The organism is Streptomyces odontomachi (genome assembly GCF_024435355.1).
GTDB classification, from domain to species: Bacteria; Actinomycetota; Actinomycetes; order Streptomycetales; family Streptomycetaceae; genus Streptomyces; species Streptomyces odontomachi.
Genome location: NZ_JAMJWG010000024.1, coordinates 113,714 through 161,148, shown reverse-complemented (window position 1 = coordinate 161,148; position 47,435 = coordinate 113,714). Strand labels below are relative to the sequence as shown.

Here is a 47,435-nt window from a genome sequence, read left to right as displayed (position 1 = left end):
CCCCCCCCCCCCCCCCCCCACGACACAAGCCAGTTCACAGGGCACCAGCCGTCACGTCGTCACCAGCTCCGGCCTCCCCCCGCCGCCACCCCCCACCGTGCGGGCCGCTCTCCCACCGTGCGGTCCGCATGCCTTGGGCAGCCGGGGGAGGCCGGCTCCACGTCCGGCCGACACACGGAACCTAGCCGTGCAGCGCGAGATCGATCCGCAGCGCCCGGTGGTCGGTGTGCGCGAGGGTGAGGAAACGGGCGTCGTGGGCCGAGAAGCCCGGGCTCACCAGCACGTGGTCGATCTGCGCGCCGAGCGTCGGCGTGGTGCGCGACGGCCAACTGGGCGCGCGGGCGGCACCGGCAAGGCGTGCGCCGTCCCGCAGGCCGGTGTCCAGGATCCGCCGGAACGCGGCGTGGTCCTGCGAGGCGTTGAAGTCGCCCGCGAGGATGGTCGGGTCGTCGCCGCCGGTCCGGGCGGCGAAGTCCCGCAGCGCCCCCAGCTCGGACCGCCAGGCGTCGAGCCCGCCGGGCAGCGGAGGCATCGGGTGCGCGAGTTGCAGCCGTACCGGGCGCCCCTGCACCGTGGCGACGGCACCGGGCATGCCCATGGTGCCGCGGACGGCGGCGGCGGGCCGGAGCGGGTAGCGGCTGAGGATCACCGAGCCGTGCGAACCGGGCGCCCGGACGGCCTGCCGGTAGGGGTAGCCGCCCCGGGGCGCCGGTTCCTTGCCGGCCGTCGTCCGGGCCGGGCCGAAGGCGTCGTCGAGCAGGTCGAAGCAGCGGGCGTCGCACTCCTCGACGAACACGAGGTCGGGACGCTCGCGGCGCACTGCGGTGATCAGGGACCCGGTGGCCCGGCCGACCTCCACGTTCGAGGTCAGTACGCGCAGCTCGGCGACCGGGGCGCCGTGCGGTTCCGTCACCTTGCCGTACGGCTCCATGAACCAGGCGATGGTGCCGAGCAGCAGCAGACCCCAGAGCAGGCCGGTGCGGGACCGGGCGAGCGCAGCGAGCAGCAGCGCGAGAAGGGTGGGGGCGAGCAGCCAGGGCCAGAAGGCGAGCAGCTGCGGCACGGGCGTGACCGCGTCCGTGTCGGCGGCCCGGCAGCCGGCGAGCACGCTGACCCCGGCGAGCAGCAGGGCCGCGAGCCAGGCCCGGATGCCGCCGCCCCTGCGCCGGGTCCGCCGGTCACCGCCGGGCGGCGCACCGCCCGGCGCGTCGTCGTCCCCCGCCCAGGCGCCTGCGGCCTCGTCTGCCACGCTCCACCGTCCACACCGCCCACATGCGCGGATCTCTGCCGACCTGCCCCGAGGCCTACCCCGGGGCCTTCCCCGACGAGTATGGCCATCGGGGAACCGCGGCCGTCGGCCGGTGTTCAGGCGGGCGTCCTGCCGAGCAGGGAGCGCACCTCCGCCGCCTCCGGTGTGGACAGCCTGCCGTACGTCTCGTACACCGAGAGGGCCTCGCGCCAGCAGGTTCCCGCGCGCCCGGGCTCGCCGGTCGCCAGCAGGGCCTTGCCGAGGACCGTGAGGAAGGCGCCGCGGCGCCATCTGATGCCCGGCACGTCCAGCGCCAGCGCCTGTTCTGCGTGGGTCACGGCCGAGGCGGGCTGCCCCGTCGCCAGGTGCACCTCGGCGAGCCGGTAGTGGGCCATGCTCTCGTCGCGCAGTTGGCCGCCTTCGCGGAGGATCTCCAGCGCGTCCGTGAAGTGCTTCATCGCCGCCGCGTGCCGCCCCTCCCGGAGCAGCACGAGACCGAGCGCGTACCTGTTGTCGACGAACTGGAGGTCCGGGCCCTGGCCCGAGGAGAGCCGGGCGCCGCGCTGCGCCAGGGCGGACGCGGTCGTCGTGTCGTCGAGCTTCAGGTGCACCAGCGAGAGGTGGGACAGGGCGGTCGCCTCGCCCGGCCGGTTTCCGTCGTCGTGGAACGCGGTGACGGCCTGCTCGAACTGGGTACGCGCGGCGGCGTAGCGGTGTTCGTGCAGGGCGATGGTGCCGCGCTGGCTGGGCACCCAGGACAGCACCAGGCCGTCCGCGGCCGCCGTCGCGGCGTCCAGTGCCCGTAACGCCTCGTCGTCGGCTTCCTGGAGCTGTCCGTTGGCCCTGCTCACGAGGGTCAGGAACAGCCGGGCCCGTCCCTTCGACCGGTGGTCGCCGGCGGCCTGCGCGGCGGCGTCCACCGTGCGGGCCACCTCCTCGTACTGCTGCGTGTGCGCCCCGGACTCGGTCAGGTCGACCGCAGCCATGAGCAGATCGGCGGCCTTGCGCAGGAAGGGTCCGGTGGCGCACTGCCTGACGCAGGCGAGCAGGGGACCCGACTCGGCGAGCAGCCAGTCGAGCCCGGCCCTTCGGTGGGGGAAGGCGAGCCCGGGGTGCTCGGTGGGTTCCAGATGCTCCACCAGCCGGTCGCCGGGGCGTGCGATGCCGTAGACGCCGGCGGCGGTGGCCAGGTAGAAGTCCAGCAACCGGGAGAGCGCCGTGTCCCGCTCCGCGGGCGTCTCGTCGCGTTCGGCGCAGGAGCGGGCGTAGAGGCGTACGAGGTCGTGGAAGCGGTAGCGGCCCGGTGCGGTGGACCCCAGCAGGGACGCGTCGACCAGGGTCTCCAACAGGTCCTCGGTGCGCGCGGCCGGCAGGTCGAGCAGGGCAGCGGCGGCGTCCAGGGAGAAGTCCGGGCCGTCCGGCAGGCCGAGCAGACGCAGGGCACGGGCCTGGGCGGGACCGAGTCGCCCGTAGGCCGGTTCGAGGACGCGCCGGACGGCGAGGTCACCGGCCTGGAGTTCGTCCAGGCGGCGGCTCGGGTCGCCGAGCCGGGCGGCGAGGTGGGCGATGGTCCAGGTGCGGCGGGCGGCCAGCCGGGCGGCGACGATGCGGATCGCCAGCGGCAGGTGACCGCACGCGGCCACCACGTCCACCGCCGCCTCCTGTTCGGCGGCGACCCGCTCCTCGCCCACGACGGCGGTGAGGAGCCTGAGTCCCTCTTCGGGGGACATCACGTCCAGGTCCACCATGTCGGCGCCGACCAGGTCGACCATGCGCACCCGCGAGGTGATCAGGGCGGCACAGCCTTCGGTGCCGGGCAGCAGGGGGCGCACCTGGGCCGCGTCGTGGGCGTCGTCCAGCAGCACCAGGACCCGGCGGTCGGTCAGGATGGAGCGGTACAGCGCGGCGCGTTCCTGGAGGGTGTCGGGGATCGCCGTGTCGGCGGTGCCCAGGGCGCGCAGGAAGGCACCGAGCACCGACGCGGGCTCGGCCGGGCGGCCGTTCGGCGCCTGGAGGTGCACATACAGCTGGCCGTCCGGGAAGGCGCTGCGCACCGCGTGCGCGACATGCACGGCGAGCGTCGTCTTCCCCGCGCCGGGGAAGCCCACGACCGCCTCGATCACCATCGACGGTGCGGAGGTCTCGGTGAGCCGCCCCACCAGGTGCTCCACCACCTCCGTGCGCCCCGTGAAGTCGGGGACGGTGGCGGGCAGCTGGGTCGGCCGCACCTGCCCGGCGGAGGACGGCGCCGTCTCGCCCGCCGGCTCCACCCCGGTCCGGGTCAGGCTCGGGTCGGCGGCCAGGATGCGCTCTTGCAGGAACGCCATGTGGGGACCCGGATCGACGCCCAACTCCTCGGCGAGCAGCCGGCGCAGGTCCGCGTAGACGGCCAGCGCCTCGCCCTGCCGGCCGCTGCGGTACAGCGCCAGCATCAGCAGCTCCCGCAGCCGCTCGCGCATCGGGTACGCGGCCGCCAGCTCGGTCAGCTCCGAGACCACCTCGCCGTGCCGGCCCAGCTCCAGGTCGATGTCGAGCCGGGCCTCCAGCAGTTGCAGCCGCCACTCCTTGAGGCGGGCGCGCTGGGTGTCGGCGAAGGGACCGGGCATGCCGGCCAGCGGCTCGCCGTCCCACAGCGTGAGCCCCGCGTGCAGCTGCTGGCGGGCCTTGGGCAGGTCACCCGCGGAACGCGCCACCTGGGCGGCGTCCCAGCGGTGTTGGGCGTCCAGCAGGTCGAGCGACTCGGCGGTCACCGGGATCGCGTACCCGCCCGACTCGCTGACCAGGACGCCGTGGCCGAGGCTCCGGCGCAGCCGGGACGCGTAGGTGCGCACGGCGGCCAGTGCCTGCGGGGGCGCGACATCGCCCCACAGGGCGTCGATCAGCTCCGCCGCGGTGACCGTGCGGCCGTCCCTCAGCAGCAGGGCGGCCAGCATGGCGCGTGACTGCGGGCTGCCGATGGACAACTTCTCGTGCCCTCGCCACACTTGCACCGGGCCGAGGACGCGGAAGCGCAGCCGGGGGATCTTCGCCGGGTCCTCGTCGGCCGCCGGCGGGCGACGTTGCTCGGGAAGGCGCGGCTCTGCGCTCATCGTCACCTCCCAGGAGGCCAGGCTAACAGCCGTGTAGCAGCCGTTCACCAGCCGTTTATCGCCCCCTGCGACCCTCTGCGATCGCCTGCGACCCCCTGCGACCCGGTCCGCAGCAGCGCTCGCTGACCTGCCCCGTCCATCCAGCCGAGGTGGCGGGGGCCCCGAGGGGTCAGGTCCGCAGGGGACCCCGAGAAGGCAGGTCCGCACGGGACCCCGAGAAGGCAGGTCCGCACGGGACCCCGAGGAGGCGGGTCCTCACGGCCGCCGCGACGCGGTTTCCGCCGGGGCGCCCTGTGCTTCCCGGCGGGAGCCGGCGGCCGGCACCCGCGCCTGCCGGGCCAGGGGCGTCAGCAGCGCCACCACGGCACCGGTGCCCAGGACCGCCCAGGACGTGATCCGCAGGGTGCGGGTGAGCGCGTCGTAGACGGCGCCCGCGGAGGCGCGCGAGACGTCCGACGGCAGGTCGCCGAGGGCCAGGTCACGACCGATCGCGATCGCCGCCAGCAGCACCCCGGCGCCCAGCGCCAGACCGGCCGCCGTGGCCACGACCGCTCGCCGCCGCCGTAGCGCCAGCAGCAGGCCCAGCACGGCGCAGGCCACCGAAGCGGCGGGCAGCCACACGCCGGTCACCTGAAGCACGTGGAACCCCTTCCGGGACATCGTGTGGTCGTGGGCCGGCAGCACGGTCACGTCCGTGTGCTCGACCGGGATGCGCTTGGCGAACGGCACCGAGTCCGCCATGAGCTGCGCCTTGACGTGCGCGCTGATCGGCGCGATGTCGAAGCCGACCTTGCCGTCGTCTCCGGTGCGCAGGGCGCGGAGCACCGCCTGGTGCGTGGCGCGGTTGGCGGCGTTCCAGGCGGTCCGGAAGGTCCGGGTGCCGGTGAAGGACCGTACGGCGTCGTGCACGAAGGCCTCGACGCTGTGCCGGGGCGGGCCCGGGCCGCCGGTGTCACCGGCCGAGCGCTCCTCCTGCTGGTCCACCCGGGTCATGATCGCTTCGGTCACGGCCGTCGCCACGTCGTTCTGCACCGGGTCGTAGGACGCGAGCGGGGCCATGGTGGCCACGTAGGCGTCGGTGTCGCCGATCTCGTACCGCGCCCAGAGGGACAACGAGGCGAGGGGCGCCAGGGCACAGGCGGCGGTGAGCAGCACCGCCGACAGAACGTTCCGCAGCATGGCCCACGGCCGCATCCGGGACATACCCCCCAGCACATCGCCCCCGGTGGGCCGGGGGCGAGCGGGAGGACTGCGGATGGGTGCCGGGGTGACCCGGACGGGGGTACGGGGACCGGCCGACGGGGGGAGCGCCGGGGCGCCGGGACGCCGAGCGGGCACGCGGGATACCGGCTCGGGGTGGCGCACGGCGCGCGGCTCCGTGCATCGCCGTCCCGGAAAGGGGTACCGCGACAGGAACGTCCGTGGCACGGGCACGGCGGTGGCACGGACGCGCGCGACACGGGCCGTGCGCGACGGCGACACCGTCGCGACACGGACGCCCGTGACGAGGACGCGCCACCGAGAGGAGTCCGCCATGGCCCAGTCGGTACCGTCACCCGGAGACCCGGAACTCGTGCCCCGCGGGCTTCCCGCGGGTCGGTCCGGGGCCGGGCCGCCCGGCAGCCGGCGGATCGGCACCGCCGCCTGGGCGCTCCCGCTGCTGCTCGGCATCGCCTACGGCTTCTGGGCGGCCGAGGTGCGCCGCAGCACGCCAGCGCCCGGGCCGATCAGCACCGGAAACGTCGTCTTCGGCGTGGTGAGCGGCATCGTCGTCGCCGCGCTCGCCTTCCTGCTGCACCAGCTGCCGCGCTGGGTGCCGATCGAGCTGCGGGCCGCCGCGTGGGGCGCCTTCGCGGGAGCGGCGTTCGGATACCTGTACTCCCTCAGCGACGCGTCCATGTTCCGCACCGTGGTCATCGCGCTGCTCACGGCCGGCGGGATCGCCCTGATGATGTTCTACCGCTACTACACGACGGCGGTACCGCCGGACACCTATCGGTATTACGCCACGTATCCGCAGCGCGACCAGCGGATCCCGACCTGATGGCCTGACCCTGTCGTGTCCGGACCACCGGCCGGTGGTGGGTTGCTCGCGCAGTTCCCCGCGCCCCTAAGGGGTGGGCGCGTTGCGCCCATTCGTAAAGGCTCCGACGGGTGGGGGCGACCAGCCCCCCTACCCGGGGAAACCGGAAAACTTCCTGGGCCCGCACCAGCGGCTCGCATCGTTCCCGGGACGGTGATCCGGGGTATCTTCCGGCTGTGTCTGCGGACCCGGAAGACTGGCCCGCCGCGTCGTTCGTGGCGGACCTCGACCCTGTGCTGCGCCGCGAGGTCCTCCGGCTCGGAGCCGAACGCCGTTACGCGCGCGGGGACGTTCTGCTGCGCCAAGGCGACTCGGGCCGCTCCGTGATGGTCCTGATCGACGGGCTCACGAAGGTCAGCTCGCTCTCCGCGTCCGGGGACGAGCTGCTGCTCAGCCTGCGCACCCGCGGCGACCTGCTCGGTGAGCTGGGGTTCGTGACCGGCTCACCGCGCAGTGCGCTGGTCGTGGCGGCGACATCCGTGCGGGCCAGGGTGATTCCGGCAGCTGGTTTCGCCGCGTTCCTGCGTCAGCATCCCGAGCAGGCGATGCGGGTTTCCGCGGTCGTGGCACGCAAGCTGCAACGGGCGAACGAACGCAGAGCCGAGTACCAGTCGATGACGGCCAAGAAGCGAGTCGCCGCCGTCCTCGTCGACGTCATCGAAATGATCGGTGACGAGACGGATGCGGGCCCGCGCATCGGCCCCGAGCTGACCCAGGCCGATCTCGCCTCGCTGGCGGTGGTCTCGTTGCGCACCGTCGAGCAACTGCTCCAGGACTTCGAGCAGGAACGGCTCCTGGAGCGCCGCCGTCGATACCTGATCATCACGGGCGCCGCGCGCCTGCGCGAGATCGCCGGGCGCTGAATCCGCACTAGACCGGAACGCTGAGGCCGGTCGCGGAGCATCATGTTCTCGTGGAAGAAGGACAGATCACGCATAAGCTCCGTGCCCTGTGCGTCACGGTCGACGCGAAGGGGTACAGCAAGCGTGCGGCGAAGGGGCAGTACGAACTACAGCACGACCTGCTGGGCATGCTCGACGCCGCCGCTTTCGATGCCGGGCTCGACCGCATGAAATGGGCCTTACAGCCACAGGGCGACGGGGAACTCGCCGTGCTGCCGGGCGATCAGGACGAGCGGCTGGTGGTCGACGCGTTCGTGCGTCACCTGGACGCGCAGCTGACGGCCTTCAACGAGGACCGGTTGCCCGACGCGAGGCTGCGGCTGCGGATCGCGATGCATCACGGCGTGGCGGTCGACGCCCCCAACGGGTATTCCGGGCCGGCGCCGGTGCACGTCTCCCGGCTGCTCGACTCGGCGGCCCTGCGCGAGGCGCTCGAGGAATCGGGCGCGAATCTCGTGTTGGCGCTGTCCGAGAGCTTTTACGAGGAGCTGGTGCTCAGCCGCCTCACCTCGCTGCGGCAGGAGGACTTCCGGCCGCTCGAAATCGACGAGGCGAAGTTCCAGGGCCGGGCATGGGTCCACGTCCCGTCCCGGAGCCTGCCGCCCTGCACCGACGTGCCGCCCTGCGCCGACGATTCGAACCCTGCGGAGGCGGTGCCCGGCAACCCCGTCCGCTCCTCGGCGGCGCCGGTGCGCGCGGAGGCCACGACGACCGCGGACACCGTCGACGGCAGGCTCATCGGAGTCGACGCCGAGCTCTCGGACCACCGCAGCGCTGAGATCCGGAGCGAGATGCGGCTCGGCTCGATCGGGGAGACCGGCAACGTCACCGGAGTGCGGATCGGCAACGGAGCCCGCGATGAACGCGAGTCATGAGCAGCCATTCGGCCAACTCGCCGGCGAGCGCTCCGGTGCGGATCACGTCGCGCGGCTGATCGACGGCGTTCCTCGAAGGAGAGTGTGAGATGGCGGACTCCCTGACCTTGGCGGGCCTCAGCGCGACCGTGCTCACCGAGGGGATCCGATTTCTGTACGGGCAGGCGGGCGAGGTCATCAGGCAGCACCGGGAGGGCAGGGCCGAGCGGCGAGAGCGATCGGTGGTACCCGAAGTCGTCGCGGAGCCGCGTGAACTACCCCCGCCGGACCCGGAGCTCGTCGAGGGCTTTCGCGCAGACCTCGAGTTCTGCCGAACGTACCTGGAACCGTTCGTGACCGGAGAGCGACGTGACGCGCTGCTTCAGGGCGCCGTCGACCCCCAGGTGATCGAGGTCGCGGACGCGTTGCGCCGAGTGCTCGGTGCCGTGCATCAGGTGCCGATCGTCTTCGCCGACGAGCTCAGCGGCGCCGGCACGAAGGTGGTGCGGGGGAGCGTGGAAGCCGACGTGGTCGCCGGCATCCTGATCGGCGTCCGGGCGAAGGTCGTCTCGGCCACCATCGACGCGCACGCGCGCGCGGGCCGGATCGAGGCGGGCGGAGAAGTGATCGCCGCAGACATCGTCGGCGGGGAGTGAGCCGTGGAACGCGCCTTCGAAGAGCTGGTCGCCGAACGTTCCGGCGGAGATTTCGTCGAACGCGACTGGCTCACCGACGAGATCGAAGCCGCGGTCGCCGCGCCGGGCACGAGCCTGGTCCTGATCAGCGGCGAGCCCGGCACCGGGAAGACGAGCCTGATGGCGGGCCTGGCGACCGCGCATCCCAGCTGGCTGCGCTATTTCATCGGCGCCGAGAACGCGGGCGCCCCGGCGGCCGGCGACATCGGCTCCTTCCTGCTGTCCGTCGGCCACCAACTGGCCGCACAGCGCCCGGCGCTGTTCGAGCCCGCCGCGCTGGAGGTGGCGGTCCGGCAACGCATCGGGGACATCGAGACACAGGGCAGCGCGACCGGGATACGCATCGACGACCTCACCGTCTCGCCGTTCTACCGGACCGCGCGGCTGACCGTGGAGCAGCACGTGGGACGCCTCAGCGGGCGGGTCACGGGTGTGGAGATCGGCATGGCGAACGTCGAGCCCCGGCTCCTGGAGCCGGACAACCTCGCGCACCTTGCCCTGCTCGGCCCGGCCGGCGTGCTGGCCGACGACGATCCCGACGGCCCCGACATCGTCATCCTGCTGGACGCGCTCGACGAAGCGGCCCGCGTCGACCGCGACACCGAACTGCTGACCTGGCTCGCGTCCGGGCCGCGCCTGCCGGACAACGTCAAGATCGTGATCACCTCGCGGCCGCAGTCCGCCCTGGGGCTGCTGCGCTCCGCGGCGGACCACAGGCTGGCCGAGATCGCCGTCGAGGGCCACGACAGCCGGGTGGCCGGCGACCTGCTCGCCTACGCAGAGAAGACGCTGGCCACGGCCGAGGTGACCCGAGCGGCCCAGGCCAGGGGACTGTTCCCGGACCAGTTCCTGCGGCAGGCGGCGCGCCGTGCGGAGGGGAACTTCCTCTATCTGGTCAGCTACGTCCGGGCCCTGAAGGACGCGATCGCGTCGGACGACACGGACCTGGCGGACCGCCTGTTCAAGCTGGAGGACGTGCCGCCGACGCTCGCAGGCATCTACGGGCTCTTCGTGGAACTGGCCCGCGTCGAGATCGACCGGCTCGGGCTGCTCGACATCGAGAACCCGCTCAGGCCGGAGGACCGGTACACCCCGTCGTGGGAAGGCGTCGGGCAGCCGATCCTCGGCGTGCTCACCGTCGCGCGCGAGCCGCTGACCGAGGCGCAGCTCATGAGGTTGACCGAGGCGCGCGTCTGGGAGCGTTCCGTTCTCAACGTGCTCGCACGGCTTCGCTGGCTGCTGCGTCGGCACAACGGACGGGTCGCCCTTTTCCACGCTTCCGTGGGGGAGTTCCTGACCGGGCCGATCGCCCGGGAGAAGCACACGGACTGCTGGCTCGACCAGGTCGAGTGGCACGAGCGCATCGCACGGCACTACCAGGGGCCGGCCGTGGCCTGGGCCGATGTCGACTGGTCGAAGGTGGACCGCTACGGACTGAAGTACCTGCCCGACCACGTTCTCGGCGCCAAGCCACGTACGCGCGCACGGGCCGTCGACCTGATCTGCGGCGGCTTCCTCCAGGCCGTGCGGGCGGAGTTCGGGGCCGAGCGGCCCTTCCTCGGCGCGGTCGACCAGATCGCCCGGCACATCGCCCAGACCGGGGACGTCGAGCACGGCCTGAGCCCGATCCTGTACCTGTCCGTGGTCCGCAACCAGGCGGTGCACTGGAACAAGTCCATACCCGCCCGCGCGTTCGGCCTGATGGCCCGGGTCGGTCGGCTCAACGAAGCGCTCGAACGGGCCTCGGAGCTCACCCCGTCGTTCCACCAGTTCGCAGCGCTCGCGGAGATCGCGCGGTACGCCGAGTGCGGGCCGGGCCAGCCCACCCGGCAGGAACTGAACGAGCGCGTCGTCGAGTGCGCCCTGATGATTCCACCGGGCAAGCGGGACGCCGGGTGGCCCGATGCCGAGAAGGCGTTGGGCTACGCGGCACGCCTGCTGGCCCCTTACGACGTCGAACGCGCGCTGCGCCTGTGGGAACGTGCGCAGGAGGAGCAACGGCGGCGCGGCGGGAAGGGGGACGAGCCCCCGGACGACCTCTACCGCAGGGCCGCCGACGCGGAGCGGGACATCGTGCGGGCGCGCACGCTGACCGGCAAGATCCGTGACGATCGATGCGACGCCTACCTGAAACTCACGTCACGTGAGATCGATTCCGCGCAGACCCGCGCGATCCTGGAGGCTGCCGAGAGAAGCCTGGCCGAAGCAGCACCGCTCGCCCGCGTCCGCTCGCTCGCACGGTTGGTGCGGGCCTGGCACGGCCTTGACGACATGGCCGCGGCACGGCTGCTGGCCGAGCTGCGGTCAGAGGTCTTCGAAGCCGGTGGCGTCCAGGACCTGGGGAGCACCCTCGTCGCCGCCGCAATGAGCGTGGCGCCGGTGGACGCGAGCACGGCCAGGATGCTCCTTGCCCGCTTCGACCTCGAGCCGGACGCGACGAAGGACGACCTGGCGAAGGCCGCGCACCTGCGCAGCGGCGCCGGCGCGGAGTCGGACTCGGACGACACGCCGGAGCCGGCCTCGGACGACACGCTGGAGGCGGTGGAGCAGACGCTCGCCACCCTCCAGAACGCGGGCGCCCGGCCCGGCACGGTGGGCGGCCAACTCCGTACCCTCCGCCTGATTCCGGTGGTCACGAGATTCGCGCGACACGACCTGGCGCGTGCGGCCGAGGTCGCGCGCGGGGCGCCGGAGACCGACTGGTACTGGGGCGGATACACACCGCTCCCCTGGCTGTCGGGGAAAGACGACGAGGCCGGCCGAACGCATGAGATCTACGCCAACGACCGGTACTCGATGCTCTCGGGAATCGCGCACCTGCACCTGAACCGTGGCGAACGATCCGAAGCGATCGCGATCCTCGAAGAGACGCTCGCCTTCTACGCTGAGAACTCCAGCCAATTCGGAACCGTCGAGCACGACCGTTCGGAACATCCGCACACACCGGAGGACTCCGCAGGTCAACGGGCAGAGCTACGGGCGGCAGATCAACAGGAAGGGCAGCGCGCGAAAGGCAAGGGCTTCACGCACGACGAACTGGCCGGCATCACAGCGGCCTTCAACGCATCCGAGGAGTGGAGAGCGTTCGTATCACGGCACTTCTTCCGGGGCCCCGCCGACATCGTACGAGTGGCGTCGACGGCCTCCGGTTCGCTGGCGAGAACGCTGCGCGTCGCCGCCGAGCACCTCCGGGCGCGCGACCCGGAGACCTCGACGCACATCGTCCGCGCGCTCGACGACATCGGGGAGCGGGCGATCGGCCTGTCCGTGCTCCATCTGGCCGCGCACGATCCCGGTCACGGGCCCAGGGCCGAGGAACTCTCCCGCGAGCTCGATCGGGCCCTCGCGGTCCTGCCCGCGCCCAGCCGGACGTCGCCCCCATGGGACACCGACAAACGCCGTGTCACCGCTTACGGCCGTCCGGATATCCGGGTGCGCTTCGAAGTGGCACTCAGCGCTCTCGACTGTCGCGAGCGGGACGTGACCGCACTCGAAGAAGTCGAATACCTCTCCTTCGCGCGCAGTCTCCACCTCTATATGTATGTCGTCGATCATTTCATCGCGGGCCTCTTCGAACGTGAGCGATTTCCGCGTGATCTGCGGCGATTCCTGACGCAGGCGCTTGGCCCCGACTGGTTCCAGGGCACGCAGGGGAACGTGCTCATCGACTGCGCCCGCGCCGCCTTGGCGCTCCGCGAGTTCCAGGTCATCCGGGAGCTGCCCGGCTACGCCCCGGTCGAAAACCGCATGCGGATCGAGGACCCGATCTACGCGACCGCCATGGAATGCGTCGCACCGACCGAGGACGGCCTGCCCGGACCGGCGTTCGCCGCCGGAATCCGCCGAGTCCTCGCCGATCGAAACGTGGCGGCTGCCGCCGGCCTGCTCGCGTTCGCCGCCGAGATCCGTCCCGAGCTGCGGGATCTGCTGCTGAACCTCGGCAAGGAGACGATCGCGGCAGCCGACGACCTGGAAGGCGCCGACCGCGTCGACGCGTTGACGTATCTGGCGGCGGCGCCGATTCTCGCCGACCTGGTGGACCCGGTCGCGCTCTTCGAGGAGACGGAGCGGAAGGAGTTCAGCATCTACGGAAAGCAGGCACTGGTCGACGCGGCGGCCGCACGGCTCTATCCGGCGCTGCTGCGGCGCAGTCCGTCCACCGCCTTGCAGGCGCTCTACGATGCGGCCACCGTGCGGTGGAGCCACGCCATGACCCTGCTGGAGAAGGCGATCGACGACTTGCAGGCGACCTTCGGTGCAGAACTGGCCGCACGCCTCGCAACACCGCTCGAACGTGGCCTCGCCTGCGTCGCCGCCGACGGGTCCGCTCCCGAAGCCGCGAACGGTGTGTCTTTCCGCAGGCTCCTGCCCGACGACAGGCGCCTGCCCGACGGTCCGACGGGAGCACGGCATTGAGCACGGCATCCCATGCGCTCATACGCGACGCGCACCAGAACATCCGGCAGCTCTTCAGGGAGCCGCATCGCGACGTGGCAGAAGCCTGCCGGGCCGCGCGTGACGAGTACGCCGCGCTGCCGCGCCTCGATCCGGAGGACCCGGGCCACTGGAAAACGTACCGAATTCTGACTTCCGATCTCCAGACCCTCCTTTCGTATCTGATGGAATCGGGTGTGCCGAGCAGCACGCCTGGAACCTTCCGAACCCTCGTCATGAACGTGCTGTACTACCTGTCCATGGCCAACCGCTCCAAGGCCGGCCTGATCCTTGCGAGGACCGTCTACGGCGAATGGTCGCGGCGGCTCCTCGAATCGCATGTAGACGTCATCTACGTGGCGGAACGCCAGGCGGCGTGCCATCTGGAGTTGGGCGAGGGCGAAGCCGCCGCGGCCGTCATGAAGAAAGTCCTCTCCCAACGCGAAGCCACCCTCGGCAAGGACCATCCCACCACGCTGAACGCGGCGGTCAACCTCGGCACCTGCCTCAACGACCTCGACGACTTCCATGCCGCGCTCAGGCTGAACCAGGAGACGCTGCGACGCTGCCGGGCCCGACTCGACCCCGACGACGACATCACGCTGAACGCGGCCAGCCACCTGGGCGCGAGCCTGTTCGGCCTACAGGAGTACCCGGCGGCGTTGACGATCTTTCGCGACGTCGCGGCCAGACGGGCCGCGGCCAAGGGCCCCACCGCACTCGACGCGCTGCGGGATGCCTCGGACGTGGCCCTCACCCTGGAGAGACTCGACGACCACGAATCGGCGCGGGTGGTGTACGAACGCGTCTACCGCGACTACAAGAACCTCTTCGGCATGAGTCACGAAAGCACCCAACACGCGCAGGCGAGGCTGGTCCGAACCCTTCGCGCGCTGGGCCGCACCGACGAGGCCGACGAGGTACGCGGCGTTCCCTGGGCCCGCCGACGGGACTGGACTCCCTAGGCCCTGTCGGCCTAGGCCGGGATTCCGCGGGGTTCCTCACCGTGCTGCCCGTCCCCGCCCGCCAGGGCGAGCACGGCGCCGGCGAGGAAGCAGGCGGCGCTGATCCACGCGCCGGTGCGCATCCCGGCGGCGAAGTCGGAGCCCTGGGCGACCAGCGCGCCGAGCACCGCGACGCCCATGGCGCTGCCCACCTGCCGGCTCGCGTTGAGCACCCCGGACGCCAGGCCCGCCCGGTCGCCGGGCGCCGACTCCACGACGGCCGCGACCGCCGCGGGCATCGTGAAGGCCGTGCCGAACCCGATCGCCGCCAACGGCAGGACGAGCACCGCGTACGGCGTGGTGCGTCCCGCCACCAGCAGTCCCAGGAAACCCAGCGCACCGGTCACCAGGCCCACCAGCATCGGCGCACGGGGCCCGCTGCGTGCCGTCAGCCGCCCGCCGAGCGCCGAGGAGACGGCGACCATCGCGGTCTGCGGCAGCATCGCCAGGCCGGCGAGGAGCACGCCGTCATGGCGGTACTGCTGGAAGTAGAAGCTGACGACGAACAGCTGCCCGTAGAAACCCACGTTCATGAGGAACCCGATGGCGGTCGCGGACGAGAACGCGGCGTCGCGGAAGAGGTGGAGCGGCAGCATGGCGTCAGTGGCGCGGCTCTCCCGCAGCAGAAAGGCCACGAGGCAGAGCACGGCCGCCGCCAGCGCGCCCAGGACACCGGGGGCCGTCCATCCGGCATGCCCGGCCTCGATGATCCCGTAGGCCAGCCCGCCCAGCGTCCCGACGGCGAGGAACTGGGCCGGCGCGTCGAGCCGGGAGGTGCGGACGGGCCGTGGGGCGACCACATGCCGGGCGGTCATCAGCAGCCCCAGGACGCCGATCGGCAGATTCACGAAGAACACCGCCCGCCACCCGAGTGCGGCCACCAGCAGCCCGCCGAGCACCGGCCCGGACGCCGCGGCAAGACCGCCCATCATGCCCCAGACGCCGATGGCACGGGCACGCGAGACGCGGTCCGGGTAGGAGGCGCGGATCAGGGCCAGCGAGGTCGGCACGACCAGCGCGGCAGCCACGCCCTGGAGCAGCCGCATCGCGATCAGGAAGCCCAGTGACGGGGCGAGCCCGCAGCCCGCCGACGTGACGACGAACAGCGCGAGCCCGACCTGGAAGACCGAACGCCCGCCGAACCGGTCCCCGATGGAGCCCGCCGACAGCAGCAGCGCCGCGAAGATCACCGTATAGCCGTCGGCCACCCACTGGACGCCGGAGAGGTCACCGCCGGCGGTCGGGAACTCCCGCCCGATGGGCGGCAGCGCCACCGTGACGATGGTGGCGTCCAGGATGACCATGATGTAGCCGATGCACAGCGAGATCAACGGCAGCCGGGTCCGGCGCGACGACGGCGCGGACACCGCCCGATCGTTCACCAGCCTGTCGCCCACCAACGCAGACCCTCCCTCCGGGACCGTGGTGCGTCGACGAGGTGCGCCGACCGTCCACGGCGCCTCGTCCTGACACTGGCACGCTAGGGCCGGAAGACTTCGGTGGGCGCCGAAGCATGTAGGCGTGACACTGGACGTGGGTCGGGATCGTGCGGGACTCGGATGGAGGCCCGGGACCGGACCCGTGACGACAGGACCCGGCGAGAGACCGCACCCGGCGAGAGACCGGGCCTGACGAGAGACGGACCCGGCGAAAGGAGGGTTTCCCGTGCGCGACCTGTCCGGAGACGTGAACTTCGTCGACCCGGCCGCCCTCATCGGTGATCGGACGAGAGCGCGCATCCTGCTCGCCCTGCTCGACGGCCGCCTGCTTCCGATGTCCATGCTCGCGTCGGAGGCCGGCGTGGCGATGTCCACGGCGAGCGGTCACCTCACGCAACTCGTCGACGGCGGCCTGCTGCGCGTGCAGACCCAGGGCCGGCGCCGCTACTACGGACTCGCCTCCCCCGACGTGGCCGGCGCCATCGAGGCCCTGGCCCGTCTGGCGGAGCCCTTCCAGCCCCGGTCGTTGCGCGCCGGCACCCGTGCCCGGGCCCTGCGCACCGCCCGTACCTGCTACGACCACATCGCGGGACACCTCGGCGTCGCCGTGCTGGGCGCCCTGATCGACGACGGTGCCGTGGTCGGGGGCGACGGCCGGCACGATCTGGAGCGCGCCGAGCGGGACCGGCTCGCCTCCACCGGACACGACCTCGCCTACGAGATCACTCCGCACGGCTGGCGGCGACTGGCGGAGGCGGGCGTGGCACGCCCCCGGACCCGTCGGCGGATGGTGCGCTACTGCGTCGACTGGACCGAGCAGCGGCACCACCTGTCCGGCGCCGTCGGTGCCGCCGTCCTGGACGCCCTGGTGCAGAGGGGCTGGCTGGGGCGCGCCCCGCACTGCCGGGCCCTGCGGATCCTGCCGGCCGGCGAGACGGGCCTGCGGGAATGGCTCGGCATCGAGACGGCGGCGCTCGGGGACACACGGTCGACCACGAGCACGTGACGACCGCCTGGCGAAGGGCACGCGCCGGGTGCAACGAAACGTTTGTGCACCCGGCGCCCCGCCGACCGGACCGTTACTCCAGTCCCGCCTCCTGGCACGCCAGGGTGTACTTCGACGTGCAGATCTGCCGCACCGTGTAGATCTTGTCCCGGACCACCGTGGCCTTGACCGTGCTCTTGGTCAGCGGCTGGACCTGGACCAGATGGGACGGGATCCGCTTCGTGCTGGAGTTCTGGGACCGGTCCATGGCCAGTGCGTCGTACTCGACCATCCGGTGCTGGGAGATCTTGACGGCCATCTTGGCGGCCGCGGCGGCCTCGTCGCGGTAGGGCTTGTACACGCTCATGTACTGCTCGCCGCTGATCACCCGCTGTACCGCGGTCAGCTCGGCGTCCTGTCCGGTGACCGGCGGCAGCGGGCTGATCCCGGCGGATTTCAGGGCGTCGATGATGCCGCCCGCCATGCCGTCGTTGGCGGAGTAGACCCCGTCGATCTGCTGCCCGCCCAGCTCCTTGATCGCGTCGGCCATGTGGGCGCGCGCGTTCGACGGCTTCCAGTCGGCGGTGTCGTACGACTTGGCGATCGTCACCCGGTTCGACAGCTCGCGCAGGGCGCCCTTCTTGAACAGCGCCGTGTTCGGGTCGTTCGATGCGCCGTTGATCATGACGATCTTGGTCTTCTGGTCGTTCTCGCCGGGCTTGAGGCCGAGCGCCTCGGTGAGCGCCTGGGCCTGCTCCTGGCCGACCAGCTCGCCGTCGAAGGTGACGTAGCCGTCGACCGGGCCCTCGGCGAGCCGGTCGTAAGCGATGACGTTGATGCCGGCGTCCTTGGCCGTGCGGACCTGGGAAGCGATCGTCTTGGCGTCCACCGAGTCGACCACGATGGTGTCCATGTGCTGGTCGATCATGCGGGAGAACTGCTCCTCCTGCGTACTCGCCTTACCGTCCGCATTCGCGTAGGTGACCGAGCCCTTGCTGTTGGTCAGTTGCTGGACCTCCTTTTCGAAGACCGGCCGGTCGAACTTCTCGTACCGCGCCGTCTCCTTCTCGGGCAGCAACAGGCCGATCTTCACATCGTCGCCCTTGTGCTGCGTGGTGTCGTCTTCGCCCAGCACGCTCGAGCACGAGCTGACCGCGAGGGTGAGCGCGCAGACGGCGGCGAGGGTGGCCGCGCCCCGTATCGCGCCCCCCGCCGTGCCACGCGTCCTGCCCCGCCGTGCCCCGTTCCCCCTGCCTCGCGCCTTGCCCGCTGCGGGCCCGCGCGTCACGTTCTCCACGTCTCCGTACCTCCCTGAGCGGCCCGCAGGTGCCGGCCGAGGTCGGCAGAAAGCCAACCTCGTGGACATGTCGGACGTCAAGGAGTCAAGCCACAGTGGGCTGAATTAGTTGACCGTGTTCACATGATGAACAGACCTGACGGCGGAGTGTGCGGGTGCGAGGGGTCTTGAGGGGTGTCCGTGCGATGTACAAGCCATTCATTTCTTGATCAAACTCCCCGCGGGCCATGGGCGTCTGCCGGGAATCGAGCGCGCGGAAGGCGGACGAAAGGCGGACGAAAAGGTGGACGAAAAGGCGAGTGGGAAGGCGAATGGAAGGCGAATGAAGGCGAACGGAAACCGCCCCGGCCCAAAAGGACCGGGGCGGTATGTGTGTCGCGTATACGCCGCCTATGTGCCGCGTATGTACTACATGTACCGTTCAGCGTGATGAGTCGGTCATCGACCTGCCCTGCCCCGCGACACCGTCACGTCGGCCGAATCCACCTGGATGTACCGGTGGTTGAACTGGATCGTGTAGTACGTCCGGGCGCCGTGCACCACGGTCCCGCTGGACGGGAAGAAGTCGTCGCTGGGGACCGCCGCCTGGTTGGCGACATACGCCTGGCCCGCGGGGATCCGGTAGCCGGCGGCGGTCAGCGGGGCCTGCGTCGACGGGGAGAGGCCGGCCGGGTACTCGTCCGCGTTCGGGTAGGCCGTGCCGTACACCGGCGCGGCCTCGCTGCCGGCCGCCGCGGCGATGATCCGCACACCGTGGGCGGGCACGGTGTTCCGGCCACCCGGGTTGTGGATCCAGCCCTTCTGCCCGTCGAACCAGATCGCCGTCCAGTCACCCTGCCGGTCCGCCACCACGAACTGCTGGCCGTCCTGGACCGTGGTGCTCCAGTCGTTGACCCGGTCGGTGCCGGCCGTGGCGTTCGGATGCAGCACCGGGTCGAGCAGCAGCGGCGCGTCCTCACCGGGCGCGCTGTGCACGAACAGGGAGTTCGACGGCGCGGTCAGCGGTGTGCACGCGGTGGTGGCGCCGGTCGGGTCGTCCTCCGGGCAGACCGTGTACGTCTGCCGGTTCGCCGCGAAGCCCGGTGCGATGGTGACCGCGGTCCCCACCGGACCCACGCCGTGCCGGCCCGCGTCGACCGGTGCGCCGACCAGCCGCATGAAGCGTGACCAGTCCCAGGCGTACCCCGGGTCCCAGTGCTGCCCCGCGATCCCCTTGTCCGACGGTGCCGGCACGTTGTCGTGGCCGACGATGTGCTGGCGGTCCAGCGGGATGCCGTACCTGGCGGCCAGGTACCGCACCAGCGTGGCCGTCTGCCGGTACGCCGCGTCCGTGTACCAGTCGGCGCCGCGCGCCGAGTAGCCCTCGTGCTCGATCTGCACGGAGTGCAGGTTGCTCCAGTAGTTGCCGTCCCCGAAGGCGATGTCCTTGTCGGCCACCATCTGCGTGACCGCGCCGTCCGAAGCGCGCATCACATAGTGCGCGGACGCGTTGCCCGGCGTCTGGAAGATGTTGATGGTCTTGTCGTACGTCTCCTCGGTGGTGTGCAGCACGATCTCGGTGATCTTGATGCCGTCCGCCGGACGGTCGGCCACCTGCCCGTTCGACGGGTCGGCCGGGACGAACGCGCAGTTCATCGAGGCCGGGCACTCGGCCTCGGGGGAGGCGGCGTCGGCCAACTTCAGCTTGTCCAGCTGGCCGGTGGCCGGACGGGCGGAGGGGGCGGCGGCCAGGGTGACGGTCTCGGCCGACTTCGTCTCCGTCCGCCCGTCCGCGCCGGTGGCGTCGGCGGCCCTGGCCTCCGCGGCGGCCGCGTTCCCGGTCGGCGGTGCCTGCCGGACCCGCTGACGGGCCCCGGCCCTGATCGTCCGGAACACGTCGTCGACGAACGCGGTGGCGGCCTTCTCGTCCGTCATCCGGCTGTAGCGCGCGATGGCCGCCGTCCAGTCGGCCGGTTGCTCGGACGCCGCGCCGCCCAGGTCCCTCTGGTACGCGGCGAGCAGCGCGGCGCCGCCGCGGATGTTGCTCTCGGCGTCGTGCCGCAGGTCGTCCTCGTCGATGCCGGTCAGCTCGGCCGCCTTCTGGAGGGTGTGCGCCGACGCACGACCCGCCAACGCCTTCGCGTCGGCCCGGCCGGCGGCTCCCGGGGCACCCGTGGCCACCATGTCCGGTGTGACGTCGGTGAGGTTCATCGGCCCCCACCCGCCGTCCGCGCTGTAGCCCCGGTGCACCTGCCACCCGGACTCCTCGTGCGCCACGCCCATCAGCACGGCCAGCGGTACGTCGTACTCGGCGGCGGCGGCCTCGTACGCGCCCTGCACTCCGGGGTGCGTGGCGGCGCTCGTGCCGTCGGCTTCCGCCAGCGCCGGCAGGAGCGCGAACGCGCCGGCGGCCAGGGCTCCGCCCGCGACGGTCGCGGAGATCCAGCGAAGGGTCTTCTTACGCCGGTGCGTTCCAGGTGTTCTGGGCGTGGATCCGGGCGTGTGGTGCGAGGTGTGCAAGGAAGCTCCTCGGTGTGCCCCCCGCTCCTGGGGGTGCCTGCCTGCGCTTGTACACAGTGGTACCAGAGGTCAACGATCAGGTGGGGGAGGTCCCTTGCGGTTTTCGTTGCGATCGCGCATCGCACGCGATACGTGACTCCTGGAACCCCGATCGCGCACCCGGCACCGTGACGGTCCGTTTTCGTCGTGTTGGTCAGGGCTGCTGCAACTGCACCAGGTTGGTCGTCGCCTTCAGCCAGTTGAACCGGTCACCGGCCTGCCCGAGGAGTTCGGCGGCGACGGAGAAGGCCCGAGCCGCGTCGTCGGACCGTCCCAGCGCCCGGAGTTGGTTGCCCAGGTTGTTCTGGGCCATGCCCACGCCGTGGTGATCGCCGAGTGCTTCATAGCGGGCGATGGCGTCGGTCAGGGCCTCGACGGCGGCGTCGTGGCGGCCGAGCACGCCCAGCGCGTTGCCGAGGTTGGTGAGGATGACGGCCTCGCCGCGCCGTTCTCCGAGGGACCGGGCGAGGTCCGCGGCTCGGGTGAGGATGTCCACGGCGTCGGTGGGCCGGCCGGCCGCGAAGAGTGACGTGCCGAGATTGCTGAGCGCCTTGCACTCGCCGTACCGTTCGCCGGTCTCGCGGTGGACGGCGATGGCCGCGGTGAGCGTCTCGACGGCCTCGTCCCACCGGTGCGCCTCCAGGTGCAGCGCGCCGAGGCTGGTCAGGGCCCTGCCCTCACCTTGGCGATCACCCGTCGAGCGTTGCAGGGCGAGGACCGAAGTGAGCGTGTCGGCGGCCTCGTCGAACCGGTGCAGCACCGTCAGCGCGGTCGCGCGACTGTTCAGCGCCCAGCCCTCGCGGTCGCGCCGGCCGATGGCCCGGCAGAGGTCGACCGCGGCGGTGGTGGTGGCGAGCCAGTCGTCGTGGTGGCGGCGCAGCGAGAGGAACGGCTCCAGCACCGAGGCGGTGGTGACCCTCAGGCTGGCATGGGCCGTGCCGGCCGTGGTGACGGCGGCCACCAGGTTGTCGCGTTCCGCGTCCAGCCACGCCAGGGCCGTGCGCAGGTCGGGAAACAGGTCCGCGTTCCCGGCGAGCGACGAGAAGACGTCGGGCATGAGGTGGCAGCAGGCGGCGCGGGCGCCGGTCGTGTAGTGGTCCAGCAGGCGAAGGTACGCGGCGTCCCGCCCGTCCTCGTCGGCCTGCCGCACGCCCTGCTCGTCGGCGTAGAGCCGGATCAGGTCGTGCAGCCGCCAACGCCCCCACACCGGTGCCGGCTCCACGAGGTGGGCCCGGACGAGATCGCCGAGCACCCCCTCGGTGCCGTCCGCGGCGGCTTCCGAGAGGGCTGCCGCGGCGGCCGTCGAGATCTCGGGCCCCGGGTTCAGCGCCAGCAGCCGGAACAGCCGCGCCTGAGCGCCCGGCAGGCCCTGGTACGAGAGGGCGAACGCGGCCCGGACGGCGCGGTCCGCCCGGCTCAGCCGGTCGAGCCGGGTCTGCGCGTCCTCCAGGGCCGCGACCAGCGATGCGACCGGCCGGTTCGGGATGTCGGCGAGCAGCGCCGCCACGATCCGCAGCGCCAGCGGCAGCCCCGCGCACAGCTCGGCCAGCCGCCCCGCCGCGTCCGGCTCGTCGTCGATCCGTCGCCCGCCGTCCGGGCCCCGGGCCTCCCGGAGCGCCTGCCGCAGCAGCTGCACGGACTCGGCACCGTCGAGAACGGGCAGGTCATGGAGGCGGGCGCCGATGTCGAGGGTGTGCCGGGAGGTGACGAGTGCGGCCGTGGTGCCGTCCGTGGGGAGGAGGGGGCGGGCCTGGTCGTCGGCGCCGGCGTTGTCGATGACGACGAGCAGCCGGCGCCCCTGCGCGGCGTGGGCCGCGAGCACGGACCGGTACAGGCGGACGCGGTCCTGCTCGGCGTCGGGGATGTGCTCCGGGGGCACCCCGAGGGCCCGTAGCCAACCGTCGAGCACCTGCTGGGCGGTCAGCCGCCGCTCCGCGTCGTAGCCGTTGAGGTCGGCGAAGAGGACCCCGCCGGGGAACCACCCGTCCCGCGCGAGCGCACGCGTGGCCGTCTGCACGACCAGCTCGGTCTTCCCGGCCCCGGCGAGCCCGGCCACCGCCGCGACCGGCACCGCTTCCTGCGGACGCTCGGGTGCGAGCGCCTCCAGCAGCTCCCGGACGTGCGCGTCCCGTCCGACGAACCCGGACGCCGGTTTCGGTAACCCCGACAGCGCCGGCTCCACCTCGGGCGGCAGCCGCAGGCTGACCTGCCGGCCCTGGACCACCGCACCGAAGTGCACCCCACCGCTCACCGAGTTGTACGTGTCCCCCGGCCGTTGCTCCGCCACGGCCCACCTCCCCCGTCCGTCAGTTCTCACTGTACGGAGCGGGGGGCGGACGCTGCGCTGCCGTTGCGGCCCGTCGGGACGGTCAGCGTCCGCCCCCGCGCTCCGCAAGCGCCAGCTCCCGTACCGCGCCACGGGCCGCGCGGAGCGACTCCGCCGCCATGTCCTGGAAGCGGGCCAGCGCCGGGACCACGTCGGAGATGGTCATCTCGGCCGGGATCAGGTGGATGTCGTCGGGCGCGACGCCGATGCCGGTGAAGTAGGCGCGCAGGTACGGGCCCTGGAAGTCGTGGTCGTGGCGCGGGGTGCCGGGACCGTACGCTCCGCCGCGTGCCAGCACGGCCACGACCCGGGTGCCGCGCAGCAGCGGGTCGCCGGTGTCGGGGTCGGTGAAGGCCGACGGGAAGGTGACCCGGTCGATCCACGCCTTCAGGGTGGCCGGCACGGAGAAGTTGTACATCGGCACGCCGAGCAGCAGCGTGTCCGCGGCGTGCAACTCCTCGATCAGCGGCAGGGTGAGCGCCCACTCGCGCTCCTCGTCCGGTCCCTCGACGAGCGCCGCCACCTTGTGCGGCGGTATGCCGCCGTGCCGCTCGACGCGCCGGCCCAGGGCGGCGTAACCGGGGGTGGCCGGCGGTACGGGGTCGGCGGCGAGGTCGCGGTAACGGTAGCGGGGGGAGGGCACGGGTGGTGCGTCCCGCCGGTCGCTGTCGCGGCGCCAGACGTCCACGAACAGCGAGGTCAGCCGCCTGGTGACGGACTCCTCCGGCGGGCCGGCGCTGGCGTCCAGGTGGAGGAGGGCGGGGTGGCCCGCGGGCTGCGGGACGGTCGTCGTCGGGGGTGTGCCGATCATGGGAGGTCTCCCTCTTGGGCGGGTGTCTTTCCTGGGTGGGTCACTTTTCTTCGGACGGGGGCGTCATGACCGTGACGGGGCGCGTCGAGGAAAGGTGACCGGGATCGATGGGGACGCAGCGACGAGGATCCGGGGCCGGCGGCAGTGATGCGCTGGCCCGCCGTTTCGAGGCGCACCGCGACCACCTGCGTGCCGTCGCGTACCGCATGCTCGGGTCGTCCGCCGAGGCCGACGACGCCGTTCAGGAAGCCTGGCTGCGCTTGAGCCGGGTGGACGCGGACGCCATCGACAACCTGCCGGGCTGGCTGACGACCGTGGTCTCCCGGATCTGCCTGGACATGCTGCGGGCGCGCCGGGCACGGCCCGAGGAGCCGGTCGGTCACCGGCCGCCCGACGGTGGTGTGACCGCGGGCGGTGGCGTGGCCAGCGGCGGCGTTTCCGGCTCCCGCTCCCGCTCCGGCTCCGGCCTTGGCCTCGGCTCCGGTGAGGTGAGCACTCCGGAGGACGAGGCGGTGCTGATCGACTCCGTGGGTCGGGCCCTGCTGGTGGTGCTGGACCGGCTCGGCCCGGCGGAACGGGCGGCGTTCGTGCTGCACGACCTGTTCGCCGTGCCGTTCGAGGAGATCGCCGTGATCCTGGACCGGTCGCGGGCGGCGGCGAAGAAGCTCGCGAGCCGGGCGAGGCAGCGGGTGCGTGGCACCCCCGCGGTGCCGGCGGCCGACCTGGCCCGGCAGCGCGGCGTCGTGGACGCCTTTCTCGCCGCGGCCCGGCACGGCGACATCGAAGCGCTCCTGGCGGTCCTCGCCCCCGATGTCGTCCGGCACGCCGACCCCGCGGCGCTGCCGCCCGGCGCACCGGCCGAGACCCGTGGCGCCGAGGCGGTGGGCCGCGAGACCGTCCAGCTCGCCCGCAACGCGCAGGTCGCGGCGGTCGCCCTGATCGACGGTCGCCCCGGACTCGTCGTCGCGCCGCACGGCCGGCTGCGTCTCGCGCTCACCGTGACCGTCACCGCGACCGTCGAAGGCGACCGGATCGCCGAGTACACCGTCCACGCGGATCCGGAGCGGCTGCGTGCACTGGATGTGGCGGTTCCGGCGGACTGATCCGGCCTTGTGAGAGCGCTCCCCGGTGGGTCAAGATGCGGAGGTGACCCTGTCTCCCGCCGTACGCCGCTACCGGCCCGACGACCGCGCGGCCCTGTACGACATCTGCATCCGCACCGCGCACGAGGGCGGCGACGCCCGGGACGTCTACCCGGACCACGACCTGCTGGCGACCATCTTCGCCGTGCCGTACGCCGTGCTCGAACCCGAGCTGACGTTCGTCCTGGACGACGGGGCGGGGAACGCGGTCGGTTACGTCGTGGGCACCGCGGACACGGCGCGGTTCGTCGAATGGTTCCGCAGCACCTGGCTCCCGCAGATCGGTGAGCGCTACCCGGCGCCGAGCGGGCCGCCGGCCACCCCGACCGAGTCGATGCTCAACCTGCTGCACACGCCCGAGCGGATGATCTGGCCCGAACTGGTCGACCACCCCGCCCATCTGCACATCGACCTGCTGCCCGAGTGGCAGGGCCGGGGCTTCGGGCGCGCCCTGATGCACCGGCTCCTGGACGAGCTGAACGGGCAGGGCGTGCCGGGCGTCCACCTCTGCATGTCCATCGCCAACACCCGCGCCCGCGCCTTCTACGACCGCGTCGGCTTCCGGGAGCTGACGGTGCCGGATCCGGGCCCGGTGTGGTACCTGGGACGGTCCACCGTGGTGGAGTGACCGGGCGGCCAAGGGAGACGGGGACAGAGACGGTGGGCCCGGGGGGTTCCCGGGCGGGCGGTGGCTGGTCAGTAAGGTGCTGGTCACGGCGCTGGTCACGGCGCTGGTACCGCCGGTTCCGGTCTGTGTGACGTGGCTAGTTCCGGTCGACGTGACGTGGCTAGTTCCGGCTCCGGTTCCGGTTCCCGTGCCGGTGTCGATGTCAGATCAGACCTGTAGATCCCTTAACGAGGTGACCGCATGGCCGCCGGGTCGTCCCCACCGCCCGTCACCGTCATAGGCATCGGCGCCGACGGCTGGGCCGGGCTGACGGAGCAGGCGCGCGAGGTGCTCCGTGGTGCCGAGGTGGTGATCGGTGCGGCGCGCCAGCTGGCGCTGCTGCCCGCCGGCTGCACGGCGGAACGCGTGGCATGGCCCGTGCCGCTGCGGCCCGCCGTGCCGCGGCTGCTCGCGGCGCACGCCGGGCGCCGGATCGCCGTCCTGGCCAGCGGGGATCCGCTGTTCCACGGCATCGGGCGGGCGATCGTGGCGGAGGTCGCGGCGCCGGGGGAGCACGCCGGCGGGTGGCGGGTGCTGCCGCACCCGTCGTCCGTCTCGTACGCGTGCGCCCGGCTCGGGTGGCCGGTGGAGGACGTCGACGTGATCACGCTCGTCGGCCGTCCCCTCGGCCGGCTCGCCGCCGCACTGCACCACGGGCGGCGGCTGCTGGTGTTGAGCGCCGGCGCCACGACCCCCGCCGAGGTCGCCGCGCTGCTCCGGGACCGCGGCTTCGGGCCGAGCCGCATGCGGGTACTGGAACAGCTGGGCGGGCCGCTGGAGACGGTGACCGAGGCGTGCGGGGACGGCCTCCCGAGCGCGAGGGACGGTCGCCCGGGTGACGGGAACGGTGGCCCGGGTGCGGGGGACGGCTTCCCGGGCGACGGGAACGGTGGCCAGGACGGCGGCGGTGGCGATGGCGGCGTCGTCACCGCCGACACCTGGGCGCGCCCGCCCGGCGACCCGCTCAACATCGTCGCCGTCGAGTGCCGCCGCGCCCCGGACGCCGTGCGGCTCGGCGCCGTGCCGGGGCTGCCCGACGCGGCCTACGACAGCGACGGGCAGTTGACCAAGCGGCACATCCGCGCCGTCACCCTCGGCGTGCTCGCACCCGAACCCGGGGAACTGCTGTGGGACGTCGGCGGCGGCTCGGGCTCGATCGGCATCGAGTGGATGCGGACGCACCCCGACTGCCGCGCCGTCACCGTCGAACGCGACGCACGACGGGCCGCACGCATCACGCACAACGCCGAGCGGCTCGGCGTGCCGGGGCTGCGGGTGGTGACCGGCACGGCACCGGAAGCGCTCGCCGGACTCCCGGCCCCCGACGCGGTGTTCGTCGGCGGCGGGCTCACCGCGCCCGGGCTGCTCGACGCCTGCTGGGCCGGGCTGCCCGCCGGCGGACGGCTGGTCGCCAACGCGGTGACACTGGAGTCCGAAGCGCTGCTAGCCGACTGGTACCGCCGGCACGGCGGCGAACTGGTACGGCTCGCCGTGGCGCACGCCGCACCGGTCGGCGCCTTCACCGGATGGCGCCAGGCCATGCCGGTGACCCAGTGGGCGGTCACGAAAGCGACATCGCGAGGAGAGCGGGCATGACCGTGTACTTCATCGGCGCCGGGCCCGGCGCCGCCGACCTGATCACGGTGCGCGGCGCACGCCTGCTCGCCACCAGCCCCGTCTGCCTGTACGCGGGCAGCCTCGTGCCGCGCGAGCTGCTGGACGACTGCCCGCCGGACGCACGGCTCGTCGACACCGCGCAGCTGAACCTGGACCAGATCACCGACGAGCTGGTCGCCGCTGACCGCGCCGGCCACGACGTGGCGCGGCTGCACTCCGGCGACCCGTCCGTGTTCAGCGCGGTCGCCGAGCAGATGCGACGGCTCGACGCGGCGGGGGTGCCGTACGAGATGGTGCCGGGGGTCCCCGCGTTCGCGGCGGCCGCGGCCGCGCTGAAGCGGGAGCTGACGGTGCCCACCGTCGGCCAGACCGTCGTCCTCACCCGTGTCGCCCAGCGGGCCACCCCCATGCCGGCCGGCGAGGACCTGGCCACCCTCGGCCGCAGCGGCGCCCTGCTCGTGCTGCACCTGGCGGTGCGGTACGCGGACCGGGTCGTCGCGGAACTCCTGCCGCACTACGGCCCCGACTGTCCCGCCGCCGTCGTCGCCTTCGCCAGCCGCGCCGACGAACTCGTGCTGCGCGGCACCCTCGACGACATCGCCGACCAGGTACGCGCCGCCGGCATCACCCGCACCGCGGTGATCATCGTGGGGCGGTCGCTGGGGGCGGAGCAGTTCCGCGACAGCCATCTGTATTCGAGCGACCGGGAGCGGCACGTGTGCTGAGCGAACCCTGAGGCGGGTCCGGGTCCGGGTCCGGGTCTGGGTCTGGGCCCCCCTCAGGGACCGGACCCGGGGCCAGGACGGGTCGAGCCGGGTCGGGGCGGCTTGAGACGGGTCGGCTCGGCTCGGCTCGGCTCGGAAAACCTGGCGTATCAAAAGAGTGGGCGATACGATCGCACACGATGATGACTCAACCTCATGTCGGATTGGGGGCATCGTTCGCGCAAGGTGAGTGCTGATGGGCACTCAGGCAGCGAACGGGCTTTCCCGACTCTCCCGCTGGCAGCGCGTGCGCGAGTTCGCCGTGCCGCCCTCCATGATCGAGACTGCGACCGCCCGCCGGAGCGCCGGTGACTGGGCCGGAGCGTGTGCCGCCGCAGGCGTCGACGTCGATCTCCATCTGCGCACCCTGGCGCGCACCCATGGCCGGGAACTCGTCACCAGACTCCGTGCCGACCTCCGCCACCTGGCTCCCGACCTGCTCCGCTGGCACATGCCCAGGATCGCTCCCGACGGGCTGCTGCGCCCCGGCCTCACCTTCACCCTGGCGCGGTACGACGCCGCCGGGCCTGACGGCGGGGGTGACGGTGAAAGCCCCGTCCACCTCGTGGTCCGGACTCCGCCGGCGTGGGCGGACGCCGGCCAGCGGATCAGCCTCGCGCTGTGGGACGGGTCCGACAGCGGCGCCGGTGCCCACGGCCCTCGGCTCCAGCATCCCCATCCCCATCCCAACCGGCGGTTCCGGCTGGACCTGCACCGCCATCGGTGGGATGCGCGCAGCGCCGGTGAGCTGCGGATTCGGTCCGGCACCGGGTTCGAGGCCGGGTCCGGGTTCGGGGCCGGTTTCGAGGCCGGGTCCATGGCCGGGGACGGGAACGGGGGCGGTGCCGACGAGGAGTCGCCCCCGGAGCTGCTACGGCTGCTGCCGCCGGGGCACCACTGTGCCGTCGACCGGTGGGCGGCCGAGGCGGCGATCCTGCTCCACGCCGAAGGGCTGCCGCACGCCGGGACCGTGACCGTACGGCTGGCCAGCCGGCACTGGCTGGCCCTGGAGCTGACCGCGGAGCGCGACGGCGCCATCGGGTCACCCGGGTCAGTCGGGTCAGTCGGGTCGGTCGGGTTGTCTGGGTCGATCGGGTCGGCCGGGTCACCCGGGTCACCCGGGTCGGCCGGGTCCGCCGCGCCGCGGATCGCGGCGGTCTCGCTGGCCGACAGGGGCGCCTCGGAACTGCCCGTCCTGCCGGACGCGGCGACCTGGGTGCTCCCCGACCTGGAACTGATCCGTGCCGGTCTCATCGACGTCGATCGGCTGCACCCGCTGGTCGCCGCGGCGCTGGCACCGGCCGGTGCGGCACGGTCGCAGGGCCAGCCGGTACCCGCACCCGCACCCGCGCCGGCCCGTGCGCCCGGGCTCCCGGAGCAGGACGTGGGGCAACCACGCCTGGTGGAGTGCCGGGGAGCCCAGCACCGGATCGGGCTGGTGAACGGCGTGCTGGCGGCGCTGGACCACGACCCGGCCGAGGTCCGGCGGGAGGAGTTGCTCAGCGCGCTGGGCGGCGCTCCGGTGCCCTGCCTCCAGGCCATCGACGAGGCGCACCGCCACCCGGAGTGTCTCGCCGGCGTCCGGGAACGCCTGGACCACGGCGACACCGCCGGTGCGCTGGCCATCGTCGAGGGCCTGCTGGGGCCCGAGGCGACGCTGCGCAGCGGCGCGCTGCGGGACGCACTGGAGACGGCCGCGCAACGCCGGATCACGCACGGGCTGTTCAGGGCGGGCCTGGGCCCGGTCGGGGTCGGGCCCGGCCCCGACCGGGCCGGCGACGGTGCGCGCCGCCGCTCCGGTGACCACCGCTCACACCCGCGCCAAGCGACCGTTCGCTGACCCGGGGCCCTTCGCCCCATTCCCCCATCGCCGGCCCACGACGTTCATCCCATCCCCACCGCCGGCCCACTCGGCCCACTCGGCCCGCTACGAAACCAAAAGGTGATGACAATTGACCATTTGTGCCCCGTTCGCCACCACCGACTCCAACGGCGTCACCGGCTCCGCTGAGTCCACCGGCTCCACGGACGCCACTGAGTCCACCGGCTCCACGGACGCCGCTGACGCCTCCATCGGCGTCCGCCTCGACCTCGACCCGGCACCCGCCACCCAACTCGACGTCGCCGGCGACCTGCTGGCCCTGCTGCGGGACACCGGCACCGAACCGCGCCCCGACATCCAGCTGGAGGCCCTGACGCTGGCCGTGGCAGCGGATCTGCCCGTGCTGCTGTGGGGTGAGCCGGGGATCGGCAAGACCGCGGCGCTGACCCAGCTCGCTGCGGCCCTGGACCTCCCGCTGACCACGGTGATCGCCAGCGTCCACGAGCCGTCCGACTTCTCGGGCCTGCCCGTCATCGGTGGCGACCCCGCACAGGACGGTGTCCCGATGGCGCCGCCGGACTGGGCGGTGCGCCTGGTGCGGGCCGGTCGCGGGCTGCTGTTCCTGGACGAGCTGTCCACCGCACCGCCGGCCGTCCAGGCCGCCCTGCTCCGCCTGGTGTTGGAGCGGCGGATCGGTGCCCTGCGGCTGCCGCCCGGGGTCCGGATCGTGGCCGCCGCCAATCCGCGCTCCTCCGCGGCCGACGGCTGGGAGCTCAGCCCGCCGCTGGCCAACCGGTTCGTCCATCTCCAGTGGACCCATGACCACGAGGTCGTGGTGCGCGGCCTGGGCGGGACGTGGCCGCGCGCGACCCTGCCGCGGCTGAACCCGAGGGGCCTGCCCGATGCGGTGGCCTTCGCCCGCCGCGCGGTGTGCGGGTTGCTGTCCGCCCGTCCCACCCTCGTGCACCGGCTGCCCAAGGACGAAGGCCGCCGGGGCGGCGCCTGGCCGTCGCCCCGGAGCTGGGAGATGACCATGTCCCTGATCGCCTTCGCGACCGCGGCCGGCTCCTCGCGCGACGTGCTCTCCCTGCTGGTCAGGGGCACGGTGGGGGACGGCCCCGGGCTGGAGTTGCTGGCCAGCATGGACCGGATGGACCTGCCGGACCCGGAGGACCTGCTCGCCGATCCGGCCGGCGCCGAGCTGCCCGAGCGCGGGGACCTGCGCCAGGCCGTGCTCGACGGTGTGGTGGCGGCGGTCCGGGGGCGCCCGGAGAAGTCCCGTTGGGATGCGGCGTGGACGCTGCTGGTCAGGGCGGTGGAGACCGGGGCACCGGACCTGGTGGTCGTCCCCGCGACGACGCTCGCCACGCTCCGCCGTGCCGACTGGGACATTCCGGCCTCGATCGAGCGGCTCGCCGGAGCGGTGTCGCTGTCCCGCCGTGCGGACCGGGCGGCGGCGCGGGCCGCGGTCACGGCGAAGGCCGGCCGATGAACGGGGCCCTGACGAACGGGGTCCTGACGCACGAGGCCCCGACGAAGGAGGCCCTGACGGAGAGGGGGCCGATGAACGATCGCGTACGTGCCCCCGGCACCCTGGACCGCGACAAGCTGTTCGCCGCCCGGCTGCATGCCGCCCGTGTCCGGCCCTACCTGGCCACGGCCCTGTTCGCCCTGCACGCCGTGGAGTCGCGGCGGGTGCCGACGATGGCCGTCGACCAGCACTGGCGGTGCTACGTCTCACCGGTGTTCGTGGACCGCACCCCGGTCGAGGAGCTCGCCGGCGTCTGGGTGCACGAGGTGTCGCACCTGCTCCGTGACCACCACGGGCGCAGCGACCGGTACGCGCAGGAGCACGCGCTGACCGGCACCGGGGAGCGGCTGCGGATGAACATCGCGGCGGACTGCGAGATCAACGACGACGTGTACGGCGACGGGTTGGCGCGGCCCGAAGGCGCCGTCACGCCGAAGTCCCTGGGGCTGCCCGTCGAGGAGCTGATGGAGGAGTACCTCGGCAGGTTCCACCTCGGGCCGCACACCCAGGCGCTGGCCTGGCTGGACTGCGGCAGCGGCGCCGACGGTCTGGAACGGGGCTGGGACCTGGGCCCCGACGGCGCGCACGGCCTGAGCGACCAGGAACGGGACGCGGTCAGGTTCCGGGTGGCACAGGGCATCATCGGCCGTCCCGGCAACGCCCCGAAGGGGTGGCGGCGGTGGGCCGAGGAGGCGTTCCATCCGCCGCAGCCGTGGCGGGAGCTGCTGGGCGCCGCGGTCCGCTCGGCGGCGTCCGGACCCGGCGTCGGCGAGGACTACACCTACGGCCGCCCGGCGCGGCGCTCGGCGGCGCTGCCCGGCGTCGTCCTGCCGAGCCTGCGGCGCAGGCCGCCGCGGGTGTCCGTGGTCATCGACACGTCCGGGTCGGTCAGCGACTCCGAGCTGGGCAGCGCCCTGTTGGAGGTCGCCGCGATCGCCCGTGCCGTGGGCGGCCGGCGTGACCTGGTCAGCGTGCTGCCGTGCGATGCGGCGGCGCAGACCGTGCACGCGTTGTGCGGTGCGGAGGGGATCCCGCTGGTGGGCGGCGGGGGTACGGATCTTCGCACGGGATTCGCCGCGGCGCTTCGGGCGCGGCCGCGGCCCGACGTCGTCGTCGTCCTGACCGACGGGCAGACGCCCTGGCCCGATGTCCGGCCGTCGTGCCGGACGGTGGTGGGGCTGTTCTCGCGCCAGCGGGCGGGATCGTCCTGGCGGGAGGACGATCCCGAATACCGGCCGGATGCGCCGCCGGCGTGGGCGCGGGTGGTGACGATCGGTTGATCAGCGGCTCCGCCGCGGGGGCGCCGAAGGCAGCCGGATCAAGGGGCGCGGGGAACTGCGCGACCAGCCCACCACCGGCCGGTGGTCCGGCTGCGACAGAAACAATCCCTTCGGGACGGTGACGACCTGACGGTTTCGTCGTGGCTGGTCGCGCAGTTCCCCGCGCCCCTTTAGCGCGCTGCGCGCTCCCCGCTGCGGCAGGAGCAGCTCCTTCGGGGTTGTGTCGACCTGACGGTTTCGTCGTGGCTGGTCGCGCAGTTCCCCGCGCCCCTTAGAGGCGCTTCGGCGCCCCCGCGGCGGGGCCGCAGATCGACACGGTCCCGCGCCCTTTTAGTGCGCTCCGCGCACCCCGCTGCGGCCGACCACCGCCCCGGCGCGGTCGATGCAGATCACGTCCACCGTCACCGGTGCGCCGCGTAGTACGGACAGGGCCTCGTCGCGGGCTCGCTCGGCCACCAGGTCACCGAGTGGTACGCCTGCGGCCCGGCACAACTGCAACGCGGCGAGGCCGGTGTTGGCGGACTCGATGGCCGCTGAAAGGGCCGCGTCGGCGCCGCCCTGGCGGGCGAGTTCGGCCAGGAAACCCTTGTCCACCTGCGAGCGCGCCGAGTGCAGGTCCAGATGTCCGGCCGCCAGCTTGGAGAGCTTTGCGAAGCCGCCGCAGAGCGTGAGCCGCTCGACCGGGTGGCGGCGTACGTACTTGAGTACCGCGCCCGCGAAGTCCCCCATGTCGAGCAGCGCGTCCTCCGGCAGCCCGTACTCGGCGACGACGGTCCGTTCCGAGGTTGAGCCCGTGCAGCCGGCCACGTGCCGGCGGCCGGCCGCCCGTGCCACGTCGACGCCGCGCCGGATCGAGTCGATCCACGCGGAGCACGAGTACGGCACGACGATGCCGGTGGTGCCCAGGATGGACAGGCCGCCGACGATGCCGAGGCGAGGGTTCCACGTGGAACGGGCGATCTCCTCACCGTGGTCCACGGCGATCGTGATCTCGGCGCCGGGCTCCAGTCCCGGCGACGTTCCGTGGCGGGCGGCGACCTGCGTCAGGTGGTCGCGGATCATCTGGCGCGGTACCGGGTTGATCGCGGGCTCGCCGACGTCGAGCGGCAGGCCGGGGCGTGTGACGGTGCCCACGCCGGGGCCCGCCCGGAACGCGATGCCCGAACCGGGGGGCAGAGCGCGCACGGTCACCCGTACCAGGGCGCCGTGCGTGACGTCCGGGTCGTCGCCGGCATCCTTGACCACGCCCGCCGTGGCCAGGCCGCGGTCCTCGTCCAGCTCCTCGACGGCCAGGGCGAACGCGGGCGTCTGGCCGCCGGGCAGCGTGATCGTCACGGGGTCGGGGAACTCGCCGGTCGCCAGCGCTGTCGCCGCCGCGGTGGCCGCCGCGGTCGCGCAGGCGCCGGTGGTCCAGCCCGGCCGCAGGCCGGTGTGCTTCAGTTGGGCGCGGCGACCGCCGCGCGCCGCGCCGTCCACCGCCTCGGCGGTCTCCGTTGCCTCAGCCGTCTCCGTTGCCTCAGCCGTCTCAGCCACGTCCGCCGTCTCCGCCGCCTCAGTCATGGAGGGAGCTCGCTGTCATGCACGTTCTCGTCCTGGGGGGCACGACGGAGGGCCGGAGGGTGGCGGAGCTGCTGTGCGGGGGTCCGTCGGCGCTGGGCGCCGGGACGGTGGTCGTTCCCGGCCTCCGGGTGACCAGCTCGCTCGCCGGGCGGGTGGCCGCACCCCGCACACCTCCGGGCGATGTGCGCATCGGTGGCTTCGGCGGGACCGACGGCATGGTGCGGTGGCTGTGCACCCACCGGGTCGATGTGCTCATCGACGCCACCCACCCCTTCGCCGGAACGATCAGTTGCCATGCGGCGGAGGCCGCCGCCCGTGCCCATGTTCCCCTGCTGGCGCTGCGCCGTCCCGGGTGGGTCGCCACTTCGGGTGACGACTGGCACCGCACCGCCTCACTCGCCGGGGCCGCAGCGCTGCTGCCCGCGCTCGGCCGGCGGGTCTTCCTCACCACCGGCCGGACGGGGCTCGCCGCCTTCGCCGCGCTCGACGACCTCTGGTTCCTCGTACGCTCCGTCGACCGGCCCGAGCCGCCCTGCCCTCCGCGGATGCAGGTGCTGCTGGACCGCGGCCCGTTCACGCTGGACGGAGAGCGCGAGCTGCTGCGCCGGCACCGTATCGACGTCCTTGTCACCAAGGACAGCGGCGGCGCGGCGACCGCGGCGAAGCTGACGGCGTGCCGTGCGGCGGGGGTCCCGGTCGTCATGGTCGACCGACCCCCGCTTCCGGACGGCGTGCCGGCCGTCGCCACCGCGGAGGAGGCGGTGGAGTGGGTACGGTGCGCCCGCACGGCCATGCCCTAGGCGTCGCGGCGGCGCAGCACCAGGTGGCCGGCGGCGAGGGCGGCGACCGTCCACGTCACCAGGATCGTCAACGCACCCCAGGTGCCGTAGTCGCGGCCGAAGCGCGGGTCGTCCCCGGGCCCGGTGAGATGCATGAGCACCAGGCACGCGTTGCGACGATCGCTGTAATCCGCCCCCCGGGGCGGTAGGGGGCGCTTTCGTCATGCTCAGGCAGCGCTGAGGCCCTGCCTCCGTGTGGCGACAGGGCCTCGCGACGTCCCGCCGGGCTTTCGGCGGAGTACCGTTCGGAGTGTCGAAGTCTGAACGGAAGGCACCAGTATGCCTGATAGCAAGAGCGCTCGCATCGGCCTGCACGTCCGCGAACTCCGGAAGCGCCGAGGTCTTACGCAACGGGAACTGGCCAGCGCATCCGCTGTCTCGCTCGCCACGATCAGGAAGTTGGAGCAGGGGACCGGCGGTGAGCCACGGCTGGAAACACTACGTGCTCTGGCAATCGCGCTCCAGGTGAGCACGTCCACGCTGCTGCGCCGCGATGCCCCCGCTGACGAACCGGCCGGGGACGAGTGGGCTGAGGTGCGCGCCGCGCTGATGACGTCCCCTACGCCCACGTACGCAGGCGAGGGCGCGCCCACTGCCCGTGGGCTACACGCCGCCCTCCAGGCTGCTGGCCCGCTCTTCTCCAGCGACCGATTCGCCGAATTGGCTACCGTTCTCCCGTCGCTCCTCAGAGACGCCGGTGTCCTCGACACCGTCGACCCCTTGGCGCGCGCCTGCCGTGGCCGCCTGCTCCAGTTGACCGGCTGGTTGTTGACGCAGATGCGGCAGTTCGACGCTGCCGAACACGCCCTCACCCGGGCCCTTGCCGTCGCTGTGGATGAGCAGGACGGCGCGGCCACCATCACGACGCAGTGCTGGTTAATGCTGCGCACGGGCCGTCTGGCCGAAGCGCGGCAGCTGGCGGAACGGTGGGCCGATGACGTTGAGCCGCGCTTGTCCCGGGCCACTGCGGATGAGCTGTCGTCGTGGGGTTGGCTGACGCTACGGCTCTCGGCTGCTGCGGTGCGCGATGCACGGCCCGAGGAGGCGGCGGACGCGCTCCGCATGGCCAAGGCCGCGGCTGCGGCTCTGGGCCGGGAGCACACCCCCGGGGGGGACTTCCTGCGGACGTTCGGGCCGACGACCGTGACGTTGAAGCGCACCGAGAACGCCGCGGTGTCCGGGCGGCCGGACGTGGTTCTGCAACTGGCGGAGCAGATCCGGAGTGCTGAGATGCCGCCCACGAGCAACAACTGGAACCGCCACCTTCTGGATGTGGCGGACGCTCACGCTCGGCTACGCCACTACGCGGAGGCGGTCGATGTCCTGGACGGAATCAACGTGGCATCTCCGCAGTGGCTTCCGCAGCAGCGGTACGCGCGGGACATTATGAGCCGGGTGATCAAGAGGCGGCGCACGCTGACGCCGCAGATGAGGACGCTGGCTGACGTTACGGGCGTGCCGGTGTGATTGGTTGACGCAGTAGCACTTCCGAACCCCACCTGGGCAAAGTAGCCATTGAGGCACGCACCGGGGTTCCGTACGTTCCTGGACATGACGCAGGTCACAGACAGCGATCACTTGAGTACAGCGCCGGGAGCTGGCGCCCCTGCGGCCCTGCAACGTGGCCTCCCGGACATCCAGACGATGCGCGCGGCTGCCGCCGCGCTGCTGAAGCCCGATGAGCCGTTGCCGCGCTTTGACGAGCTGGCCGACCGTACCGACGAACTGCGCCGCCACCTCCGGGACCTGATCCCTGCGGTCGGGAGCGCCGCGCGGGCGTTGCCGGTCGGGGACGGGCCGCGGGTGGCCGCGCTGCTTGCGGTGGAGAACGTCCAGGCGCGCCTGAGCGCATCCCCCGGTTCCGGTCTCCAGTCCGCGACCCTCTACACCCGGAGTCTGGCCCGGGAACTGCGCGACCTGTGCGACCACCACGAGACGCTGACCGGTGCCCCGGTACGGGGGCTGGCATGACGGGGTCCGCGTCTGCGGAGTGGATGCTTGGGCCGGAGCGGGACGACGAGGGGCACATGACCGTCCGGTTGCGCGAGGTGCAGTGCCGGGACTGCGGCGAGACCTCAGGGGCGAACCCGGAGCAGGGTGTGACGGACCGGTGGGCGTTGCGTCACACGGTTGACAGAGGTCACCGGTACTACCGGGAGATCATCAGCGCAGACCTCGTCACCCAACCCGCACCGACCAACCCCCTGTACGAGCAGGAGACGGTCCGGTGAGTGCGCACGCCCGACCACGATGCCGATCGCGGACCACCCGGATCCTGCGCGTCGCCGTCCGGCACCCGTACCGCACCTGTCGACGCGCCGATGACGAGCTCACGCAGCGCACCAGTTTCGGTCTCTGGCAGACCGTGGCCCTCTTCGGGTTCGTGCTCACGATCGACGGCTGGGTCGCCGTCCAGATCGCCCACGTCCTGCTCTCCCGCTGACCCATCAGATCAGGAAAGTTCGACATGTACGAAGAGCAGCCTTCCCGGCTCCCGGTTCAGACCTTCACCTGGTGCCAGTGGCACGAGGGTTACACGGCCACCGGCCTCATGGTCGGCGCGATCGAGCAGGGCTCCGGACCTGGCATGAGCGTCTACGCCTGCGCACCCTGCCGTCAGGAGCACGATCTTCGGCCCTGGAGCGAGACGGGCCTCTAGCCCTCGGCCACCCCACCACCACTGTCCACCAGATCCGCGGAAAGCCTGTGATCCTCCTGCACTGCACCGCCTGCGACCAGGCCATACCGCCTGACGAGCCCTACAAGGTTCATGACCTCGACGACGACACCGGCTACACCTACACACACCCCACCTGCCCGCCGCCGTCACCCGCCGTCAGCACCGACAGGCCCCGCACTCCGCCCGCCCCTCACTCGCCCCGGTTGTTGCCCGCCACCGACCGGGCAACCGCCCGCCGCGGACGCGGCCTGCACGGTCACCTTGTCCACCAGCTCGGCCAAATGATCACCTCGGGCCAGCTGGGCGACGGCCCGCTGGTGCCCGACGACGTTTGCCACACCTTCGACGTCTCCCGCACCGTCGTGCGGGAATCGCTCCGCGCGCTGGAAGCAAAAGGCCTGATCAGTGCCCGTCCCAACGTCGGTACCCGGGTACGGCCGGCCAGCGACTGGAACCTCCTCGACGCCGACATCATCACCTGGCGCTCTCTCGGCCCGCAGGCCGACGACCAGCGCCGCGAGCTTCGCGAACTGCGCTGGACCATCGAGACGTGCGCGGCCCGTCTCGCCACCCACCGCGCAAACCAGGAGACTCGCGCGATGCTGAGCGCGAGCGTTCGCCCTATGACCTGGAGCCTGCACGGGGCAGACCCGGTCGCCTTCGCCCGCGCGGACGACCAGTTCCACACGCTTTTGGTCCAGGCCTCCGGCAACCAGATGATGCGGCACCTGCACGCGATCGTCACCAAGACCGTGCCTGAAGCCCCGGCCGACCCGACACCGCACGCCGACTGCCACCTCAGCCCAGCCTCCGTGGCACAACACGACGCCGTCACCACCGCCGTACTCCACCACGACGCCAACAGCGCCGAAGCGGCCATGCGCACCCTGCTGACCGGCCTTCTGGGCACGGATACGGCAGTGCCACCGCGGGACGACCCCCACAGCCGCAACCGCAACCGCGACAGCACCGACGGCGAGGAAGCCCAGCCCCGTCCGGCGCTCCGGACGGCACCCTGACCGCCCGGCCCCGCTCGCCCGAAAGCACGCGTCCCCCGTCGTGTCCACGGCGGAGCCGGGGCCGGGCACGGGCCCGCCCTCGACCGATCCTCAGCGGCCGGTGCAGGCCTCCCGCAAGACCCTCGTAGCAGCTGCCCGCACCGCGCCGCTCCGAGGACGGGCGGTCGCCGTCCTCCCGCGGCGACCGTCGCCCCGGCCGGGTCCTCCATACCCGCCCGGCCGGGGCACTGACACACCGATACGTATGAACTCGAAGAGCGCAGAGCAGCAGCCCACCGGCCAGGACGTCACCGTCGAGGAAGCGGCCAAGGCGATCACGTCCATGGGCGCTGGACTCGATACACAACGCCCTGACGGTAACTCAGCGACGGTCGGTGCCCCGTCGTCGCCCGCATCACCCGGTCGGATACCTCCGGATCACCCGGTCGGATACCTCCGGATCACCCGGTCGGATACCTCCGGATCACCCGGTCGGATACCTCCGGGGCGTCCACACGACCGGCTCCGGCTCGCCTGAGCGCTCGTCCGCCGGTCCGCGCCGCACCGCTCGGGTCTGCGAGGACCCGACGATCAGCAGGGTGCGCATGTCGACCTCCGCGGGATCGAGGTCGGCGAGCCGTACGACACGGACCCGTTCCCCGGGCCCGCCGACGTCGCGGGCGACGACCACCGGTGTGTCCGGGGCCCGGTGTTCCAGCAGGAGTTCGCGCGCCTTGGCGACCTGCCAGGTGCGGCTGCGCGACGCGGGGTTGTAGAGCGCGAGGACCAGATCGGCGGCGGCCGCGGCACGCAGCCGTTCGGCGATGACCTCCCACGGCTTGAGCCGGTCGGACAGGGACAGGGTCGCGTAGTCGTGGCCGAGCGGCGCACCCACGCGTGCGGCTGCCGCGTTCGCCGCGGTCACCCCCGGCAGCACCCGCACCGGCACCTCGCGGTACCGGTCCTGCCCGGCGGCCTCCAGCACGGCCGTCGCCATCGCGAACACGCCCGGGTCGCCGCCGGACACCACGGCCACCCGCCGCCCGCGCCGCGCCAGGTCCAGCGCGAACTCGGCGCGTTCCGCCTCCACCTTGTTGTCCGAGCCGTGCCGCACCTGACCGGGGCGTACCGGCACCCGGTCCAGGTACGTCGTGTAGCCGACCAGGTCCTGCGCGGCGGCCAGCGCCCCGCGCGTCTGCGGTGTCAGCCAGAGCGGGCCGGCGGGACCGGTGCCGACGACGACGACTTCACCCCGGTCGCACGACTCGCCCGCCGCCTGCGGCTCCTCGGGTTCCGGTGTCCCGCCGGGCCCGACCGCCTCCCCCGACCCCGCCTCCCCCGACCCGACCGGAACGCCCGCGCGCCGGCTCGGCAGTACGGCCACGGAGAAGTACGGCACCGAGTCGGGGTCGACATCGGCCAGGTCGCCGGTGCGTTCGCCCGGCATCGTGGCCCGTTCCACGTAGTGGGCCTCGTCCAGCCGGCCGGCCTTGTCGAGGGCCGTGCGCACCGTGTGGAAGGTGCGGCCCAGCTTCATCACCACCGCGGCGTCGGTCGCGGCGAGCCGCGCCGTCAGCTCCTCCTCGGGCAGCGTCCCGGGCAGCACCGTCAGCACTTCCTCGGCCTCCACCAGCGGGGTGCCCAGTCGGGCCGCCGCTGCGCTCACCGACGTGACGCCGGGGATCACCTCCGTCGGATAACGGTGCGCCAGCCGCTTGTGCATGTGCATGTACGAGCCGTAGAAGAGCGGGTCGCCCTCGGCGAGCACCGCGACGGTGCGGCCCGCGTCGAGGTGCGTGGCGAGCCGAGCCGCCGCCTTCTCGTAGAACTCGTCCAACGCGCCCCGGTAGCCGCCCGGGTGGTCGGTGCCCTCCGTGGTGACGGGGTAGACCAGCGGCTCCTCGATGTGGTCGGGCCGCAGATGGCGCGCCGCTATGGATCGCGCGATCGATCGGGTGTGCCGGGCGCTGTGGTACGCCACCACGTCCGCTTCGGCGATGGCTTCCACCGCGCGTACGGTCATCAGCGCGGGGTCGCCCGGGCCGAGCCCGACGCCGTAGAGCTTGCCGAGCCGCTCGCCGCCCACTCCGGTGCTCATTCCGCCTCGCTCGCCATCGCGTTGACGGCCGCAACGGCCATCGCGCTGCCGCCACGCCGGCCGCGTACCACCAGGTGGTCGAGGCCGGTGGGGTGCGCGGCCAGCGCCTCCTTGGACTCCGCAGCGCCGACGAAGCCGACCGGCACCCCGATGACGGCTGCCGGGCGAGGACCGTCAGGACCGCCTTCGGCGAGGATCTCCAGCAGCCGGAAGAGGGCGGTGGGCGCGTTGCCGATGGCGACCACGGCGCCGTCGAGCCGGTCGCGCCACAACTCCAGGGCGGCGGCGCTGCGCGTGGTGCCCAGCTTGGCGGCGAGGTCGGGTACGGACGGGTCGGAGAGCGTGCAGACCACGTCGTTGTCGGCGGGCAGCCGCTTGCGGGTGACACCGCTGGCGACCATCTGCGCATCGCACAGGATCGGCGCGCCGGAGCGCAGCGCCGCACGTGCGCGGGCCACGACCCCCGGCGTGTACCCGAGGTCGCGCACCAGGTCGACCATGCCGCAGGCGTGGATCATCCGGACGGCGACCTGGCTGACGTCGGCGGGCAGCCCCGCCAGATCCGCCTCCGCACGGATGGTGGCGAACGACTGTCGGTAGATCGCCGCCCCGTCCTTCTCGTACTCGTAGTCGTACTCGAACACGGTCACTGGGATCTCGCTCGTTTCGTCGTGGTGACGGGCGGGTGTGCGGTCGGGGCCGGTACGGCGGCCGGAGTGGTCCCGCGTGCCGCGGCAACGGCCCGCGCGAGGCCGGTGTCCGGCACGGGAACGGGGAGGGGAACGGGCAGGTCCGGGCCGGCGGCACGGCGGACGGTCACGCGGTAGCCCACGACGGGCGGGCCAGCCTCGTCGGAGCCAGAGCCAGAGCCAGAGGCAGAGGCAGAGGCAGAGGCAGAGACAGAGACAGAGGCGGAGGCGGAGGCGGAAGCGGAAGCGGAGGCGAAGGCGGAATCGGAGCCGGCGTCCGGGGCGATGTCGGAGGCCCTGTTCGGGGCGTCGGCCACGCCCGCCACGGCGACGACGTCGACCCAGTCGCCCTGGGGATGGCCGCAGCGGCGCTCGCAGCCGGACCAGTGGACGGGCAGGAGGCCCTCGTGCGCGCCGGTGGATTCGGCCGGCGGCGCCATGGTCAGCGCCGCCGCGTCGGACCGCACGTCGGTACGGGACTTGGCGCATCCGGGCCGTCCGGTGCAGGCGCTCACCCCGAGACCCGGCGAGCAGGGGGTGAGGACCCCGGCGGCGTGCACGATCCGCAGCCTGCGCACGGCCTCGTCCGATGCGAGCCCCGGCACGAGGACGCCCCGCCAGGGCGTGATGCGCAGCCCGCCGACGGACCCGTGGGAACCCCCCGACATGCCGGCCATGCGGAGCACGCCGGCCATGCCGGACGCGCCGACCAGCAGGCGCCACTGCACCACGGAGAGCCGTCCGAGCGGCGCGAACACCGAGACGACGGCGGTGCCTCCCCGACCGGGCAGGACACCGGGACCCGGCCGCGCGCTGCGGCCGCCCGCAACGCCGCCCACCTCCGGTACCGGCACCGGCCCGGTCACGGCCACGCCCGCCGCGCGCAGCGCCGCCGCCACGTCGGGCTGGTGGTCGGCCGGCAGTTCGCGCACCCGCCATGCGCCCGTACCGGCGGCCTGCGCCGCGGTGTGGAACGCCTGCGCGGCGGCGAGTGCGGCGTGCGGTGCGTCGCTGGCAGCGACGACGTGTGGCGGGCCGGCGCCCATCCGGAGGATCGCCCGGTCACCGGGCGCCGCGTGCAGCGTCACGTCGGCGCCGAGGCCCGCGACGTCGCCGCGGCCGTCGTCGAGCACGAACAGGAACCGCCCGGACAGCTCCGCGGTCCAGTCCTGCGCGCAGAGCAGGGCGTCGAGCGCGGCGGCCCACGCCTGGACGTCGGCGTGGCCGTTCTCGTCGAGTCCGGACAGCGGGCTGGCGATGATGTTCCGCACCCGTTCGTGCCGGGGCGACGGCAGCAGGCCGGCAGCGTCGAACAGGGCGGACAGTTGCGGGCCCGCGGTCTCGGCGAGGCCGCGCAGTTCGGCGTTGCCGCGCGAGGTGAGCCCGATGCGGCCGTCCCCCAGCTGCTCGGCTGCCGTGGCCAACGCCTCGGCCTGACCTGACGTCAGTGCACCTCCGGGGGTGCGTACCCGGGCCACCCAGCCGTCCTCGGCCCGGTGCAGGCGCAGCACGCCCGGGCAGGCGTCGGCCCGTTCCCGGGTGGAGGGCATGCCCGCGGGGCGGTGCGAAAGGGCGGGGGGTGACATATCGGCGAGCATACCTACGGTCTTGATCCGGTCTTCGGGGCGCCATGTGTCCGACATGTTCCCTAGTGTGCGCGGGTCTGTCCGACGTGTTCTGTGGTTTGTGCGGTCTGCCGGTCCTTTGCTCATGGCCGGCGGGCCGGCGGGCAGGCGGGCAGGCAGTCAGGCGGGCGGGCGGGCCTGCTCGGCCAGGCGGTGGTGGGGTTGCGGGAGCCGCGCCGGTTCTTCATGGGTGTGTTGCGTCCGTGGAGCAGTTTCTGGACTCGTTGACGTATTCCGTGCCCGTCCCCACTGTGAAATGAGGACCGCCCGTGCCATGAGGTGCGTACGGGCCCCTTCTGGAGGACATGGCGAAGGGCAACGGGGAGGCGTGGGACGGATGGCCTGGGACGAATGGGAGCAGCTGAAGTCGGAGGCGGCGCGGAAGCACGACACGCACATGCGGCTCAACCAGCTGCCGGACAGCCCGGGAGGCAGCGCTGAGCCGGGCGGCGACCTCAAGGTCGGCTTCAAGGACCTGGCCGCCATCGGTGACGACGCCTTCAAGCTCTGGGACCACCTCGGCAAGGACGGCAAGCACGCCGACGCCAGCACCACCAAGGCGGCGGGCGACCTGAAGGCGCAGGGGTTCAAGCTGGGCCCGGCGCTGGACACCACCCAGAGGCAGTGGGCGAGCCAGCTGAAGACCCTGCTGGACGCGTGCGCGCAGATCTCCAACCACATGGACTTCACGGAGAAGGCGCACAAGGGTGACGAGCACTACATCTACGGCCAGCTGAGCAGCATCTCCACGCTCGACAAGGGCTTCGACGAGAGGACCAGGCCCTGATGGACCTCGACACGCTCCGCTACGGCAAGTTCGAAAGCCTCGGCACCGCGGTCGCGGACTGGGCGGCCATGGTGAAGAAGCTCGAGACGCTGGCGAAGGAGGCGAAGGACGGTCTCAAGGGCCGTGCCGACAAGGCCGACTGGAAGGGCTCCAACGCGACCGTCTCCAAGGAGTTCATCACCAAGACGGCCAACGAGTTCGCGGACGCCCACACCGAGGCCGGCACCGTCCACAACGTCCTGAGCGACACCCATGGCGAGCTCGTCAGGTACCAGAAGCAGCTTCAGAGCGCGATCTCCGACGGCCTGAAGAAGAACCTCACCGTGACGGACACCGGCAAGGGCACCTTCACCGTCACCATGAACATCCACCCCGACCGCGCCGCCAAGGGCACCCACGTCCCCGACCACACCGTGGAGGACGAGAACGCGCTGCGCGACCGCGTCCAGAACATCCTCAAGGGCGCGACCGAGAGCGACGACTCGGCCGCCAAGGTCCTCGACGAGCTGATGAAGCAGACCCCGTACGGCTTCTCCGACGCCTCGTACAAGGACCGGGACACCGCGGCGAAGGCCGTCGAGGACGCCGAGAAGTACGCCGACCTGATCAGGAAGAAGGGAGACGACATGTCTCCCGAGGAGTTCGACCGGCTCAACAAGATCCTGGCGGCGCACAAGAACGACCCGCTGTTCCAGGAGAAGTTCGCGACCACCCTGGGCCCGCGCGGCCTCCTCGACTTCTGGGCGGACCTGGCCGACACGACCGACGGGGGAGTCGGCAGGGACCGCCACGACCAGCTCGCCGAGTTCCAGAAGAACCTCGGCATGACCCTCGCCGGAGCCACCCGGTCCGACTCCCCCGCCATGCAGAAGTGGGAGGACGACATGGTGAAGCTGGGCGACGACCAGTTGCAGACCCGGGTCTCCAAGCCGTACGGGTTCCAGGTGATGAGCAACCTGATGCGGGTCGGCGACTGGGACGACCAGTACCTGGACAGGTACGGCAACGCCCTGGTGGGGATGGAGAAGAAGGCCCGCCGCGCTGAGGTCCTCTGGGGCAGCAACATGGGAAAGGGCCTGGTCCCCAACCTGAACTTCATCGGCGAGGACAACGGCCACGACCCGATGGGCGGCTTCATGCAGGCCCTGTCCAACAGCCCGGACGAGTCCACCCACTTCTTCAACGAGAAGCAGCCGAACGACAACGCCCAGTGGGTCCTGAAGGACCGCGGCGTCTTCGACACCACTCCGCAGAACACCCACGACGGCAACCAGACCCTGGAGGCCACCGGACGCGCCCTGACCGCCGCCACCACCGGCATCAACCCGAACGACCCGCATCCCCAGCACCTCCCGCACACGCCGGAGCAGCGCCAGGCGCTCGACAGGTCGCTCGGCATCCTGGCCGGCGCCGGCGACGACATGCACTCCGAGTTCCGTGACGACATGGCCAGGGTGCTGTCCAACTACGGCCCCGAGTACATCCACTCGGCCAGCGCGCAGTACGACGACCCGAACGACCCCAACCTGCTGGACCGGCACCACCTGCTGGAGGTCACCAAGCAGATCTCCCGCGACGGCGGCTCCTACGCCGAACTCAACACCGGCCTGAGCAAGGACATCGCCCACTACATCGCGACCGCCAACCCCGACGACCCGAAGGAGTCCCTGAGCAGGGCGGGTTCCACCGTGGGATTCATGGAGCAGGCCCGCTACCAGGCCCTCGGCACCGACAAGCCGGACCCGACCTGGAAGTACCGGTTCATCTCCCACGGCTCGGGCGCCGTGCTCAACTTCATCCCGGAGGTCGGTGGCCCGCTGGGCCGCGGCGCCGACCTGGTCACCCAGGCGTTCCAGGACGACGAGAAGGCGAGGATCGAACAGGACCACATCGAGCAGACCCGGCAGGTCTTCGGCGGGCGCGAGAAAGAGCTCCACCAGATGGCCGAACTCTGGAAGCAGCGGTATCCGGACGAGGTGGGCCGTGGCCGCGACTTCGACGACTACACCCTTGTCAAGCAGATCAACGGCGACGCCTACGACGCCAACCATCAGGCCAAGGGCCTGGCGGGGGACAACTGACCATGACCGCGGGAGACAGCTGATCATGAAACATTCCCGGCCGGCCTCGGTAGGCAGGTCCCGGCGTACCGTGGCCGCGCTGGTCGCGGCGGTGGCCCTGGCCGCGGTCGCCGGGTGCGGTTCGTCGCGTGACTACACCGTGCCGGACAGCCTCTGCGGGGTCCCCGTGCACTCCGCCGACCTTGCGCCGCTGCTGCCGGACGGCGGCACCCTCAAGCAGGACCGGTACCCGTCCGAACCGGGGGCACCGCGGTGCACCGTGCTCGTCGACGACTCGCAGGTCATGCGGTTCTCCGGGGACTTCGCCGAGCCCGAGACCGACCCGTTCAAGGTGAACGAGGCCGGCCTGCTGGACCAGGGACACCCCGAGCAGGTGGAGCACGTCGGAAAGCGGGCGACCCTCACCGACCACGGCGCCCTCGCCGTCACCGACTGCACCCACCAGGGCAAGCGGAAGCAGTACGTGGTCGAGCTGGACCTGGCCACCGACACCCCCGGGAAGACCGCGGACCGCCGCAGCGCGGCCCTCACCCTCTTCCGCTCCTACTTCGCGCACGCGGCGCAGAAGCAGGGGTGCTGGTGACGGCCGGTAGCGGCCGGTGGTCGGGCGCCGGCAGTGGCCGGTAGCCGGTTATGGCCGGTGACCGAGGCGGTCCGTCACCGCGAGGACTTACGATGCACTCCGGCGGTCCGGCACGCAGGCCAGGCCGCCACCGCCCGAGACGGCACGGGCCCCGGTACCCGGGGACCCGAGGGAGGAAGCCGGTGCGAATCCGGCACGGTCCCGCCACTGTGAGCCCGTCCCCGACGCACACCGCCGGGGACGGGTGAGTCAGGAACTCCTGCCGTTCTTCCGACCACCCGGGGCGCGGACACCCCGAGGAAGGCCTGAAGCACGCATGATCCTGCTGCTGTCGACCTCCGACACGGACCTGCTCAGCGCCCGTGCGGCCCGGGGCCCCGTCCCGTACCGGTACGCGAACCCCAGCCGGCTCCCGCTCGACGAGCTGCCCGCGCTGCTGGACGGCGTCGAGCTGGTCGTCGTACGCCTGCTGGGCGGCATCCGGGCCTGGCAGGACGGCCTCGACCTGCTGCTCGGCGCCCCCACCGGGGCGGACGCATCGCCCACCCCCCGCCTTCCCGTGGTGGTCCTCACCGGCGAACAGGCCCCGGACGCCCAGCTGATGGCCGCGTCCACGGTGCCCGTCGGGATCGCCGCCGAGGCGCACGCGTACCTGGCGCACGGCGGCCCGGAGAACCTGGCGCAGCTGGCCCGCTTCCTCTCCGACACGGTGCTCCTCACCGGCCACGGCTTCGACCCGCCGGCGCCCGCTCCCACCTGGGGTCCGCTGGAGCCCACGCCCCTCCAACCGGAACCGGGACCGGAATCCGCGACCGCCGGCACACCGCACACCCCGACCATCGCCGTGCTCTACTACCGGGCCCACCACATGAGCGGCAACACGGCCTTCGTGGCGGACCTGTGCCGCGCGATCGAGGACGCCGGGGCCCGCCCACTCCCGCTCTACGTCGCCTCGCTGCGCAGCCC

General features: G+C 72.6%; 38 protein-coding genes and 1 riboswitch (1 of these 39 cut by a window edge). Of the genes, 25 read left to right on the top strand and 13 right to left on the bottom strand.

What is annotated here, in order from left to right:
• Positions 1 to 181: 181 nt before the first annotated feature.
• The 3 genes from NQO67_RS36140 to NQO67_RS36130 form a co-directional block, all read right to left on the bottom strand.
• Complete coding sequence (locus tag NQO67_RS36140) at positions 182 to 1,249, bottom strand: endonuclease/exonuclease/phosphatase family protein (protein WP_374119243.1); 1,068 nt, start codon at positions 1,247 to 1,249, stop codon at positions 182 to 184.
• A gap of 116 nt (positions 1,250 to 1,365) precedes the next feature.
• Positions 1,366 to 4,338: an AfsR/SARP family transcriptional regulator gene (locus NQO67_RS36135; protein ID WP_255954680.1), complete on the bottom strand. Its 2,973-nt coding sequence runs from the start codon at positions 4,336 to 4,338 to the stop codon at positions 1,366 to 1,368.
• Positions 4,339 to 4,593: 255 nt separating this feature from the next.
• Positions 4,594 to 5,541, bottom strand: a complete 948-nt coding sequence (locus NQO67_RS36130; protein WP_255954679.1) for a hypothetical protein — start codon at positions 5,539 to 5,541, stop codon at positions 4,594 to 4,596.
• 331 nt (positions 5,542 to 5,872) lie between these two features.
• On the opposite strand from NQO67_RS36130, the gene NQO67_RS36125 reads away from it, so the two are divergent.
• The 6 genes from NQO67_RS36125 to NQO67_RS36100 all read left to right on the top strand — a co-directional run bounded on the left by NQO67_RS36125 (position 5,873) and on the right by NQO67_RS36100 (position 14,271).
• Positions 5,873 to 6,382 (top strand): hypothetical protein, encoded by a 510-nt coding sequence (locus NQO67_RS36125; protein WP_255954678.1) that lies wholly within the window; start codon positions 5,873 to 5,875, stop codon positions 6,380 to 6,382.
• Between the two features lie 215 nt (positions 6,383 to 6,597).
• A complete protein-coding gene (locus NQO67_RS36120) occupies positions 6,598 to 7,284 on the top strand; it encodes a Crp/Fnr family transcriptional regulator (protein ID WP_255954677.1) in 687 nt (228 codons plus the stop codon).
• A gap of 50 nt (positions 7,285 to 7,334) precedes the next feature.
• On the top strand, positions 7,335 to 8,198 hold the full coding sequence (locus NQO67_RS36115) for a nucleotidyl cyclase domain-containing protein (RefSeq protein WP_255954676.1): 864 nt from the start codon (positions 7,335 to 7,337) through the stop codon (positions 8,196 to 8,198).
• Between the two features lie 89 nt (positions 8,199 to 8,287).
• Positions 8,288 to 8,833 carry a hypothetical protein gene (locus NQO67_RS36110; RefSeq protein WP_255954675.1) on the top strand — a complete coding sequence of 182 codons (546 nt, stop codon included), beginning with the start codon at positions 8,288 to 8,290 and terminating at the stop codon, positions 8,831 to 8,833.
• A 3-nt stretch (positions 8,834 to 8,836) separates the two neighbouring features.
• A complete protein-coding gene (locus NQO67_RS36105; protein WP_255954674.1) occupies positions 8,837 to 13,288 on the top strand; it encodes an ATP-binding protein in 4,452 nt (1,483 codons plus the stop codon).
• Entirely contained in the window at positions 13,285 to 14,271 is a 987-nt protein-coding gene (locus NQO67_RS36100; RefSeq protein ID WP_255954673.1) for a tetratricopeptide repeat protein, read from the top strand. Before NQO67_RS36105 ends, NQO67_RS36100 begins: the two co-directional genes overlap by 4 nt.
• Before the next feature lie 11 nt (positions 14,272 to 14,282).
• On the opposite strand, the gene NQO67_RS36095 is transcribed toward NQO67_RS36100, so the two are convergent.
• Positions 14,283 to 15,707, bottom strand: coding sequence for an MFS transporter (locus NQO67_RS36095; protein ID WP_255954672.1), 1,425 nt, complete (start codon positions 15,705 to 15,707; stop codon positions 14,283 to 14,285).
• Between the two features lie 268 nt (positions 15,708 to 15,975).
• On the opposite strand from NQO67_RS36095, the gene NQO67_RS36090 reads away from it, so the two are divergent.
• Complete coding sequence (locus NQO67_RS36090) at positions 15,976 to 16,755, top strand: ArsR/SmtB family transcription factor (RefSeq protein WP_255954671.1); 780 nt, start codon at positions 15,976 to 15,978, stop codon at positions 16,753 to 16,755.
• 73 nt (positions 16,756 to 16,828) lie between these two features.
• On the opposite strand, the gene NQO67_RS36085 is transcribed toward NQO67_RS36090, so the two are convergent.
• The 4 genes from NQO67_RS36085 to NQO67_RS36070 all read right to left on the bottom strand — a co-directional run bounded on the left by NQO67_RS36085 (position 16,829) and on the right by NQO67_RS36070 (position 23,706).
• On the bottom strand, positions 16,829 to 18,031 hold the full coding sequence (locus tag NQO67_RS36085; RefSeq protein WP_308295727.1) for a substrate-binding domain-containing protein: 1,203 nt from the start codon (positions 18,029 to 18,031) through the stop codon (positions 16,829 to 16,831).
• A gap of 438 nt (positions 18,032 to 18,469) precedes the next feature.
• The gene (locus NQO67_RS36080; protein WP_255954670.1) at positions 18,470 to 20,530 is read right to left on the bottom strand and encodes an N-acetylmuramoyl-L-alanine amidase; all 2,061 of its coding nucleotides are present in this window, start codon (positions 20,528 to 20,530) and stop codon (positions 18,470 to 18,472) included.
• 193 nt (positions 20,531 to 20,723) lie between these two features.
• Entirely contained in the window at positions 20,724 to 22,856 is a 2,133-nt protein-coding gene (locus NQO67_RS44415) for a tetratricopeptide repeat protein (protein WP_255954669.1), read from the bottom strand.
• A gap of 82 nt (positions 22,857 to 22,938) precedes the next feature.
• Complete coding sequence (locus NQO67_RS36070; RefSeq protein ID WP_255954668.1) at positions 22,939 to 23,706, bottom strand: FMN-dependent NADH-azoreductase; 768 nt, start codon at positions 23,704 to 23,706, stop codon at positions 22,939 to 22,941.
• Between the two features lie 107 nt (positions 23,707 to 23,813).
• Between NQO67_RS36070 and NQO67_RS36065 the strand changes: the two genes are divergently transcribed.
• From NQO67_RS36065 to NQO67_RS36035, 7 genes are all read left to right on the top strand, one after another.
• Positions 23,814 to 24,809, top strand: coding sequence for a sigma-70 family RNA polymerase sigma factor (locus NQO67_RS36065; protein WP_255954667.1), 996 nt, complete (start codon positions 23,814 to 23,816; stop codon positions 24,807 to 24,809).
• 43 nt (positions 24,810 to 24,852) lie between these two features.
• A complete protein-coding gene (locus tag NQO67_RS36060) occupies positions 24,853 to 25,476 on the top strand; it encodes a GNAT family N-acetyltransferase (protein WP_255954666.1) in 624 nt (207 codons plus the stop codon).
• Positions 25,477 to 25,716: 240 nt separating this feature from the next.
• Entirely contained in the window at positions 25,717 to 27,111 is a 1,395-nt protein-coding gene (gene cbiE / locus NQO67_RS36055) for a precorrin-6y C5,15-methyltransferase (decarboxylating) subunit CbiE (RefSeq protein ID WP_255954665.1), read from the top strand.
• Positions 27,108 to 27,857 (top strand): precorrin-4 C(11)-methyltransferase, encoded by a 750-nt coding sequence (cobM, locus tag NQO67_RS36050; RefSeq protein ID WP_255954663.1) that lies wholly within the window; start codon positions 27,108 to 27,110, stop codon positions 27,855 to 27,857. Before cbiE ends, cobM begins: the two co-directional genes overlap by 4 nt.
• A gap of 235 nt (positions 27,858 to 28,092) precedes the next feature.
• Positions 28,093 to 29,736: a hypothetical protein gene (locus tag NQO67_RS36045; protein ID WP_255954662.1), complete on the top strand. Its 1,644-nt coding sequence runs from the start codon at positions 28,093 to 28,095 to the stop codon at positions 29,734 to 29,736.
• Positions 29,737 to 29,968: 232 nt separating this feature from the next.
• Positions 29,969 to 31,210 carry an AAA family ATPase gene (locus NQO67_RS36040; protein WP_255954684.1) on the top strand — a complete coding sequence of 414 codons (1,242 nt, stop codon included), beginning with the start codon at positions 29,969 to 29,971 and terminating at the stop codon, positions 31,208 to 31,210.
• Positions 31,211 to 31,281: 71 nt separating this feature from the next.
• Positions 31,282 to 32,529 carry a vWA domain-containing protein gene (locus NQO67_RS36035; protein WP_255954661.1) on the top strand — a complete coding sequence of 416 codons (1,248 nt, stop codon included), beginning with the start codon at positions 31,282 to 31,284 and terminating at the stop codon, positions 32,527 to 32,529.
• A 330-nt stretch (positions 32,530 to 32,859) separates the two neighbouring features.
• On the opposite strand, the gene NQO67_RS36030 is transcribed toward NQO67_RS36035, so the two are convergent.
• Positions 32,860 to 34,005: a cobalt-precorrin-5B (C(1))-methyltransferase gene (locus NQO67_RS36030; RefSeq protein ID WP_255954683.1), complete on the bottom strand. Its 1,146-nt coding sequence runs from the start codon at positions 34,003 to 34,005 to the stop codon at positions 32,860 to 32,862.
• 101 nt (positions 34,006 to 34,106) lie between these two features.
• Between NQO67_RS36030 and NQO67_RS36025 the strand changes: the two genes are divergently transcribed.
• Positions 34,107 to 34,889: a cobalt-precorrin-6A reductase gene (locus NQO67_RS36025; RefSeq protein ID WP_255954660.1), complete on the top strand. Its 783-nt coding sequence runs from the start codon at positions 34,107 to 34,109 to the stop codon at positions 34,887 to 34,889.
• Here NQO67_RS36025 and NQO67_RS36020 read toward each other — a convergent pair.
• Complete coding sequence (locus tag NQO67_RS36020; protein WP_255954659.1) at positions 34,886 to 35,029, bottom strand: hypothetical protein; 144 nt, start codon at positions 35,027 to 35,029, stop codon at positions 34,886 to 34,888. The two genes, NQO67_RS36025 and NQO67_RS36020, sit on opposite strands and share 4 nt — an antisense overlap.
• Before the next feature lie 178 nt (positions 35,030 to 35,207).
• Here NQO67_RS36020 and NQO67_RS36015 point away from each other — a divergent pair, with 178 nt between their 5' ends.
• The 6 genes from NQO67_RS36015 to NQO67_RS35990 all read left to right on the top strand — a co-directional run bounded on the left by NQO67_RS36015 (position 35,208) and on the right by NQO67_RS35990 (position 38,627).
• Positions 35,208 to 36,395: a helix-turn-helix domain-containing protein gene (locus NQO67_RS36015; RefSeq protein WP_255954658.1), complete on the top strand. Its 1,188-nt coding sequence runs from the start codon at positions 35,208 to 35,210 to the stop codon at positions 36,393 to 36,395.
• Positions 36,396 to 36,479: 84 nt separating this feature from the next.
• A complete protein-coding gene (locus tag NQO67_RS36010) occupies positions 36,480 to 36,899 on the top strand; it encodes a DUF6415 family natural product biosynthesis protein (protein WP_255954657.1) in 420 nt (139 codons plus the stop codon).
• Positions 36,896 to 37,159, top strand: coding sequence for a DUF7848 domain-containing protein (locus NQO67_RS36005; RefSeq protein WP_255954656.1), 264 nt, complete (start codon positions 36,896 to 36,898; stop codon positions 37,157 to 37,159). Before NQO67_RS36010 ends, NQO67_RS36005 begins: the two co-directional genes overlap by 4 nt.
• Entirely contained in the window at positions 37,156 to 37,371 is a 216-nt protein-coding gene (locus tag NQO67_RS36000) for a hypothetical protein (RefSeq protein WP_255954655.1), read from the top strand. The genes NQO67_RS36005 and NQO67_RS36000 overlap by 4 nt, the downstream gene beginning before the upstream one ends.
• Positions 37,372 to 37,395: 24 nt before the next feature.
• Positions 37,396 to 37,587 carry a hypothetical protein gene (locus NQO67_RS35995; RefSeq protein ID WP_255954654.1) on the top strand — a complete coding sequence of 64 codons (192 nt, stop codon included), beginning with the start codon at positions 37,396 to 37,398 and terminating at the stop codon, positions 37,585 to 37,587.
• A 47-nt stretch (positions 37,588 to 37,634) separates the two neighbouring features.
• Positions 37,635 to 38,627, top strand: coding sequence for a FadR/GntR family transcriptional regulator (locus NQO67_RS35990; protein WP_255954653.1), 993 nt, complete (start codon positions 37,635 to 37,637; stop codon positions 38,625 to 38,627).
• A 463-nt stretch (positions 38,628 to 39,090) separates the two neighbouring features.
• On the opposite strand, the gene NQO67_RS35985 is transcribed toward NQO67_RS35990, so the two are convergent.
• Genes NQO67_RS35985 through NQO67_RS35975 form a run of 3 tightly spaced genes read right to left on the bottom strand, consistent with a single transcriptional unit; the run spans position 39,091 to position 42,979 of the window.
• Positions 39,091 to 40,704, bottom strand: a complete 1,614-nt coding sequence (locus NQO67_RS35985; RefSeq protein ID WP_255954652.1) for a precorrin-2 C(20)-methyltransferase — start codon at positions 40,702 to 40,704, stop codon at positions 39,091 to 39,093.
• Positions 40,701 to 41,354, bottom strand: a complete 654-nt coding sequence (locus tag NQO67_RS35980; protein ID WP_255954651.1) for a precorrin-8X methylmutase — start codon at positions 41,352 to 41,354, stop codon at positions 40,701 to 40,703. The genes NQO67_RS35985 and NQO67_RS35980 overlap by 4 nt, the downstream gene beginning before the upstream one ends.
• The gene (locus NQO67_RS35975) at positions 41,351 to 42,979 is read right to left on the bottom strand and encodes a ferredoxin-like domain-containing protein (protein WP_255954650.1); all 1,629 of its coding nucleotides are present in this window, start codon (positions 42,977 to 42,979) and stop codon (positions 41,351 to 41,353) included. The genes NQO67_RS35980 and NQO67_RS35975 overlap by 4 nt, the downstream gene beginning before the upstream one ends.
• 376 nt (positions 42,980 to 43,355) lie before the next feature.
• Here NQO67_RS35975 and NQO67_RS35970 point away from each other — a divergent pair, with 376 nt between their 5' ends.
• From NQO67_RS35970 to cobN, 4 genes are all read left to right on the top strand, one after another.
• Positions 43,356 to 43,805 carry a hypothetical protein gene (locus NQO67_RS35970; RefSeq protein ID WP_255954649.1) on the top strand — a complete coding sequence of 150 codons (450 nt, stop codon included), beginning with the start codon at positions 43,356 to 43,358 and terminating at the stop codon, positions 43,803 to 43,805.
• A complete protein-coding gene (locus NQO67_RS35965) occupies positions 43,805 to 45,886 on the top strand; it encodes a hypothetical protein (protein WP_255954648.1) in 2,082 nt (693 codons plus the stop codon). The genes NQO67_RS35970 and NQO67_RS35965 overlap by 1 nt, the downstream gene beginning before the upstream one ends.
• A 25-nt stretch (positions 45,887 to 45,911) precedes the next feature.
• Entirely contained in the window at positions 45,912 to 46,469 is a 558-nt protein-coding gene (locus NQO67_RS35960) for a hypothetical protein (RefSeq protein ID WP_255954647.1), read from the top strand.
• Between the two features lie 172 nt (positions 46,470 to 46,641).
• Positions 46,642 to 46,728: riboswitch (cobalamin riboswitch) on the top strand.
• Positions 46,729 to 46,785: 57 nt separating this feature from the next.
• Positions 46,786 to 47,435 carry the 5' end (the start) of a cobaltochelatase subunit CobN gene (gene cobN, locus NQO67_RS35955; protein WP_255954646.1) on the top strand. The gene runs 3,145 nt beyond the window's last position, so 650 of the gene's 3,795 nt are visible here — the first part of the coding sequence; it begins with the start codon at positions 46,786 to 46,788; the stop codon falls past the right edge of the window.

Bases quoted from the DNA above. Each gene is read 5' to 3' on its own strand.
- NQO67_RS35960 (WP_255954647.1), top strand. From the start codon at position 45,912: ATGAAACATTCCCGGCCGGCCTCGGTAGGCAGGTCCCGGCGTACCGTG.
- NQO67_RS36130 (WP_255954679.1), bottom strand. From the start codon at position 5,541: ATGTCCCGGATGCGGCCGTGGGCCATGCTGCGGAACGTTCTGTCGGCG.
- NQO67_RS35985 (WP_255954652.1), bottom strand. From the start codon at position 40,704: ATGAGCACCGGAGTGGGCGGCGAGCGGCTCGGCAAGCTCTACGGCGTC.
- NQO67_RS35970 (WP_255954649.1), top strand. From the start codon at position 43,356: ATGGCCTGGGACGAATGGGAGCAGCTGAAGTCGGAGGCGGCGCGGAAG.
- NQO67_RS36015 (WP_255954658.1), top strand. From the start codon at position 35,208: ATGCCTGATAGCAAGAGCGCTCGCATCGGCCTGCACGTCCGCGAACTC.
- NQO67_RS36045 (WP_255954662.1), top strand. From the start codon at position 28,093: ATGGGCACTCAGGCAGCGAACGGGCTTTCCCGACTCTCCCGCTGGCAG.
- NQO67_RS36065 (WP_255954667.1), top strand. From the start codon at position 23,814: ATGGGGACGCAGCGACGAGGATCCGGGGCCGGCGGCAGTGATGCGCTG.
- NQO67_RS36125 (WP_255954678.1), top strand. From the start codon at position 5,873: ATGGCCCAGTCGGTACCGTCACCCGGAGACCCGGAACTCGTGCCCCGC.
- NQO67_RS36025 (WP_255954660.1), top strand. From the start codon at position 34,107: ATGCACGTTCTCGTCCTGGGGGGCACGACGGAGGGCCGGAGGGTGGCG.
- NQO67_RS36110 (WP_255954675.1), top strand. From the start codon at position 8,288: ATGGCGGACTCCCTGACCTTGGCGGGCCTCAGCGCGACCGTGCTCACC.
- NQO67_RS35975 (WP_255954650.1), bottom strand. From the start codon at position 42,979: ATGTCACCCCCCGCCCTTTCGCACCGCCCCGCGGGCATGCCCTCCACC.
- NQO67_RS35995 (WP_255954654.1), top strand. From the start codon at position 37,396: ATGTACGAAGAGCAGCCTTCCCGGCTCCCGGTTCAGACCTTCACCTGG.
- NQO67_RS36005 (WP_255954656.1), top strand. From the start codon at position 36,896: ATGACGGGGTCCGCGTCTGCGGAGTGGATGCTTGGGCCGGAGCGGGAC.
- NQO67_RS36010 (WP_255954657.1), top strand. From the start codon at position 36,480: ATGACGCAGGTCACAGACAGCGATCACTTGAGTACAGCGCCGGGAGCT.
- NQO67_RS36070 (WP_255954668.1), bottom strand. From the start codon at position 23,706: ATGATCGGCACACCCCCGACGACGACCGTCCCGCAGCCCGCGGGCCAC.
- cbiE (WP_255954665.1), top strand. From the start codon at position 25,717: ATGGCCGCCGGGTCGTCCCCACCGCCCGTCACCGTCATAGGCATCGGC.
- NQO67_RS36035 (WP_255954661.1), top strand. From the start codon at position 31,282: ATGAACGATCGCGTACGTGCCCCCGGCACCCTGGACCGCGACAAGCTG.
- cobM (WP_255954663.1), top strand. From the start codon at position 27,108: ATGACCGTGTACTTCATCGGCGCCGGGCCCGGCGCCGCCGACCTGATC.
- NQO67_RS36135 (WP_255954680.1), bottom strand. From the start codon at position 4,338: ATGAGCGCAGAGCCGCGCCTTCCCGAGCAACGTCGCCCGCCGGCGGCC.
- NQO67_RS35965 (WP_255954648.1), top strand. From the start codon at position 43,805: ATGGACCTCGACACGCTCCGCTACGGCAAGTTCGAAAGCCTCGGCACC.